The organism is Chitinolyticbacter albus (assembly GCF_024437655.1).
In the GTDB taxonomy this organism is placed as follows: Bacteria; Pseudomonadota; Gammaproteobacteria; order Burkholderiales; family Chitinibacteraceae; genus Chitinolyticbacter; species Chitinolyticbacter albus.
Window position 1 is genome coordinate 1 of the sequence record NZ_JANBVF010000027.1, and the last position, 56,028, is coordinate 56,028.

Genomic DNA, 56,028 nt, shown 5'->3' on the forward strand with positions numbered 1-56,028 from the left:
CGCCAACTACGAGGGCTAAGATTATCGTCCGGGATGCAACAGTTACTGCTGCCTGCCAACGCAGCGAACCTTTTCGGGGAGTGGTGCATCGCCGATGTAGACCTGGCGCTCATGCTCAATCGTCTCGTCCTCAACGGGGACCCCGTGCCCGAAAGATTGGCTGCCTATGCCGGGCGGCAATGGCTACGACCGGCTGTGCAGTTGTGGGTCAATCAACGGCGCCCTCCGCTGTGAGTGTGGCTACAGATGCGCCCCAATCGCCCTCAAGAAATCATCGCCGTACCGCTCCAGCTTGCGATCGCCGATGCTGCTGATCCAAGATCAGCTCGTAAGTCGCCCGCTCGCCTGCACGGCAATTGATGCAACCTAGCCTTTCCAATGAGTCACCCATGCCAACGCCCATATCCTTGCGTTATTTGTGCGGTGCGCTGCAGGGCACCCTGGTCGTTGCCCTCATGTTGCTCGCGCCCCATTTTACTCAAGCGCAGATGACCGATGCAGAGCTCAAGCAGTTGCTCAAGCAACGTGTCGATCAGGCGCAGCAAACTGTTGGCATCGTGGTTGGGCGCATTGACGGGGATGGGGAGCACATCATCGCCTATGGCAAAGCCGCCGTGGCGGGGCCTGATGTGGATGCGAGTACGCAATTCGAGATCGGGTCCCTCACCAAGACCTTCACGGGCCTGCTCTTGGCGGACATGATCGAGAATCGCGAGGTGAAGGGCGACGATGCGATTTCCCTTTATCTGCCCCAAGGCGTGACAGCGCCAAGCGATCACAGCAAGCCCATCACCCTATTGGACTTGGCAACGCATACTTCCGGATTGCCGCGTCTTATCGTCCCTTGGGAGCCCAAGAATCCCAATGATCCCTATGCGGACTACACTGCGCAGCAACTCTATGCTTTTTTATCCAGCTATACGTTGACCCGGCCAATAGGAACCCAGTTTGAGTACTCAAATTACGGGGTGGCTCTGCTGGGTTTGTTGCTGGCAAATCAAAAGGAAATGGGCTTCGATCTGTTGTTGCAGCAGCGCATTCTCCAACCGTTAGGTATGACAACGAGCTTCATGGTTGAGCCCTCTAGTCCAAAGAATGTGCGTGCTCAAGGGCATGATGTAGATTTGCAAGCAACGGCACCCTGGCATTTGGGAGTGTGGTCTGCCGCAGGTGGCTTGCTCAGCAATGGAAACGATTTGATGCGGTATATGAAGTTCAATCTCGGGCTAAGCGATGTTTCGCCCCGCCTGGCAAAGGCGGCAAAGGCTGCACAGCAGCCTATGAGTCGGTTCATTGATGACCATGCACGTATTGGCATGGGGTGGCACATTAGTCAAGCCCTGGGGAAAACCCTCGTTTGGCACAATGGGCAAACGGGAGGGCAGCGCTCGATCATGATGCTCGACCCTGCCGCGCAGAAAGGTGTTTTTGCGCTCTGGAATAGTACGAACGACCTGGAGGATATCGCACGCCATTTGATCGATGATGCGTATCCGTTGGCAAAGCAGAAGGTGCCGCAGAAAATAGATGCCGACAGCTTGGCGGTGTACGTTGGCACTTACGCCATCTCGCCTTTTTGGAAATTGAAAATCAGTGAAGATAAGGGCGGGCTCTATTTGAAATCGACTGGTCAGGAACGCCATGCCATCTATCTCGATGAGCAGGGCAGCTTCTACCAGAGGGTCGCCGACGCAAAGCTTGAGTTTGCTAAAAATGAAAAGGGCCTGGTGATCCAATTGACATTAAGGCAGGATGGAAAAACCTATATCGCAAAGAGAATCGAATAAATGTTGCACGAGTGCGGTTTGATGCGCTGATCCAGGGAGTACGTATCCAATGCAATATTGCGTCATGACGCAGTCGCGATTGCTGGAGTGCTCCCGGTCAATGTCAAGAAATCATCGCTATACTGCGCCAACTTGCGATCGCCGATGCTGCTGATCCGCGTCGCTTATGTTTCAATTGATGCGGTCTAACCCTTCCATCGAGTCACCCATGCCTATGCCCATATCCTTGCGTTACCTGTGTGGTGTGCTGCTGTGCACCCTGGTCGTTGCCGCAACCGCAGCGCCTGCCGAAGAGCAGGAAAGCCAGTCTGCAATCGAGCAACTCACCGAACAGGCCAAAGCCGGGGATCCGGCTTATCAGTTCAGGTTGGGATTCGCATACGAGCTCGGTTCGGGCGTGCCCAAGGATATGAAACGGGCTATCCACTGGTATCTGACTGCGGCAGAGCAGGGCTACGAGCCGGCCCAGTATCGCCTGGGGCAGATCTACATCGACGCCCGAGGTGTGCCACGTGACTTCGCCGAGGCAGCGCGCTGGCATCAAAAGGCTGCGGAACAGGGTAATGCAGCCGCACAACTCGCCATAGGGCGCCAGTACGCCTATGGCTGGGGGGTGAGACACAACGGGAAAACGGCGAGGACCTGGCTCATCGCCGCAGCACAACAGAAGCGGAAGCTGGCGTACGAGGAGCTCGCCACCTTGTATGAGCGAGGGGTAGTGCTGCCGAAGAATCTGGTGGTGGCCTACGCGCTACACAGTATCGCGGCAGAGGAAGGGGACAGGTTGGCCAAGGACGCCATGAATAGTATCGAGCCTGAGCTGGACGAGAAAGCGTTTCATGCTGCGAAGCAGCTGGCAGCAAGGCTGATCGCGGACCCCTCGTCGCTGAAAGCCGAGCTGGAAGGGATAGGCGAACAAGTGTCACCGACGAAGGAGTAATGGCGCAGGCAAGGCCGTGCGACACGTTGAAAGGCGATTGGTCGGTGCCCCTCAGCTGCAGGCGTGCGCTAATTGGGTATGGTCCCCGGGGCGACCCAAAGCGGGACTACAAATGCGTGCCGATCACCTTCAGGAAATCATCCCCATACTTCTCCAGCTTGCGATCGCCCACGCCGGTCACACGCGACAGCTCGTAATGGTCGCCGGGGCGTAGCCGCACCATTTCGCGCAGCGTGGCATCACCGAAGATCACGTAGGCCGGCACGTTCTGCGCGTCCGCCAGTTCCTTGCGCAGCTTCTTCAGCGCCTGCCACAAGGTGGTGTCGGCGGCGGTGGCAAAGCCGCTGTCGCGCTCGCCGCGGTAGTGGAATTTCTCGGTGCGCGCACGCAGGGCCAGCGGGGCTTCGCTGCGGAGGAAGCCGCGCGCGGCATCGGTCAGCTCCAAGCCGCCGTGCCCTTCGGGGTTGAGCCGCAGCGCACCGCGTGCCAGCAACTGGCGATAGATCGCACGCCAGGTCGGCTCGTCGGTGTCTTTGCCGATGCCGAAGGTGGAGACGCGGTCGTGGCAGAACTCCTTCACCTTGGGAGTGAGCTTGCCCTGCAGCACGTCGACGAGGTGGCCGACACCGAAGCGGTTGCCGGTGCGGAACACACAGGACAGCGCCTTCCTGGCTTCGTCGCTGCGATCGATCAGCTGTGGTGGATTCAGGCAGTTGTCGCAATTGTTGCAGGCGCCGGTTTCCTCGCCGAAATAGCCAAGGATGGCAATGCGGCGACAGCCGGTGGCTTCACACAGGCCGAGCATGGCCGAGAGCTTGGCGCGCTCTACCGCTTTTTGCTCATCCGCGCTGTTGCCGCCCTCGATCATTTCGGTGAGCAGCATCACGTCGTTGAGGCCATAGGCCAGCCAGGCATCGGCCGGGGCGCCGTCGCGCCCGGCGCGGCCGGTTTCCTGGTAGTAATTCTCGATGCTCTTGGGCAGGTCGAGGTGGGCGACAAAGCGCACGTCCGGCTTGTCGATGCCCATGCCGAAGGCGATGGTGGCGACCATGACCACGCCTTCGTCGCGGATGAAGATCTGCTGGTTGCGCGCGCGCGTCTCGGCATCCATGCCGGCGTGGTAGGGCAGCGCCTTGATTTCTTTGCTGCGCAGCCAAGCGGCGGTGTCTTCCACCCTCTTGCGCGACAGACAGTAGACGATGCCCGAATCGCCCTCGTGCTCGCGGCGGATGAGGGAGAGCAACTGCTCGCGCGCGCTCTTCTTCTCGACGATGGTGTAGCGCAGATTGGGCCGGTCGAAGCTGGAAATGAAGCGCTGCGCGCCCTCCAGCCGCAGCCGGGTGATGATGTCCTGACGCGTGGCGTGATCGGCCGTGGCGGTGAGCGCAATGCGCGGCACGCCGGGAAACGCTTCGGCCAGCACCGAGAGCTGCAGGTATTCCGGGCGGAAGTCGTGGCCCCAGGCCGAGACGCAATGCGCCTCGTCGATGGCGAAGAGCGCGATGCGTGCGCGGGTCAGTAGCGACTGGAAACGTTGCGTGACGAGGCGCTCGGGCGCGACGTAAAGCAGCTTGAGTTCGCCGGCGACGAAGGCACGTTCCACCTCGCGCGCGGCGTCCGCATCGAGCGTGGAATTGAGAAACGCCGCCGCTACGCCCAGTTCGCGCAAGGCGTCGACCTGGTCCTGCATCAGCGCGATCAGCGGCGACACCACCACGCCGCAGCCGTCGCGCAGCAGCGCCGGCACCTGGTAGCACAGCGATTTGCCACCGCCGGTGGGCATCAGCACCAGCGCGTCGTGGCCGGCGACCAGCGTGTCGACGATGGTGGCCTGCTCGCCGCGAAACGCGCGGTAGCCGAACACATGTTCCAGTACTTGCTGGGCGGAGGAGGAGGGCGGGGGGGCGGTCGACATCAGGCGGGCGATTCTACCGGAATGCGTCCACCCCGGCCCGGCAAGCAGGCGGGCGGAATCCGGTAGAATGGCGCTTTTGCGATTTGCCCGAGACAGTCATGACCTTGCACGAGCTCCTTTCCTGCCGCGTGGCGGCCGCCCTGGCCGCTGCCGGCGCGCCCGACGCCGCCCCGGTGGTCCAACCGTCGTCCAAGCCCGAGTTCGGTGACTACCAGGCCAACGGCGTGATGGGCGCGGCCAAGGCGCTGAAGACGAACCCGCGCGAGCTCGCCACCAAGGTCGTGGCCGCGCTGCAGCTCGACGGCATCGCCAGTAAGATCGAGATCGCCGGGCCAGGTTTCATCAACATCACGCTGGCCGATGATTTCCTCGCCGATACCGTGACGCGCCAGCAGGCGGATGTGCAGCTCGGCACCGGCCGCCACGCCGGCGACAAGGTGGTGATCGACTATTCGTCGCCCAACCTGGCCAAGGAAATGCACGTCGGCCACCTGCGCTCGACCATCATCGGCGACGCGCTGGCGCGTGTGCTCGCTTTCCGCGGTGACCAAGTGGTACGGCAGAATCATGTGGGCGACTGGGGTACCCAGTTCGGCATGCTGACTGCCTACCTCGTCGAAACCGAACAGGCTGGCAGCGAGGCGCTGGCACTCGACGACCTCGAAGGCTTCTACCGTGCCGCCAAGCAGCGCTTCGACGAGGACGCCGCCTTTGCCGACCGCGCGCGTGACTACGTGGTCAAGCTGCAGGGTGGCGATGTACGGGTGCGCGCGCTGTGGCAGCGTTTCCTCGAGGTGTCGCTCGCTCACTGCGAGGCGGTATACGAGCGCTTGGGCGTGCAATTACAGCGCGACGACGTGATGGGCGAATCGGCCTACAACGACGATCTGCCGCGCGTGGTGGTGGACCTGCGCGCCGCGGGCCTGTTGACCGAGGACGCGGGCGCCCAGGTGGTGTTCCTCGACGAATTCAAGAACAAGGAAGGCGAGGCGCAGGCCTACATCATCCAGAAGCAGGATGGCGGCTATTTGTATTCGACCAGCGATCTGGCCGCGCTGCGCTATCGCGCCGGCAAGCTCGGTGCCCGGCGGCTGTTGTACGTGGTTGATGCACGTCAGGGCCTGCATTTCCAGCAGCTCTTCACGCTGGGCCGCAAGGCCGGTTTCATCGGCGCCGATGTCGCCACCGAGCACGTCGCCTTCGGCACCATGATGGGCGAGGACGGCAAGCCGTTCAAAACCCGCTCCGGTGGCACGGTGAAGCTGGTGGAACTGCTGGACGAAGCCGAGCGCCGCGCCTTCGATCTGGTCAGCGAGAAGAACCCGGACCTCGCCGAAGAAAAACGCCGCAGCATCGCCCGCGCCGTCGGCATCGGTGCGGTGAAGTACGCCGACCTTTCGAAGCACCGCACCAGCGATTACATCTTCGACTGGAACACCATGCTGTCCTTCGAGGGCAACACCGCCCCCTACTTGCAGTATGCGTACACGCGGCTCGCCAGCATCTTCCGCGCCGCCGGCAGCTTCGACCACCACGCCAAGCTCACGCTGACCGAGCCGGCCGAGCACGCGCTGGCGCTGCAGCTGGCGCAGTTCCCGGACCTCCTGGCGCAAGTCGCCGCCGAAACCTGCCCGCACTTCCTCTGCGCCTACCTTTACCAGCTGGCGACCCGGTTCAGCCGCTTCTACGAAGCCTGCCCGGTGCTCAAGTCCGAAGGCGAAACCCGCGCGAGCCGCTTGGCGCTGTGCGCCGCAGCGGCCAATACGCTGAAGACGGGCCTGGGCCTGTTGGGTATCGCGGTGCTGGAAGAAATGTAAAGCGGCAAGACGGCAGCAACAAAAAACCGGCTCCTGGGCCGGTTTTTTGTTGCTTGCAAGGAGAGTGGAGCGCCTGTTGGCCGAGACCTCGATACTTATTCGTCGTCCGCTTCGCTCGGCTCGCACAGCAGGCTGTCACGGATCACGTCTCGGCTCAGGTGCGGGGCGAACAGCTCGATGAAATCGAAGGCGTAGCCACGCAGGTAGGCATCCTTGCGCATGCCGATGTGGGTGGTCGATTTCTCGAACAAATGACCTGCATCGATGCAAACGAGGTCGCGATCGTGATCGGGCTCGTAGGCCATGGCGGCGATCAGACCGATGCCGAGGCCGAGGCGCACATAGGTCTTGATCACGTCGGTGTCGATGGCGGTCAGCACCACGTTGGGCGTGAGATTGACCCGCTCGAAGGCCTGGTTGATCTTGCTGCGGCCGGTGAAGGCGAAATCGTAGGTGATCAGCGGGTAGGCGGCGATATCGGCCAGCGTGAGCGTGCGGCCGAGCGCGGCCAGCGGATGCGCGTTGGGTACGACCACGCTGCGGTTCCAGTCGTAGCAGTCGAGCATGGCGAGCTCGGGGTAGTGGTCGATGCCCTCGGTGGCGACGGCAAGATCCGCCTCTCCGTCGACGACCATCTCGCTGATCTGGGTCGGGCTGCCCTGCTTGATCGATAGCCGTACCTTGGGATAGCGCTCGAGGAAGGCCTTTACCGTGGCCGGCAGCGCGTAGCGGGCCTGCGTGTGCGTGGTGGCGATGGTGAGGCTGCCGCCCTCCACGTTGACGAATTCCTCACCGATGCGCTTGAGGTTCTGCGCCTGCAACAGGATACGCTCGGAAATCTTCAGGATCTCGCGGCCCGGGGCGGTCACGTCGACCACGCGCTTGCCGTTGCGGATGAAGATCTGTACGCCGAGTTCGTCTTCCAAGAGGCGAATCTGCTTGGAAATGCCCGGCTGCGATGTATGCAGTTTTTCCGCGGCCTCGGAGACGTTGAGCCCCTGGCGCGCGACCTCGACCAGATAGCGCAGTTGCTGCAGCTTCATGGCCTTGCCCCCTTATCAAATAACCTGTGCTTCTAAAATCGTAACACATCAGTATAAGGACGAATATTCCCCCTGATATCATCGCCGCTTCTTTCAAGCAGCAGCGCCAATATGGAAATCGGATTCATCATCGCCGGCCTCGTAGTCGGGTTTATCGTCGGCATGACCGGTGTGGGCGGCGGCTCGCTGATGACGCCCATCCTGCTGTTCTTCGGCATCAACCCGGCCACCGCGGTCGGCACCGACCTGCTGTACGCATCGATTACCAAGGCGGGCGGCGTCTTCGTCCATCAGAAGCAGCGCAATATCGACTGGAAAATCTGCGGCTGGCTGGCCGTCGGTAGCGTGCCCGCCGCCATGACCACCGTGTGGGCACTGCATGGCCTGCGCGCCGATACCGCGGTGGTGAACGCGGTGATCAAGCACTCACTCGGCATCGCATTGTTGATCACTGCCGTGGCCATCGTGTTCAAGCAGCAGCTGCTGCGCTTTGCCCAGACCCATGTCGGCGTCGGCGAGACGCTGTATGGCGGTCCGCGCCGGATGTGGGCCACCGTCGCCACCGGAGTGCTGCTGGGCGTGATCGTCACACTGTCGTCGATCGGCGCCGGTGCCATTGGCACCATCGCGCTGTTCCTCTTGTTTCCGCTGCTCCCGACCGCGCGCCTCGTCGGCACCGAGATTGCCCACGCGGTGCCGCTCACCCTGGTGGCGGGCCTTGGCCACGCCGGCCTTGGCAATATCGATTTGGGCTTGCTCGCCAACCTCTTGATCGGCTCGCTGCCGGGCATCTACTTCGGTAGCCAGCTGACCGGCCGTATGCCGGACCACATCCTGCGGCCGGTGCTCGCTGGTATGCTGGCCCTGATCGGTGCGAAACTGGTGTTTTAACCGGGAACGGTAGTCTGGAGCTTAGCAATGGATTTGGAACAGAAGCTCGCCGAGACGCTGGCGGTGCTGCGCCGCGTCGAGGCCGAGTTCAGCCCCGCCGTCTTCGCCAATTCGTTTGGCGCCGAAGACATGGTGATCACCGACCTGATCGCCAAACATGGGCTCAAGATCGAGGTGTTCAGCCTCGACACCGGCCGGCTGCCGGCCGAAACCTACGACCTGATGGCCAAGGTGCGCGAATCGTACCCGACTACGCAGGTGGTCACCTTCTTCCCCAACGCCGCGAGCGTAGAGCGTTACGTGAACCAGAGCGGCATCAATGCCTTCTACGAATCGGTCGAGTTGCGCAAGGAGTGCTGCCGCATCCGCAAGCTGGAGCCACTGGCGCGCGCGCTCGCCGGCAAGAAGGCGTGGATTACCGGGTTGCGTCGCGAACAGTCGCCGACGCGGACCGATATGGCGCACCAGGAATGGGACGACGGTAACGCCATGGCCAAGTTCAACCCGCTACTGGAATGGACCGAGAAGGAAGTCTGGGCCTATATCAAGGGCAATCAGGTGCCGTACAACAAGCTGCACGACCAGTTCTACCCATCGATCGGCTGCGCGCCCTGTACGCGCTCGGTGTCGCTGGGTGAGGACGTACGCTCCGGCCGCTGGTGGTGGGAGAACCCCGAGTTCAAGGAGTGCGGGCTGCACGCCAAGCACTGAGCCGCATCGCAAGCAGCCGCCCACAAGGGCGGCTTTTTTTATGCGCGCCGGCTTCACGGTAACGTTTCGCTGACTATATTCATTTCATTACTGACATGGAGGAAGCGAATCATGAGCCGCGCCGTACGCATCGTACTGTTGCTGTTCGCCTTCTGCCTGGGCATGCCCTGGGCGCAGGCGGACGACGCCAAGCCATTCAAGCCCGAGCAGCTCGAGCAGCTGGCCGCGCCGATCGCACTCTATCCGGATGCGCTGGTGGCGCAAATCATGATGGCCGCAACTTATCCATTGGAAGTGGTCGAAGCGGCGCGCTGGTCCAAGGCCAATCCCAACGTCAAGGACAAGGCGCTGGAAGACGCGATGGCCAAGCAAAGCTGGGATGCCAGCGTGAAATCACTGGCGGCGTTCCCGCAGGTGCTGCAGATGATGAACGACAAGCTCGACTGGACCCAGCAACTGGGCGATGCCGTGCTGGCGCAGCAGAAAGACGTGATGGATGCGGTGCAGCGGCTGCGCGCCAAGGCACAGGCCGAAGGCAACCTGAAATCCGGCAAGGAGCAGAAGGTGAGCACCGAGGCAACGTCCTCGGGCACCACGGTGATCAAGATCGAGCCGACACAGCCCGAAGTGGTGTACGTGCCGACCTACAACCCCACCGTGGTCTACGGTACCTGGCCGTATCCGGCCTACACCCCGTACTACTGGTACCCGCCCGGCTACGCAGCGGCGAATTTCTTCTCGTTCTCTGTCGGCGTGGCGGTCGGTGCGGCGCTCTGGGGTAACTGCAACTGGGGCGGCGGCGATATCGACATCGACGTGAACCGCTACAACAACTTCAACCGCACCAATGTCAGCAACCGCGAGTGGAATCACGACAGCACGCACCGCAAGGGCGTGCAGTACCGCGACAACGCCACCCAGCAGCGCTTCAACCGTGAGGGCAAGGCGGGTGCGGAAAACCGCGAGCAGTTCCGCGGCCGGGCCGATTCCGAGCGCAAGAACCTGAACCAGGTCGATCGTGATGCAGTCGATCGCACCACGGCGCAGAACCGCGAGCGTGATCGTGCCCAGGGTGGCGATCGCGCGCAGGGCGGCGACCGTGCTGCGCAACGTCCGCAGTCCCGGGATTCCCAGACTCGCGATGTCCAGTCGCGCGATACGCAGTCCCGCGATCGCCAGAGCAGCGGTACGACGGGCAGCCGCACCTCGCAACAGCGCGACCAAGCCTTTCAGGGGACCGATCGCGGCGCCAACGCGACGCGTGCGGCCAGCAATCGCGGCCAGACCAGCCGTGCCACGAGTAGCGCATCACGCCCACCCCGCCCATCGGGCGGTGGCAGTCGTGGTGGCGGCCGCCGCTAAGGAGGACACCCATGTACACCATCCAAAATCTGCTGCCACGCGCGCTGGCGATCCTGATCTTGTCGCTGTCAATGCTTCATGCCCAGGCTGCCGAACGCCATTTCGCCACCCCCGAGGAGGCGGTGGCCGCATTGCAGTCGGCACTGGAGCAGCCTGACGACGGCGCCTTGCTGGCCTTGTTCGGCGATGAGGCACAAGCGCTATTCGATTCCGGTGATCCGGTCGCCGACCAACGAGTACGAGAGCGCTTCCTTGCTGCGTTGAAGGCCGGACGGAAGCTCGACGAAACGGGGCCGGGCACCCGCGTGCTGGAAGTGGGCGAGGACGGCTGGCCGTTCCCGATTCCGCTGAAGAATGCCTTCGGCCAATGGGCGTTCGACACGCCGGCGGGCGCGGAGGAGCTGATCAACCGGCGTATCGGCTTCAACGAGCTTTACACCATCCAGGTCAGCTTGGCGCTGGTCGACGCGCAGCGCGAGTACTACCAGCGCAATCCGGATAACGCAAAGCTGCTGCACTACGCCCGGCGCATCGTCAGCAGCGCAGGCAAGCGTGATGGCCTCTACTGGTCCGATACGGTCAGGGCCCCGGATGGTAAGCCCAGCCCGCTGGGTGCATTGGTGGCAGATGCGTTTCGCGAAGGCTATCGCAAGCGTGGCGACGCGCCTGCGCCGTATCACGGCTATTACTACCGCTTGCTGACCCGACAAGGCCCGGCGGCGGAGGGGGGCGCCTACGACTACCTCGCCAAGGGTTACCTGCTCGGTGGTTTCGCAGTGATAGCGTGGCCGGCCGATTATGGCGTATCGGGTATCAAGACCTTCATCGTCAGTCACGATGGCGTGGTGTTCGAGCGCGACCTGGGCGAGCGCACGGACGAGATTGCGCCCACGATCAGCGCCTTCAATCCGGACGAGGGCTGGAGCCAGGCCGACGATACTTTGCATTGAGCTGCGGCCGCCTGCGGGGTTTTCGCAACGGCTCGACAGCATCCGTAGTGCTGACGCATGGGGCATTCCCAACCGGGATGCCCCATGTTTGCGTGGTCCCACGCCCTTGGGCTTAAGGCTTGGGAGAAATCCTGCCGCTGCGCAGACCTTCCGCCAATCGCGCGCGGCATCGCCGGCGATGCCTGCTTGCACGGCATCCCACGTTAGTTTTGTGCCACGCGGCACCCGCTTTGTCGACGTGTAGGAGGCTGCGGCGTCAATCGCCGACGTGCAGGCGACACGGGCGTGGGATAATCCGGGCTTCCTGCAACGAGCCATGGTCAGCCGATGACGCACCCCTACGCGGCGCTCACGCCAGATTGCGTGCTCGACGTCCTCGATAGCGTCGGGTTCCGAACCAGCGGCAGCCAGTTTCCGCTCAACAGCTATGAGAACCGGGTCTACCAGGTGGGCGTTGACGACGAAGCGCCCGTCATCGCCAAGTTCTACCGCCCCGGGCGCTGGAGCGATGCGCAGATACTGGAAGAGCACACGTTTGCCGCCGAGCTTGTCGAACGCGAAATCCCGGTGGTGGCGCCGCTGCAGATAGCCGGGCGTACGCTGTTCGAACACCAGGGTTTCCGCTTCGCGGTCTTTCCGCGCCGGGGCGGTCGCGCGCCCGAGCTCGACAATCCCGACACATTGGAATGGCTGGGCCGCTTTCTCGGCCGCATTCATGCGGTCGGCGCGATCCGGCCGTTCGCCGAGCGGCCGGCGCTGACGCAGCAGACTTTTGGCAGCGGCCCACGCGATCTGCTGCTCGCCGGCAACTTCATTCCGGATGATCTGCTGCCGGCCTATCGCAGCGTGGTCGATCAGGCGCTGCAAGGCGTGGCCTACTGCTACGAGCGGGCAGGGACCGTGGCGGCCATCCGCCTTCATGGCGACGTGCATGGCGGCAATGTGTTGTGGACGCCGGACGGCCCGCATTTCGTCGACCTGGACGATGCGCGCATGGGCCCGGCGGTACAGGATTTGTGGATGCTGTTGTCGGGCGAGCGCGAAGAGCGCGTGCGCCAGCTGGCCGATGTGCTGGCGGGCTACGAGGATTTCTGCGAGTTCGATCCACGCGAGCTCCACCTGATCGAGGCGCTGCGCACGCTGCGGCTGATCCACTACGCCGGCTGGCTGGCGCAACGCTGGGAAGACCCGGCGTTTCCGCACGCCTTTCCCTGGTTCAACACGCAGCGCTACTGGCAGGACCATATCCTCGCGCTGCGCGAGCAGGTGGCGGCGATGGACGAGCCGCCGCTGTGGCCGGTGTGAGCGAGGTAGCCTGAGCCCGTTGCGCACTGGCTTCGGGCTCACAGGTGGAGGTCGGATTTGCCGCAACTCCGCAATGTGTCGAAGCAGTCAATGCGGTGCTCAGGTATTAGAGGGTCGGTCGGGGATAGCGCCTACGGCGCGGTGTTTAGATGCCGGTTCCGCCCGGCGGACGGGATACTTTTCTTGCGCCGCCAAGCAAAGTATCCAAAAGAAGGCGACCCCGCATCCGCGCCCTTCGGGTTCCCTCGCTGCGGACAATCGAGTCGGCGGCTGCGCAACTCGCTGCGCTCAAACAGTGCTCGCCGAAACCCCGCCCCGCTTGTTCCTCACTCGGCGCTCCTGAGGGGAATTCGGGTGGTACGCGAAGACCGCTGGCCTATTCTCTGTTCTTTGCGCACCGGTTCCCCCTTCGCGGAAGGGAGGAGGTGGGATTTTCCTGGTAAACAAGTTGCTGTGAACGGCCCAGCACCTACTGGCGCATGGTTTTCCTCCCTGTTGCCGAGCGCCGAAGGAGTAGAGCGAGACCTTAGGCTCGCGACCGACTGAGGGCAGCCCGGAGGGCCGTAAGGCAGGGGTCACCTTTTCTTTGGTTCGTTTCTTTTGGCGAAGCAAAAGAAATGAACCCGTCTGCCGGGCGGAACCGGCATGCTTGCGCCGTAGGCGCTGAAAAGAGATTGCGCAGTGCAATGTCTTCGGCGATTGCGCCCTATGGACGTGCTGTACGTCGTGTGGCATTCATCATTTCATAGGATTCCTTCGAACCTTATTTCCGACTTGATGCGGCTTTCGCCAAATGTTGATGCAACAAAAACTTGCAACGCCTGCAATAGGTCTTCCTTTAGCTCAGCGGTAGGTGCAGGCAAAGTCATTACTTTTTCAGTTTTTATTACGTACGCCTCCTTTACAAACCACAGATAGAAATGAAAAACCTCTGCGTTATAAGAATAAAAAAAAGCACAAGCTTCGCTGGTATCCATGGGGTTGAGGCGAGGGCCATAATATAAATAGTTTCTGTCGCCTATATCATTTACGCACCAACTTCTTTCCATGCATCCAAGAGTCAAAATCGCGGCATAGCTTCTGAAATACGCGACATGAGAAATTGCGGCGGCGAGCCGGTTCTTGTCGTTTTGGGTCATCTCTTGGTATTTGTACATTTTCATGCTCTTGTTATTTGTGATGGCCAATGCGCCATTTTCTCATATGCGATGACCTCCCGCGGCCCGGCGGCGAGGCCGTATCCGACGCAATCATCAGATGCTATGGCCTCCAGCTAGGGCGCAATCGCCACAGGCATTGCGCCGCAAGCGATGACCCTCATCCCCGCTGCCTTGCCGCCAGCCACTCCGTGAGCTCGGCGAGCGGCATCGGTTTGGCGTAATAGTAGCCCTGCGCCTCGGCGCAGCCCAGCGCGCGCAGAAAGCCTGCCTGTTCGGGCGTTTCCACGCCTTCGGCGATGATGCCCAGGCCCAGCTTTTTCGCCAGCGTGACGATGGTCTCGGCAAAGAGACCACCCTTGCCATCGCGGATTTCGTCGACGAAGGCGCGATCGATCTTGAGCTTGTCGATCGGCAGCGCCCGCAGCTGTGCCAGCGAGGAGTAGCCGGTGCCGAAGTCGTCGATCGCCACGCTGATTCCCAGCATGCGCAGCCCTTCCAGCGTGGCGACCACCGTCTTGGGCTCATCCATGGCGATGCTTTCGGTGATTTCGAGCTCCAGTGCCGACGGGGGGACGCGGCGGCTGCCGAGCAGGCTGGCGACGCGCTCGGTGAGGTTGCCGGCGCGAAACTGCGGCATTGATACGTTGACGGCGATGCGCAATGGCGTTTCCTGCAGCTTGGACAGTGCGAGGTAGGCGCCGCACGCCTCGTGCAACACCCAGTCGCCAATATCGACGATCAGGCCTGAATACTCCGCGAGCGGCACGAACACGGACGGCGGTTGCACAAAGCCCTCACCATCGGGCCAACGCAGCAGTGCCTCCACGCCGCAGACTTCGCCGGTCTGGATCAGTACCTGCGGCTGGTACCACACCGCGAGCCCTCCGGCATGGAAGTCATGCTTGAGCTTGCGGATCAGGTCGAGCCGCCAGCGCGTGTGCTCCTCCATGTCGCTGCTGAAATGCTCGAAATCGGCCGAGAGATTCTTCTTGGCGCGGTTGAGCGCGATATTGGCGCGCTTGAGCAGCAAGAAACCTGAACCGCGACCGTCCTGCAGCCGGCAATAGCCGAGCTTGACCGAGATCGGCAAGAGGTGCTCGCCCACCTCGAACGGCTGCTGGAACAGCTCGAGCAGCTGTTGCGGCTGCAACAGGTCGGCCGGGCCCAGAATGCCGAACACGTCGGCGTCGACGCGGGCGAGCCGGCAGGCACTGGGCAGGTTTTCCTCCAGCCGCGATGCCACTGCCACCAGGAGCTCGCTGCCGACATCGTGGCCGAGACCGTCGTTGATGTCGGCGAAGTGATCGATGTCGATCAACAGCGCCACCCGGTCGGCATGGCCGCCATGCAGCGCGTGTTCCAGCTGGATGATGAAGCGCGAGCGGTTGGAAAGGTGGGTGAGCGCGTCGTGATAGGCGGCGAAATTGAGCTTCTCGACGTAATTCACGTTGGAGAAACAGGCCGAGATATTGGCAGCGAACACCTCGATCAGCTGGCGGTCCGCCTCGGACAGCGGCTGGCGCGTATCCAGGAACACGGCGCCTTCCTGATCGGCGCCATGCAGGTACAGCGTGGTATGGGTGTCGGTGAACTGGTGCATGCCGAACTGCACCGTTTGCTCGATGGCCTGGCGGACCCGGTCATCGTCCAGCTCATCCAGCGGGGCGGCGATCAACGGGGCGAGCTTGCCGGCCGCACCGACGATGTAGAGCCGGTCGCGCTCGGATTCATTGATCGGCGAACCGCGCTGGGCGCAGACGATGCCATCGAGGGGCAGCTTGAGCAGCGCGGTGAGCTGGGTCAGCACACCTTCGGCGAACTGCGTGAGCGCATGTTGCTCCATCAGATCGGCCGCCGCGCGCACGATCAGCTCCAGACCGCGCCGGTTCTCGGCAATGGTGCGGATCTGATCGTAGCTGCGAAGCGCCGCGGTGATCGCGGTGATCAATCGGGTATGGGTGAGCTCGGCCTTGGTACGGTAGTCGTTGATGTCGTAATCGTTGAAGACGGTCAGTTCGGGGGCGTAGCCAGGCTGGCCAGTGCGCAGGATGATGCGACATTCAGCCAGTTTCAGCGTCTCGCGGATATAGCCGACCAGGGTGAGGCCTGCGTCGTCCGTTTCCATCACCACATCGAGCAGGATCACGGCGAAATCCTGGCGTTCGGCGAGGATGGCGCGGGCCTCGACAGCCGAACGTGCATGCACCAGTTCCAGCTCGCGCCCCAGGATCACATGGCGGGTCAGCGCGAAGCGGGTGACGGCGTGGACTTCCTCGTCGTCGTCGACGACGAGCACGGCCCAGCGTGCGTGGGTGTCGGGCAGCGCTTGGCGCCCTTCGGCAATCAGCTGCAGTTCGTCATCACGAGGGTCGGTCATGGTCTTCCTGCGGATGCGGGGCGGTGATGGGCAGCGTGACGGTGAACCGGGCGCCGCCACCTGGCGCATCGTCGAGCGCCAGCTTGCCGCCCAGCACGTTGTAAATCAGGTTGTAGACGATATAGAGCCCGAGACCGCTGCCACCCTGGCCCAGCCGGGTGGTGAAGAAGGGGTCGAACACGCGTCGGCGCAGCGGTTCGGGGATACCCCGGCCGTCGTCCTGGTAGACGAGTTGCACATTGCGCGCGTCCAGCAGCGCGGCGTGAATGCGGATATGGCCCGGCTGCTCCTGAGTGAGGCCATGCGCCAGCGAGTTGAGCACCAGATTGGTCAGCACTTGTTCCAGCGGTCCCGGATAGCTTTCCAGCTGCACGTCGTGTGGCAGATCGACTTCGACCTGGTGCGGGGTGTGCTTGAGTTGCGGGCGCAGCGTGGACATCACTTCTTCGATCGTCTGCTTCAGGTTGAACTCCCGGCGTCGCGTGCTGGCGGTATCGACCGCCACCTGCTTGAAGTTGCTGATCAGCTCGCTGGCGCGCTGGGCACTTTTCTCGATCAGCTGCGCGGCTTCGATGCTGATCTCGAGGAAGCTTTCGAGCTCGGAGCGCTTCAGGCGATTTTCCTGCAACAGCGTACGAAATTCGGCCACCTTCTGCTGCAGCGTCGACGAGACGGTCACGGTATTGCCCAGCGGCGTATTGAGCTCATGCGCGATCCCGGCGACGAGGTTGCCGAGCGAGGCGAGCTTCTCGGACTGAACCAGCTGGTTCATCGCCTGTTTCAGCTCGTCGTTGGCGGTACGCAATTCGCCGGTGCGTTCCGCCACCAGTTCTTCCAGCCGATCACGCGTCTGGCGTAACTCGTCCTCGTACTGCTTGCGTATGGTGATGTCGACATCCATGCACACATAGGTCGCCTCGCCGTTCTGCCCGATGATCTGGAACTGGGTCGACAGCGTCCAGGCGATGCTGCCATCGCGGCGGGTCACCGGCCATTCGGCGGGCTCGGTGACCTCGCCGGTAGCAGCAATATGATGCAGCACGCCCAGGAAATTCTGGTGATCGACCGAGCTGAACATGAATTCCGAAGCCACCCGGCCCACCGCTTCGGCCTCGGACCAGCCAAACAGCCGCTCGCTGGCGCGATTCCAGAACAGCACCCGGCCTTCGATGTCGTAACCCTGGATCGCCACATTGGGCGTGTTGTCAACGATGGCACGCAGCAGCGTCGTTGCCTCGGCCCGCGCCGCCTCCGCCGCCTTCCTTGCGCCAATATCGAGCAGCATGCCGTCGATGAGCCGCGCCGTGCCCAGGTGGACACTGCGCCCGCGCTCGGAGATCCAGCGCACCTGTCCGTCGGGCGGCAGCAGCCGGTATTCGATTTCATACGGCTCCTCGCCGACCAGCGCGTAGCGGATCTCGTGCGCCACATGGCCGCGATCGTCCGGGTGGATCAGGTCGGCAAAGCTCAGATCGCGGTTGTGGATCAGCGCCTCGGGCGCGAGCCCGGTCAGCGCGGTAATGGCCGGGCTGAGATAGAGCATGGTCCACTGGCTGTCGGCACGACAGCGGAACACCGCGCCAGGCAGCTGATCGATCAGCGTGCGGCAATGCGTTTCGCTGTCTTCCAGTTGGGCCCGCGCCAGCTCCAGCTCCGCTTCGCGTCGCTGGCTGCGCACATAAAGCTCGAGCAGGACGAGGGTGCCGGCACCGAGCAACACGATGGCGATCAGGCCGCCCCAGCGGACAGTGTTACTCAGCCACCGGCTGTCGCCATTTCCGTCGACGTCAGCATCCGGCTGTTCCCAGTACCAGTCCCAGCGGCTGTTGGCGCGGTAGGTGGTCTGGTGCAGCGCGTCCGGCCCCATATCGCTGGCTTCACCCACGACAAACACGGCGGGCTGGCCAGTCGTGGCGATGGCCAGGCGCAATATCAGGCTGGACTTGGGCAGCGTGTCCAGCATGTCGGTGAAGTCGATTCGGGTGAAGGCCAGTGCCCGTTTGCCATGACGCTGTAGCGGATAGGCGTGATAGGCCCAGGCCCGGCCACCGGCGCCGCGCACCATGGGGCTCAGCAGCGTATCGATATTGCCGCTCGTCGCTTGGGGTAACAAGGCGAGCAGGCCGGCATCGTGCGATAGGTCCGCACCGATCGGCAGGTTGACGCCCCGGGCGTTGTAGCGCAGCCGCAGCACGCCATGGGCATCCTCTTCGGCGTAGGCCAGGCCGATGGTCTTGCCCCCGGTTGCGGCCGCTTGCAATACGGTGGCCGCATGCGCGTATTCCTGCGCGGATACCTCGGTTGATGCGAGGAACAGTGCGGCTACGCCGCGCAAGGCCTGGTGCCGGGTGTCCAACCAGTGGTTAAGCAGGGCCATGCTGCGGCGGGCGTCCTGCTCGGCGCTCGCCCGGCGGCTCGCGCTGGCATGCTGTTCCAGCCTTTCCGCACGCACGAAGCTCAACGCCGCCAGCGTAACGGTGAGCATAGCCACGGTCAGACGCAGGCAGGCGAGCAGGCGGGGGCGCAGGGGCATGTCGGGCGGTTTGGGGTGGTTTACCTACCTTGATACGTCATGGGCTGGCCACACGCCATGCCGTATCGCGCTATCCGGCCAGATTTAGCCTTGCTTGCCGGCCAGTTGCGTCAACTGGTCCTCGACCAGCAGCAGGTCGTGCCAGGCGCGCGCCTTGTCGGGCAGGTTGCGCAGCAGATAGGCCGGGTGGTAGCCGACCACCACTGGAATGCCGTCGACTTCATGCACCTTGCCACGCAGCGCGCCGACCGGTGCCTCGGTCTGCAGCAGGGTCTGGATGGCGAAGCGGCCGACGGCGAAGATCAGGCGTGGCCGGATCAGCGCGATCTGGCGGGCAAGGAAAGGCGCGCATTGCAGCACTTCCTCGGCCTGTGGATTGCGGTTGCCGGGCGGGCGGCACTTGAGCACGTTGGCAATGAACACGCGTTCGCCACGTTTTTCACCGATGGCGGCGAGCAGGTTGTCGAGCAGCTTGCCGGCGGCGCCGACGAAGGGCTCGCCCTGGCGGTCCTCCTCGGCGCCCGGCGCCTCGCCCACGACCAGGAGCTCGGCTTGCGGGTTGCCGACGCCGAATACGGTTTGCGTGCGGGTCTGGCACAGCCCGCAGGCGGTACAACCGGCCACTTCGCGTTGCAGTGCCTGCCAATCGAGGCTGGCAATGCGCTCGGCACGCGCCCCCTCGCCGATGACCAGTTTGACCTGCTGGACCGGCGCGCCGCGTGTCGCTGGCGCTGGATTCGGGCTGGTCGCGGCCAGGGGGGGGCGGAGGGCCGGCGCAGCGTCGGCGATCGCCGAGCGCACGGCATCGGCGGCGCTGCGCATCGTAGGTTGAAGCGGGGCGGGTTCCATTGCCACAGGCTGCGGGACGGCTTGCGCGACGGGCTGCGGCCCAGGCTGTCCGGTTTCGGCGGAAGCGGCAGCCATGGAGCGGGTGATCCGCTCAGGGCGCACCCACAGCGGCGTCAGCCCGAGCTCGGAGAGGACAAAGTCGCGCCGGCTCATACGGCGATCCCAGTCAGCGTGAACGCATAAAGCCGCGCATCCTCGCGAGTGCCCGCGGGGCCAGGATAATAATTGCGGCGCACCCCGGTCTCGCTGCCACCGGCGCTGTCGTACAAGGCCTGTGCCCGACGATTGCCGGCGCGCACTTCGAGGAACAGCATGGCCGCGCCGTCGGCCGCGAGCCGGTTGCAGGTTTCGGCGAGCAACAGCTTGCCCAGGCCCTGGCCGTGGCGTGCGGGATCGACGGCGATGGCAAGCAGCTCGGCTTCGTCGAGCACGCGGCTGGCAACGGAGAAACCGACCAGGTACGGGCCGTCGAACAGGCCCAGGCATAGGTGGCTACGGAGCGAGTCCGCCCAGTTGTCGGCATGCCAGGGATGACTGTTGGTCGCCGCATCGAGCGGCAGCAAGGCCGCCAGATCGGTGGGGGCCAGCGGGCGGAAGTCCATGGCTGGCGCGCTCATGCCTTGATGCGCTCGTGGGTCTTGAGCGCCACCTTGTCGCGCAGGTAGACGAGTGGCGCATCCTCGGGCGCCAGTGCGGCTCCGCGCGCGAACACAGGCAATGCCAGCGCGAGCAGGTCGCGGGCATGTGGAAACCGTGCGGGCAGCGTTGTGCCCAGGGCGTCGCCCAGCCGGGTGCCCAGGGCCTCGCCGTAGGCGGCAAAGCCGCTGCCAACACCCGTCCAGCCCGTACCCTCGGGGATGGATACGGCATCCGGATCGCAGACGCTGGCGGTGATTACTTCGCGCCAGCCTTCGCCATCGCGCTCGAACGCCGCGGCGTAGACCTGGTTCATCCGGGCGTCCAGGCAGGCATAGACGCGATCCGCGCCGCTGCCTTGCGCCAGTGCCATCAGTGTGGATACGCCGACCAGCCGGATGCCGAGGCCGAATGCGAGGCCCTGCGCGATACCGCAACCGATGCGCAGGCCGGTGAACGAGCCCGGGCCCATGCCGTAGACGATGCCTTCAAGCGCTGCGCGGGCGATGCCGGCTTCCGACAGCAGCGCCTCGATCTCGGGCAGCGTGCGCTCGGCATGTTTCTGTCCCACGTGCCAGTCGCGCGCAAGCACGCCCTGCGGCGTGGTCACGGCCAGCGACAGGTGTTCGGTGGTGGTATCGAGCGCGAGATAAGGCATGGGCAGGGTGGTGACGGGTTACGCGTCGATTCTAACACGGGGCCTGCGCCCACCCCGGTGTTGTGGCGCGGGCGGGCGGCACTGCCCGGCATCGACCCTGACGCGTGTGCAGGCTATGATCAAAGCATGCTGCGCTCCCTGCCCGCCTTGTTGTTCGCCGCCGTCTTGCTGGCACCTGCCGCCCGCGCAGGCCATGCCATTGCGCTGGGTTACGAGCCCAAGTATCCGGCGGGGTTCAGTCATTTCGACTACGTGAACCCCGATGCGCCCAAGGGGGGCGCGCTGCTATTGCCCAATCCGGATCGGCGCACCAGCTTTGACAGCTTCAATCCCTTCTTGCTCAAGGGCACGTCGGCGGCGGGGCTGGGCAACCTGATGTTCGAGAGCCTACTCATCGGCAGCGACGACGAGCCTGCCAGCAGCTACGGCTTGCTGGCCGAGGATGTGAGCGTGGATCAGGACGGGCTTGCCGTCACGTTCCGGCTCTATCCCAAGGCGCGGTTCAACGATGGCAGCCCGGTGACGGCCGCCGACGTGAAATACAGTTTCGACATACTGAACAGCAAGCTGGTGTCACCGCAGTATCCGGCGCTGCTCGCCGATGTGAAGGAGGCGCGCGTCATAGACAAGCACACCGTGCGCTACCAATTTCGTCGTCGCAATCCCGAATTGCCCATCATCATTGGCGGTCTGGCGGTGTTCTCCAAGCGCTGGGGCGCGGGCAAATCGTTTGACAAGATCGCGCTGGAGCGACCGATCACCAGCGGTCCTTACTTGATCGAGCAGTACCAGAACGGGCGCCAGCTCACCTATCGGCGCAATCCCGACTACTGGGGCAAGGATCTGCCCACCCGTCGCGGGATGTTCAACTTCGATCGCATCACCTACCGCTACTACAAGGACGAGGTGGCGCGGCTGGAGGCGTTCAAAGCCGGCGAGTTCGATTTCATCGTCGAGTACAGCGCCAAGAACTGGGTGCGCCAATACATCGGCAAGCAGTTCGATGCGGGCGAACTCGTCAAGACCACGTTCAAGCACCGCAACACCGCCGGCATGCAGGGTTTCATCCTCAATACGCGCAGGCCGCAGTTCGCCGATCTGCGGGTGCGGCAGGCGCTGGCGCTGGCGCTCGATTTCGAGTGGATGAACCGCCAGTTCTTTTACAACCAGTACATCCGGCTCGACAGTTACTGGTCCAACAGCGAGCTCGCCGCGCACGGCCTGCCGGGCGAGGACGAGCTCAAGCTCTTGGCGCCGCTGCGCAAACGGCTCGACCCCAAGGTGTTCGGTCCGGCGCCGATCCCGGCGACGACGACGGCGCCCTCCAGCCTGCGCGACAACCTGCGCCAAGCGCGTGAATTGCTGGCCGAGGCGGGCTGGACCTATCGCGACGGGGCGCTGCGCAACGCCGAGGGTCAGGCATTCGAATTCGAGTTCCTCGACGATTCGGGTCCCATGCTGCGGGTGTTTCTGGCCTATGCACGCAATCTGGAAAAGCTCGGCATCCACGCGCGGCCGCGTCAGGTCGACTACGCGCTCTACCAGCGACGCATGGACAGTTTCGATTTCGACATGACCACCATGCGCTTCGCCGACAGCCAGAGCCCCGGCAACGAGCTGTATGACTATTACGGCAGCAAGGCGGCAAGAACCCCGGGCAGCGCCAATTTCACCGGCGTGAAAGATCGCGCGGTCGATGCCCTGATCGATAACGTGATCGTCAGCGAGACCCGTGCCCAGCGCGTCACGGCGGTGCGTGCGCTCGATCGGGTGCTGCGTCAGGGCGCGTATGTGATTCCGCAGTGGTTCAGCGCCGAGCATCGCGTGGCATACCGCAAGCGGCTGTCGCCGCCGGCCACGCTGCCGCTCTACTATTCGCCTGAACCGTGGATGGTGTCGACCTGGTGGATACGGCCATGATGCGGTGCGTAGCGGACCCCTGGATGCGCGAGGCGGCTTGACCATGTGGCACTACATTCTGAAGCGGCTCGTGCTGATGATCCCCACGCTGTTCGGCGTGCTGCTGATGGCGTTCGCCATCGTGCAATTCGTTCCCGGCGGGCCGGTTGAGCAGCTGGCCTACGAGATGAAGGGCCGCAATGTGGGCGGCGAGGCAGCGGGAGGCACCCGCAGCACCCTCTACCAAGGCCAGCGCGGACTGAACGACGAGCAACTGGCTGAGATCCGCAAGATGTATGGCTTCGACAAGCCGGTGATCGCGCGCTTCTGGGATCTGGTCAAGCGTTGCGCCACATTTGATCTGGGCGAGAGCTATTACCACCACCAGAGCGTGTGGTCGCTGATGGTGTCCAAGTTGCCGGTGTCGATCTCGCTCGGGATCTGGACTTTTCTCCTGACCTATCTGATCTCGGTGCCGCTCGGCGTCGCCAAAGCGATGCGGCACGGCAGCCAGTTTGATCTGGCGACGACCCTGATCCTCATGGTGGGCTATGCCATTCCCGGCTTCGTGCTCGGCGTGGCACTCCTGGTGCTGTTTGGCGGTGGCAGCTTCTGGCAGATGTTTCCGCTGCGCGGCCTCACTTCGGACGACTGGGAGCAGCTCTCGCTCTTGGGCAAGATCACCGACTACCTGTGGCACGTGGTCCTACCGGTGACCGCGATGGTGCTCGGCAGCTTCGCCACCGTGACCATGCTGACCAAGAACAGCGTGCTGGAGGAAATCCGCAAGCAATACGTGCTGACCGCCCGCGCCAAGGGGTTGGGCGAGCGGCAGATCCTGTATCGCCACGTATTTCGCAACGCCATGATTCCCATCGTCACCGGTTTTCCAGCCGCTTTCGTCGGCGCCTTCTTCACCGGCAGCCTGCTGATCGAAACGCTGTTTTCGCTCGATGGTCTGGGATTGCTGTCGTATGAATCGGTGATCCGCCGCGATTACCCAGTGGTCCTGGGCTCGCTCTATCTGTTCGCGCTCTTGGGTCTGTTTACCCGGTTGCTGTCCGATCTCTGTTACGTTCTGGTCGATCCGCGCCTGCGTTTCGAGGGGAGCGCGCGATGAAGCCTGCAGTTGCCCGTGGGCCCTGGGGGCGCGCCTGGAACCGCTTCAAGGCGCAGAAACTCGGCTACTACAGCCTGTTGCTGTTCCTCCTGATGCTGGTGCTCAGTAGCGCCGCCGAGCTGATCTCCAACGACAAGCCCATCCTCGTGCGCTACCAGGGACAGTGGTACGTGCCTTTGCTGAACGACTACGCCGAGACGACCTTCGGCGGCGACTTCCCGACGCCTGCCGATTACCATGATCCTTTCGTGCTGCAGCAGATCACCGGGGGCGACAATTGGGCGCTGTTCACGCCCAACCGCTACGGGCCCAACACGCTCAACTACTTTGCCAGCAAGCCCAATCCGGCGCCGCCCTCAAGCGAGAACTGGCTGGGAACCGACGAGAAGGGTCGCGACGTGCTGGCGCGGCTGCTCTACGGTTTTCGCATCTCGGCGCTGTTCGGGCTCGCGCTCACCTTTGTTGGCACGCTGCTGGGCGTCATCATCGGCGCGCTGCAAGGCTATTTCGCAGGCAGGATCGATCTGATCGGCCAGCGGCTGATCGAGGTCTGGGGGGCGCTGCCCGAGCTCTACCTGCTGCTGATCATCGTGTCGATGTTCGAGCCCAGCATTTGGGTGCTGTTCGTCGTCTTGTCGCTGTTCGGCTGGATGCTGATGTCGGACTATGTGCGCGCCGAATTTCTGCGCAATCGCAACCTCGAATACGTGACCGCTGCCCGCGCGCTGGGGCTGTCGGATTGGCAGATCATCCGCCGCCACTTGCTGCCCAATTCGATGACCTCGGTGATCGCGTTCCTGCCGTTTCGCAAGTCCGCCGCCGTGCTGGCACTGACCGCCTTTGATTTCCTGGGCCTCGGCGTGCCGCCATCGACCGCGTCGCTGGGCGAATTGCTGGCGCAAGGCAAGGCCAACCTCGATGCGTGGTGGATTTCGCTCTCCACCTTCGCGGTGCTGGTCAGCCTGCTCTTGTTGCTGGTCTTTATCGGTGAAGCCGCTCGTGCGGCGCTGGACCCGCGGGCGGATTGACGCGCTTGGCGCCGCTCACAAACCCCGGTGCAACGATGCTGGCAAGACGCGAGAAACGCCCTGAAAGGTGATAAACCGGGTTCCTTTCGCTCGCACTGAAAAGCGGTGAACCGGACTCCCTTCGGTCGCACGCAGTACAAGGCGTACGACCAGTGTGCAACGCGGCCAGCGGGGTTTTGTTAGCAGCGCTTAGAAGAAGAAAGGCACGAAGACCATGACCAGGCAGGCGATCCAGCCGTAGCCGAGCACCCGGGTGGCGCGGCACCAGAACCGGTGGCGCTGGCTGGGCAGCTCGGCGATGTAGGTCGAGCGCAAGAGCGGCGGCATCACCGTGAGCGCCCTGAATTCCTGGCCGATGTTGCTGTCCATGGCACCGAGAATCTCATCGACGAGCTTGGGGTAGTGGCGCTGGAACGTGTCGTAGAGCCGCACGCACAGGTAGAGGTAGGCGAGCGAGCCCAGCAGCGTGCCGAGGATGCAGTAGCCGATCACATACTCGATCAGGAACTCACGCATGCACGGGCTCCCCGGCGGCTTGTGCGGTATCGCCGATGTGTCGCGCCATATAGAGGTAAAGCGCGATATACCAAGCCATGGCAAATAGCTTGAATGCCACGTCGGACCAGCCCTCGGCGGCGGGATGGAAGGCTGCCAGGATACCGAGCAGCACTCCGATCGCTATGACGCCGACCACCATCACCACCATGAAATGCAGCATCGCGACAAAGCCGATGCTCAGGTACTTGGCGAGGAACTGTGTGCCTTGCTTGCCCCCATTGGCGTTGAAGCACCACCAGGTGCCCCAGATCGGAATGGCGATATTGGTCGCGGTGCCAAGGTAACGCCAGAAACCGCTGCTGTCGTCGGGGTAGTAGCCGATCAGCTCGACTGCGGCGGCGCTGAGCGCAACGTAGATCAACAGGTAGAGAAACAGCTGGTACTCGGAGAGGCCCTGCGTGCGCAGGCTCTGCTTCAGCGGCTGGAGTCGCCAGAAATACATGGGCTACCTCGATTCGTGGGAGTTCAGCCGCGGGCGCGTTCGAGCAACAGCAGCATGGTCAGCGCCAGCGTGATCGCGCGTTCGGGCTCGTCACCCAGTGCTGCCACGCGCTCCAGTGAGTAGCGGCCTTCGAAAAACGCCGCTTCCTTGCGCAGGCTCATCAGCAACCTGCCGCTGCGATCGTGTACGTCGTATTGCGGATGCAGGAAATAGCCGGAGAGCATGCCGACCACCGGGATCTCCTCGACGAGGCCATTGACGAAGCGCACCCAGGGGTTGGCTTCGCTGACCTGCAGCGTGCCGAGACTCGGCAGCTCGATCTCGTAGCTGGCGCGCCATAGCGAGCGCATGCCGCGCCGGCGCAACTGCGCCAGCCTGCTGCCCGCCTGGTCGGTGACGTTGTAGCTGGCCGAGAAATCGATGATGCGATCGGCGTCGATGCGATAGAGCGGCCGGGTCTGCGCCTCGTCGGCGAACAGCGTGACCGCTTCCTTGAACTTGAACAGCTTCTGTTTGGCATGGAACAGCAGCGCGCCGTCCGCGTCGCGGGCGGACAGCTGCTGGGCGATCGCGAGAACCTTGAACGAAAACTCGACGGGAAAGCGGATGGACATGGCTTTACTCCGTGGTGTCGGCCTTGGCCGGCTTTCTGGTGGCGCGATTGAGCGTCGCGTCCATGGTCTTGATCTGCTCGCCGATCTGTTTCACCTTGTCCCAGATGTCATGGTCGAGCCGGATCTTGTGCTGCATGGCGCTGATCACCGGGATCAAGGCGTTTTCATAGGCATGGCCCAGCGCCTGCAGCACCGACAGCAGCTCCGGTTGCGGTGGCACGGTGATTTGCGGCTGATTGCCCCGCAGCGTGTTCTCCAGCGCGACGAGGCCATCGCGCCAGGTGCGGGCCAAGAGCTGGTTGCTGGTCTCGCCGCTGGCCAAGTGCTTTTCGATCTGCGCGATGGCGGTGGCGATCTGCTGGCCGCTGTCCTGGTTGGCGAGCCGTTCGCTGATGTCGCCAAGCGCTGCCACGATGTGCGACGCCTGCTGCGCCAGCTTGGTCGCGCCATCCGTATCTGCGCCGCCCATGCGCTTGTGGTGCAGGAAATCGCGCTTGATCTGCGCCCAACGCTCGGCTTCTTCGCTGCTGAGCGCCCCTTGCAGCTCGGCCAGCTTCAACAGGTTTTCCTCGGCGCCGTGGGTGAGCGTCTGCGCCTCGCCGAGGTAGTGGTCGCGCACCATGGCGGCGAGCTCGGTCTCGTTCATGATGGCGGAGACCTTGATCGCCAGCTTGGCCATGTTGCGATAACTGCCCTGCAGCTTGAATGGCGGCTCGACGCGGTAGGCATCGGCCTGCGCCGCCGAGGCGATATAGGCGGCATTCACCTTCATCAGCACTTCGCGCACGGCAAAGAGCTTTTGCAGCACGGCGACGATCTCGCCGGCCTCGGCGGCGCTGTAGCCGTGCTTGAAGTCGGTCAGCGGCACGGCGTCGCCGCCGGCCTAGCGCAGGAACAGCTGGATATCGGCCGGATCGCGGTTGGCCAGCGGCGCCAGCACCGGGTTGGCGGTGAGGCTGTTCTCGATGTACGACAGCGCGAACAGGTGTTCCTTGCCCGAGAGCACATCGCCCAGGTTGTAGATGTCGGCGCGGTTGGCCAGCATGTCCGGAATGCGGAAGGCCTCGCCCGATTCGGTGTATGGGTTGCCGGCCATGACCACGCAGAAGCGCTTGCCGCGCAGGTCGTAGCTCCTGGCTTCGCCTTTCCAGATGCCCTCGATGCGGCGGGTGCCGTCGCACAGCGCGATAAAGCGTTGCAGGAATTCGGGCGAGGTGTGCTGGATGTCGTCGACGTACAGCATCACGTTGTTGCCCATCGCCAGGCCAAAGTTCAGCCGCTCCAGCTCCTGCCGTGCCGCGCTGCTGTCAGCCTGCGCCGGATCGAGCGAGGTCACCTTGTGGCCCAGCGCCGGGCCGTTCACCCGCACGAAGATCAGGCCCAGCCGGTTGGCGACGTATTCCATCAAGGTGGTCTTGCCGTAGCCCGGTGGCGAGATCAGCAACAACAGCCCCATCAGGTCGCCGCGCCGTGATTCGCCGGCGGTGCCGATCTGCTTGGCGAGGTTGTCGCCGATCAGCGAGAGGTAGACTTCATCGATCAGCTGGTTGCGCACGAAGCCGGACAGCGGCTTGGCTTGGTATTGCTCCAGCCGTAGCGCGCGGCGCGTGCTGTCGACGATGTCGTGGCGCAAGGCCTGCAGCGTATTGAACGCGGGCACGACCACCACATCGTGCTGCGCCAGCTTGGCGCGGAAGGTGTTGAGATCGATCGCGAGCGCGCCGTCCCGGATGGTTGGATGCTGGCCGACGAGGCCGCTCACGGCACCGGTCAGCGCCACGTTCACGCGCTGGCGCGGCAGCTCGGTCAGCAACAGCGCCGCCGCTTCAGTTGCGTAGCTGGCGGGCAGTTGCTGCTGCGCGGCCACCGCCTCGCACCAGGCGCAGGCTAGCTGCCAGCGCTCGTGCAGCGATCCGGTCTTGAGGCCATCGTGCAGCGTGCCGATCGCGCCGCGCCGTTCCAGCTGCTGGTTCAGCGCATCGACCAGTGTCTGCGCATCGGCGCTGCTGGCCCATTCGGCGCGGCCGGTGGTCAGCTCGGCCAACAGATAGTCGACGATGGCCTGCCGCAGCGCCACATCGAGCGCAAAGCCCTCGTGTTCGGTGAATTCGGCGAGCCGGGTGGCAAGGCTGTCCGCCAGCGTGAGCAGCGCCTTGTCCTGGCCGAATTCGTCACGGATGCGCCGTGCGTTCTCGGCACGGATGCGCCAGCCGGCCTTGTCGTTCTCCCAGATGCCGTGGGCCCAGAACAGCGCGGCGAGGCCGCGCGGTAGCGGGCCGAAACGCAGCAGCCCGGCCTCGCGGTCCATCGGCAGCAGCGTGGCGAGCAGCGCGGCGGCGTCCACGTCGTGCACGCCCTTCTGGTAGCCATCGTGGTAACGGGTGGCCGCGTAGTCGCGCACCAGCGGCAGCAGGCCGGTGTCCGCCAGCCGCGCCGCTTCCAGCGCGGCTGGATCGAGCTCGCCGGCGTGCATCGCGCACAGCATGCGCCAGGCCAGGTATTCGCCGCGGTAGACGGCCTCGGTTTCCGATACCAGCTGTTGTGCCCACCAGGGCTTGAGCGCGATCAGGCGCTCGTCGGCGAGCGGCTCGAAGTAGTCGGTGCCGGTCAGGTGCAGCGAGAGCGCGTCATCGCGATGGACCAGCGTCAGATCGAACGGCTGGGTGGTGACGGTGAAGGTGTGGCGGCCCAGGCGGATGCCGTCGGCGCTGAACAGATCGCCCTTGTCGCGCTGGATGCGCACCGCGTTATCGCGCAGCGTCTTGATCCGCGCTTCCAGCGTATCGGCCTGCACCGTGTCGTTCAGCTGGCGCAGGTCGCCAATCAGGCCGCGCAGCTTCTGCACCATGGCGTCGGCGGCGAAGTAGCTGTGCAGCTCTTCGGGCGAAGTGAAGCGGGTGAGGCGCTTCTCGATGCTCTCGACGATGCGGCGCGCGGCGGCGGCCAGCGATTGCGCGCGTTGCTGGCGCGCGTCGAGCAGGGCCTGGCGGCGGCTGGCGAATGCTTCGTACACCGCCTCGCGCTTGGCGACGATGTCGGCGAGGAAGGTCTCCTGGCTGCCAAAGCGCGTTTCCAGCTCCTCCAGCTGTGTCAGGAGCTGGGTCAGCGCCTCGTCGCACTTTTCCGGGCTGTCGGCGAGATCGATGGCATTGGCCACGCTTTGGCCAAAGAGCTTGAACTGCGCGCCGAACTCGGCGCTGGCTTCCTTCACCGCCAGGCTGTCGCGTCGTGCCCGGGCGGCGGCGCGCACCTGGTTCAGCCGGGCGTAGACCTCGCCGACATCGTCGAGAATCTGCGTGCGCACGGTGGCATCGCCACTTTCCAGCCCGGCCAGAAGCTCGGTCAACAGATCGAGCCCGCTGGCGGTGGTGTCGAGTGCCGAGAGTTGCGGCGTCAGCGCGGCGACGGTAGCTATGCCCGGCAGCTCGGTGGCGACCTTTTCCAGTTCGGCATGGTATTGCGTGAACGACTGCGGCCCGGCAAGAAAGCGGATGGTCTCGTCGGACAGCCGCTTTTGCTCGGCGGCGAGCCCGTCGTCGATCGCCTGCAGCCTGGCGCGATCGATGTAACGCTGCTCGGAGAGGCCCAGCAGCTCGCCGCGCAGCGCGCGCAAGCGCGCCAGCGCGTCGACGAACTGCTGCGGCGACTTCCAGATGGTGGCGGCGATGTCGGTGAGCAGTGCCTTGTTCTGCGTTTCCATCTTTGCCAGCGCCGTATCGGCGGCGTGGCGGATGGCGGTGACCTTGTCGAACTCGTCGAGCGTCAGCCTTGCGGTGTCGGCGATGGTCTTGAGCGCGGTGGCCAGCTGGCCGGCCTCGGCGCTGTCCAGCCAGAAATAGCTGTCGAGCAAGCGGGTGATGGCGCGGTTCAGGTCTTCATAGTGCAGCCGACTCGGGCTTTGTTCGCGCGTGGCGCGGGCGATGCCATAAAGCTCGGAGATGCCGCGCACCAGTTCGCCATTGCCGATGCGACCGTAGAAGCCGGCCGGCGGCGCGCTGGCGGCGTGCTCGTCACTGCAGAACGGCGTATTCCACAGCTGCATGGCGTGGGTGCGGGTCGGCTCTTCGCCTTCGGCGTTGAACAGCAGCACGCGGCCATCGTCGAAGCGCGCGTAGCCGTTGCTGAACAGCGGGGAGGACAGCGTCTTTTCGATCAGGTTGTACGCCAGCAGCGCCAACCGGCCCGCTTCGGGCTCGTAGAAGGCATAGAGCACGTCCTCGCCGTTGGGCGAGCGGATCATGCGCTTGAACTTCATGCCGGCCACATCGTCGGCGAAGGTCTTGTACTCGCCGCTCTGCAGGTAGCAGCCGCCGGGGAACACGATGCCGTGATCCTCGGGCAGCTGCACGCAGGAGGCACCGATGCCGTCGATACGCGTCACCTGCTGGGTGCGGGTATTGAAGACCAGGTAACGGTAGGCGGTTTCGCGGTAGGGCAGGATCTTGAGCAGGATCAGCGTGCCCAGCCGTGCGTAGCTGATGTCGGAGTCGGTCAGCGACTGGCTGCCGTCGTCGACCGGCTCGCTGTAGATGCCGCGGCCGACATCGGTATTGTTCTCGACCTTGATCGTCAGGTCGCCACCGATGGTTTCGACGAACAGCGTGTCGAGGATGTTGACGTGCGGGTGCTTGCCGTTGATGTGGTGCTCGCGCCCGGTGGCGATCCATTCGAAATCGTGCGATGGCGGCAGCACGATGTCGCGCTCGCCGCGGTTGTCGATGTACTGCACGCTGCCATCGCGATTCAGCTGCCAGCGGAACACGCGCAGATCACCGGCGCGCACGCCGATCTGGAACGCGGCCAGTAGTTTGTCGCCGGTGACGCGCAGCTGGCGCAGGTTGGCGTTCTTGTAATACGCGTAAAGCTCGCGAAAATCGCTGGTGAAGCGCGGATCATCGAGGAAGGTGCCGGTCGCGGGCACCGCCTCGAGCTCGACCGCCTCGCCTTCGCCGGTCAGCCGGTACAGGCTGAACACGTCGTCGATCCGCGTTTCCTTCCTGAGGCCGATGTAGACGTTGTAACCGAACAGCAGCAGCTCGCCGACGCGCACGATATCGCGTGCCACGCAGTTGTTCTCGGTACGGGCGCGGGTGCGGGCGATCAGCCGCAGCTCGGCGCGGCCGAACGCGGCCAGCCGTGCCTGGTTCAGCGTGCCAGCCTGCACCAATAGTGCTTCACCCTGCTGCGACAGCCGCTGCTTCAACAGCTCGTAGCCGCCGCTGGCAGCGATGTCCTGATCGATTTCCTGGGTGGTGCTCATCAACGATGACCTTGTAGACGGGGCAAGGGGTAGGCTCCGGGCTGATACCGGCGATCAGTGTGGCGCGGGGGCGGTTGTCAGCAAGAAAGCCAGCAGCACGGCGCGCTGCGGATGGCCTGCCAGCCAGGCGCGCACGCGTTGCGCTTCGGCGTAGTCCACATCGCCCAGCCGTGCGCGCCAGGTGGCATCGCGCCGCTCGCGCGATTCGCTCTCGCGCACCTCGCGCTGGCCGCGATCGCTGAGGATGTGCAACAGCGTGCGGGTCAAACCGTGTGCACGCAGCGCCGGCCACTCGTCGCCATCGAGCCAGACCTTGCGGCAGGCGCCGCAGCGATCGAGCCTGAATTTCAGATGCCCGGCCACGCGGTATTTCTGCAGCAACTGCGTACAGTCCGGGCAGCGCAGCGCGCGCGGCGAGGCTTCCTCGATCAGTTCGGCTGCTTTGCTCACCGCTTCGTCCGGTAGCGGCGGCGCCTGGTCGAGCCAGTGGCGATAGTCGCCGAGCCCGAGCCAGGTGCCCTGGCAGGTGGGGCACTGCTCGGCGACGAGCCCGGGCTCGATGGATTCGGGACGGGTTTCGGTATTGCAGCTCAGGCAAAGCATGCCCGCTCCTTGGTTTTACAGTTCGAAAGTGTTCTTGCGTTTCAAGATGCGGATCAGCGCATTGCTGCGCCTGGATTGCCGCCAGAGCTCGGCGCCGAGCACGGCGATCAGCAACCAGGGCGTCTGGTCGCGGATTGCCGGCACGAACTGCGAACCGAGAAAACCCAGCGCGGCTGCGCAGGCCACCACGGCGCCCGGCAGCAGCGAGCACGTGTAGCTCAGTGTTTGCCGATCCAGCGCATCACGCTCGGTGATCGCCACGAGTGGGTTGGGGGCGTGGGGCATCGTCGGCGCTCGCTTACTTGCGACCCAGCGAGCCCAGCAGCTTTTGCAGCGCATCGTGTGTTTCGGCGTTGCCATCCTTCATCACGCGTTGCAGCAGCGCGGCGGCGGACAGGTTCTGCAGCTCGTCGGCCGATTGGCCGAGGCCACCAAGCAGCTTGCCGGCGTCGTCGATCAGGTTGCGCTCGCCGGCGCGATGCGGCGCGGTGGCAAGCTGCAGCGTTTCGCTCTTGCCGATGGCGCCGTCGATGGCCTTGCCGATGCCTAGCGCGTTGACGAAGCGCTGGAAGTAGTCGCCCTCGCCACCGACGATGTCGATGCGCGCATTGCCCAGCGCCTTGCCCAGCACCTCGGCCTGTTCGCGGGCGATGCTGGTGTTGGCGTCGATGGCCTTGAGCGTCTGCACGTGGGCGTTGTCGAGCCGCATGCGGAATTCCTCGTGGGCGCGGGTGTCGTCGCTCATCGCCTTCATTGCTTCGAACTTCGAGTGCAGGCCCTTGGCTTCGGCGGCAAACTTGGCTTCGATCGCGTGCGCGTCGGCGGTCTTGACGTTCACGTCCGCCAGGCCCAGCTTCTCGCGGCCCGATGCTTCGGCTTCGAGCTTGAGGCGCAGCGCCTCGGCTTCGGCCTCGCCCATGCGGCTGACCGCGTCGGCGTCGGCCATCTTCACCTTGGCGGCAACCATGCCGTCCTTTTCCTTGGCATCGGCCGTCACCAGCATCACCTTGGCGTCCGCGAGGCCCGGTGCGGCGGACAGTGCTTCGACGCCTTCGGCCTCGCGCTTCTTGGCCTCGGCTTCCTTCTCGGCAACCTTGAGCTTGGCGTCGGCCAGCGTGGTTTCCTCGACGGCCTTGTGCTTGGCGCGGCGCTCCTCGGCTTCGGCCGCTTTCACGTCGACAACCAGCTTCTCTTCCGCGCGGGCTTCGGCGGCGATCACCGTGGCCTTGCGGGTGCGATCGGCCTCGGCAACCACGCGCAGTTCCTTGATTGCTTCTTCCTGCTCGGCCACCGTGCGCTCGACCACGATGCGCTCGCGGATCACGTCGGCGATGGCCTTCTTCTCGATCTCGATTGCCTTGTCGGCCTCGATGCCTTGCAGCGCCACTTCGCGCTCGCGGTCGACCACTTCCAGATCGCGGGCACGGGTGACTTTTTCTTCTTCGATGGCGACGGCGCGCTTGCGGTTGTTCTCCGCCACTTCCTTCTCGCGCTGCATGTTTTCCTGCTGCACGGCGATCAGCTGATCGGCCTGGATACGGGCGATCTCGGCCTTGGCGCGTTCCTCGGCGGCGACACGGTCGGATTCGGCCTGCTCGCGGGCGCGCACGGTGGCGATTTCGCGCTGCTGCCGGGCTTCGGCGTCGGCCTGCTGGCGTTGCAGTTCGAGGATGGTTTCGGCGGTCTCGACATCCTTCTTCTTGATCTGCATCTGCTCGTCACGCTGCAGCTGGTTGGTGGTGACGTGCTGCACGGCGGTGAGCTCGGTGATCTTGCGGATGCCCTGCGCGTCGAGGATGTTGTTGCGATCGAGCTTGTCCATCGGCGTCTGCTCGAGGTAATCGATCGCCGCGTCTTCCAGCACATAGCCCGAGAGGTTGTCGCCGATCTGGCGGATGATCTCGTCGCGGAACTTGTCGCGCGCCATGTAGAGATCCTCGAAGTCCATCGCCTTGCCGACGGTCTTCAGCGCCTCGGCGAACTTGGCGGCGAACAGCTCTTCCAGCGTCTCCTGGCTGGAGGCGCGCTCGCAACCGACGGTCTGCGCCACGCGCAGCACGTCCTCGGCGGTCTTGTTCACGTGCACGAAGAAGGTGACCTCGATATCGGCACGGATGTTGTCGCGACAGATCAGGCCGGCGTTGCCCGAGCGCTTGATGACGATGGTCTTGAGCGAGATGTCCATCAGTTCCATCTTGTGGATCACCGGGTAGACCATGCGGCCGGTAAAGGTGACCTCGGGCTCGGCGCGCAAGGTGTTCACGATCATGCCGCGGCCCTGTTCGACCTTGTGATAGAACTTCACGAACAGCAAGAAGGCACTGAAGATAAAGAAGGCGGCGATGACGATCGCCACGAGAATCGAAGTCATGGTTGCTCCCTGATAACGACAAGACGGCGGTGTGGGCCTGCTGCACAAGCAGGTCGATGAGTTATTGCGGGTGAGAGATGGAAAGGGCGGTTCAGGAGTCGTCGATGGCGGCGATGGTGTACACGCTGCTCGCCGCGTCGTAATCGACGATGACGGCGCGCGAGCCCTTGCCCAGCGCGTTGGGCATCTCGGCGCGCACGCGGATATTGATACCGGCGCCACCGGTGGCCACCTCGGCACGGCCGAAGCGCTCGGTCACTTCCAGCGTCAGCACCTTGCAGGCGCTGCCGACCAGTGCCGGGTTGCTGACCGCGTTGTGCGAGACGAACAGCCCGCGCATCGGCCGCAACACGGCGGCGGTGATGGGCAGCGCGATGGCGAAACTGACCAGCAGCACCACCACGCCGGCCACGTAGCGCAGCAGGTCGGGCAGCCACGTCAGCAGGTATTCGCCGGCGAGGCAGGACAGCAGCCAGCCGATCAGCGTGATCAGGCTGACCACGATGGAAAACGGCACCGCGCCCAGCCCCAGCGCCATCAACTTGCCCGAAAGATCGCCCAGCCCATGGGCATCGCTGTCCAGATCGAGCGCATCCACGTCGACAAATCCTGCCAGCGCAGCGATCCAGTACAGCAGCACCACGCCGAGCAGCACCGTCCAGATGGCGGTGGGGAAGCTGCTGATGGTGTCGAAGAAACGGCCCATGTTCATGTCCTAGGTTGCAACGTCGTTACGGCGAGGTGCTGCGCCACAGCGGATTCTTGCAGCGCTCGCAGCAATGCAGGCGCCAAGTTGAAGTCGGGCCGAACACGCCGGTGTCCAGGATTTCTGCACTGCCACAATGCACGCAGTGTGCTCGGGCACTGGCTGCGATATCCGGGTAGCGGGTCAGGTACTCGGCCTGGGTCGGAAAGCGATGCCACCAACCGGCGCGTACGGAGCGGAACTGCCAGCCAAACAGCAGCAGGGGCAAGAGGATCACGATGGCCAGCATCATCGCAGTGCTCATCTAGCGTTCTCCTCGCCCTGGGTTCTCGACACGCCGCGCGAACGCAAGCAGTTCCCGCAGTACCCGCTCCTTGATTTCCAGCCGCTGCTCGGGCGTGAGCCCGAAACGCTGACCGAGCGCGGCGTAATCCTCTTCGGACAGCGTGACGGTGAGCCGTGGCCGCTTGGGGCGGCTGGTGACCGCGAGCCCGAGCACCTGGCGGATCTGGTCCGAGTTGCTGAGGTTGTTGTCGAAGGCGGCGCGGCGCACCGCCTGCAACACCTCCTCTTCTACATCGAACGCCACCTGCACCGCGTGGATGGCCGGCGCCGAGCTTTCCCAGCGCGGCGGCAGCTTCTTCTGGCTCATTCGATGCGCTCACTGCCCGCGTCGCGCCGGGCCTTCAGCCGCGCCAGCACCGCCTCCTTGCGGTTGGCGTCCTCGCCGATGCCGGCGGCGGCAAGCTTGCGTTCCAGCGCCTTGTTGCCGAACTCGGCGTCGAGTTCCTCGGCGGCCTTCATCCGGTCGGCCATCAGCGTGTGGCGCTCCTTGATCCGCTCCAGCGATTCGCGCGCGCCGCCCAGTTTGGAGGCGCCGCTGCCCATGCTTTGCGAAATCGATTCGGTGGCGCGGTAGACGCTCTCGGTGGTCTTGGCCACCGCCAGTTCGCGCTCGTGTTCACGCACGCGGGTTTCGGCCTGGCGGATCAGATCCTTGAGGTTGACGATGTGCTGGGCGAAATCGGCCTGTGCGCGTTGCTGTGCGGTGTGCTCGGCCTCCAGTTCGGCGATGCGGCTGGCGACGTCGCCGGCGAGGTGGTCCTCAGCCTTGTCGAGTGCGGCGAGCGCGTGTTCTTCGAAGCGGGTGATTTCCCGCTCCAGCCGCTCGATCTCGCGTTCGGCGGCCTTTTCCTGAGCCATGACCAGCGTGAGATCCTGCTTGGCGCGAGCAAGCGCGGCCTTGGATTCGTGGATCTCCTGCTCGTAGATACGGGTGGCGTTGGCGTCGACGACGCTTTCGCCGATTTCGCGCGCGCTGCCTTTGAGCGCGGTGAGGATCTTGCTGAAGACGGACATCTCGTTCTCCTTGCGGTCAGTGCAGGTAGTCGGCCATGGCTTCGAGGGCATCGACGGCGTTGTCGCTCAGCGCGAGCAGATCCTGCGCCAGATCGTCGGCGCCGGCATTGCGTGCCAGTGCGCCATAGAGCAGGTACTTGTCGCCGATGCGGCCGAACGACGACAGCGGTATCGCCACGTTCAGATCGAGCATCGCTTCGAGCAGGGCAGTGCGACGCGCGCTGGCAATGTCAGCTTCGGTCCATAGGTAGCAAATACACAACAGCTGGCTGTCAGCTTCGGTGATGAAGATCGGCAGCTCCTCGCGCCCGCTGATCGCGACCTTGAAGACCACGACCTCGCCCGGTATGCGCTCGAGCTCGAACGCACCCAACTGGCCGGCAAGCCGTTGACCTGCCTCGGAAATCCGGTGTTGCAATGCTGTGTCCATGGCGACTCCTCGTGATGGATGCACTCAACATAAATGCCTCGACATATAATGTCAAGACATTTTATGTCGAGGTGTGCGACGCGATATCGGCGTTCTGACTGGGGGAGGGCAACGAAATGTGCGACGTATGATTGTAAGTATTTTACAGGGTTGCTTGCGACAGACTGAGATCGTGCCGTAATTCTGTCTATTGGCGCAAGCAAAATGCTGACGCTTCCGGCGTGCGCGCAACAAGGCCGTTCACCCGCAGGCGGGAAGAGTCAGTGGGTGACGCTCTGACGACCGCGCGGGCGAAAGTAGCCGGCGTCGTCGTAGAAGTGCGCATCCTGCTCGGGCCACCAGCCGGGAATGCCCAAATAGGGCAGGGGTGGCAGCTGGCGCGGCGTACGCAGCTCGCCAGCATCGATCAACATGGCGAGCTCGCCGTCGAGCAGGGCGAGACGTTCGGTGAGCGGCAGCCGGAAAAAGCCCGGGGTGACCCGGATCGGCCAGCACTTGCCGGTGAGACCGACAAAGGGTGCGAGCAGGTTCTCGAACGTGGCGTGGCCGAACACCAGCGCGTCGATCTGCCGACCCCAGGTCGCGCGTTGCCGGTTGAACAACGCATCCCATTCATGCTCGATGAGCAGCGCCAGCAGCTCGGGGTTGCTGTAGGGCAGGATCAGCCCGCATTCGTCGAACAGCGTGGCGGCGTCGCGCACCGGGCCGCGCGGGCCTTGCGTGGCGGCGGGCAGCTGCAGGTAATGCAGCGCGTTGAGCGCAGCCTTGGTGCGCGGGTAGCTGTGCCAGACCAGCGCATTGAAGCAGTCGTGCCAGTTGTCGCGCGTGGCGACGCGGCCGAGCTCGAAGATTTCGGCTTCGTAGTAGCGATCGAGCGTCTCGGGGTCGACACAGCGCAGCACGTGCCCAGACTGGGTATGCACGGGCGGCAGCCTCGCCCAATCGGCGAGCCGCGGCACCGTGGGCAATTGCTGCAGCAGCGGCGCCAGCAATGCAAAGGCCGGATGCTGAATGGCATCCGGCCACGGTAGACCACCGATGGACCCGCTCACTACAGCTTGCCGAGTTCCAGCCGGCCTTCACCCAGGATCTTGGCGTCGGCATTGGCTTCTTCCAGAGCCTTCACAGTCAGGAAATAGGCCTTGCCGGCATTGCACGGCGGCAGATAGTTGCCCTCTGCACCTTGCGGGCCGGACACCTGCGTGAAGCCGCCGGGCAATTTGCCCTGGGCCTGCACGCTGGGTACCTGGGCGCTGGCGACACCCTTGTTCACGGCGAACAGTAGCCGGCCATTGCTGCCACCGCCACGCTCGTTGAATTCGAGCAGGATGGCGCCGGTGCCTGCCGGCAGATCGAACACGTTGAGCGCCGGCGTGGAACCCTGGCCGCCGAGCTTGGCGCATTGCTGGCCGGGAGGGACGGCAACACCGTTCCAGGCCGGATTGGCGAAGCGCACCGTCAGGCGCGGTCCGGCCAGGGCTGGCAAGGTGGCGAGGGTGAGCAGGGCGCACAGCAGTTGGCGTTTCATGATCTCAATCCAAAATGACGACAGGGGCATACCTTGTTACGCGAATTGTAATGGATATGCCCCTGCTGTAACGGTGATCGAGTCAACAGCGTTGACCGCCATCACCGTGAAAACGCACGTAATCAGGCGAGGGCGCTAAGCGCGGTGCCGTAGTTCGGTTCATTCTTGATCTCGGCGACGAGCTCGGTGTGCAGCACCTTGTCATTTTCGTCGAGTACCACCACGGCGCGGGCGGCGACGCCGGTCAGCGGACCGGAGGCGACTTCAACGCCGTAATCGGCGAGAAACTGGCGGCCGCGCATCGTCGACAGCGTGACCACGTTTTCCAGGCCTTCGGCACCGCAGAAGCGGTTCTGTGCGAACGGCAGATCGGCCGAGATGCACAGCACCACGGTGTTGGCGAGCGCGCTGGCCGATTCGTTGAAGCGACGCACCGAGGTGGCGCAGGTGGGCGTATCGATGCTCGGGAAGATGTTCAGCACCTTGCGCTTGCCCGCGAAGCTGGCGAGCGACACGTCGGCCAGATCCTTGCCGACGAGGGTGAAGGGCTTGGCGCTGCTACCGACCGCGGGCAGCGCGCCATTGACGGTGACGGCGTTGCCGCCGAGGGTGACTTGGGACATTGTATTCTCCAGTGGGTTGAAACAAGGGGGGATGCAAAAGGCCCTGCCCAGGGGGCAGAGCCCATGATGATGACCCGACGTGATGACGATCAGGCTTCGGGGACGGGTGTTTCCACCGTGATCAGCTGTTCAACCATCGCCGTGTAATTGGGTTCGCCGTTGATATCCTGGACCAGCTCGGCATAGCGTACGGTGTCGTCGGTGTCGAGCGCGATCAGCGAGGTGGCCATCAACCCGGACAGCGGCACGTCCGTGATCATCACGCCATAGTCCTTATGAAAATCGCGGCCGCGCAGCGTGGAGAGCAGCTGCAGCCGGTACAGCCCTTCCTGCTGCGCCACGCGGGCCAGGGCGTAGGGCGTATCGACCGAGACCACGAGCACCACGGTGTTCTCGAGCTCCGGCGCGATCGCTTCCAGCCGCTTGGCGATGGCAAGCCCCACTGCCGCGTCGACGCTGGGTATCACGGCAATCACCTTGCGACGGCCCCAGTACTTGGAAAGCGGCACGTCCTGCAATTGGGTGTCGACCAGCATGAAGCTGTGCGCGGTATCGCCGACATGCGGGAAACGACCGCCTACGCTGATCGGCGTACCGTTGAGCATCACGGTGGCCATGCTGCACTCCTCGTTTTCTGGGTGGACGTTCCAGTATTGCCAGCGCTGAGCTTGAATACAAGGCCAGCAAGGCCGGGATCAGGGGTAGAACCAGTAGATGGTATAGCCGGTGGAAGAGAGATCGCCGAGATCGAGTTGCAGCTTGGCGTGCAGCTCGTCGTTTGAAGCCAGCTCGCTGCGGTTCTTCTCGCTGTTCACCAGGTATTCGGCGGGCTGGAAGCGCTTCTTAGCGACCACTTCCTCGTTTGCGTTGGTCAGCGTGAGTTCCAGCATCGGCAGGGCCTGGGCGTAGGGGGCCAGGTTGCGTACCGAGGCGGTCAGCTGCACCAGGTTGTTGTGATCGGGCAGGTAGGTGAGTTCGGAATAGTCCGAGCGCAGCAATTCGGCATTGCGCGGCAGCGGCATGGCGCAGTGCAGTTGTGCGCAGATGGCGATCAGCGGTGGGCGCAACCAGGGGAAATCGGTGGCGAGGCGGTTGCGATAGTGCAGGCCGACCTGAACGAGCAGGCCACCGATCAGCAACAGCAACAGTGGAATCGCCAGCCAGCGCCAGCGTGATGGTGGCTCGGGGGGGGTGAGCAGTGCTTCGTCTTCCAGCGAGCGGATCGGCCGGTATACCGAATTGAGCGTGAGCGGCGATTCCTTCAGTGCGGCCTTCAGGGCTTCCTGATCGCGCGGGTCGACCTTGGGCTTGCTGGACAAGGGCGGCAGCGGCTCCGGCGCTGGCAGCGGCAGTAACGCTTCCTGCTCGGCGGCAGCCTGTGCGGCAACGGCCTTGGCCGCAAGGCGTGCCTTGCGCGCCGCGATCACCATCTCGGCGACGCTGGGCTCCGGGACAGTATCTGCTGCCAGCGCGGGCTCGGGGTCCCGGGGCGGGGCGGGCGGCAAATTGATTGGCGGGGTCGCCTTGGCTGGCGCTTCTACCGGTTTCGGGGCCGCTTGGGGCGGTGGCGTAACCGCCGCGGGAGTCGGCGCCTCAGCGCGGACGGGGGCCTGCTCAGGTTCCGCCTGTGCTTCTTCCAGGCAGGCGCGTGCGTTGAATACGAAGCTGCACTTGCCGCAACGCACCTTGCCGCCGTGGGCGGCGAGCTGAGGCTCGCTCACCTTGAAGGCGGTCTGGCAATTGGGGCAGCGCGTCACATGGTTCATGGGGCTCGATTGTAGCGGGCTCTTGGGCGAGTGCAATCGCTGACTCGCAGAACCCTGCCGACTGTGGCGTCAGCGCTTGGTGCCGGACAGACAGACCCAGCCTTCCTCGACCTTGGGTTGCGCCAGATCGAACCACGCGCCGTAGATGGCGGCAACGTCCTCGGCCTGCTCGGCGAGGATGCCCGAGAGCGCGATGCGCCCGCCGGCGCGCACCCGGCTTGCCAGCATCGGTGCCAAGGCTTTGAGCGGATTGGTCAGGATATTGGCGATCACCACGTCGTATACGCCCTCAGGCGCGGCATCGGGCAGGAAGAATTCGATGGCCACATCGTTCTGCTCGGCGTTCTGGCGGCTGGCGACCATGGCTTGCGGGTCGATATCGACGCCATGCGTGGCGCCGGCGCCCACCTTCTTTGCCGCGATCGCGAGGATGCCCGAGCCGCAACCATAGTCGAGCACCGTTTCGCCGCCGTGCAGGCTGGCATCCAGCCATTGCAGGCACAGCCGCGTGGTGGGGTGGCTGCCGGTGCCGAAAGCGAGGCCCGGATCGAGCGCGATATTGATGGCGTCGGCGTCGGGTGCCTCGTGCCAGGTCGGCGTGATCCACAGCCGCTCGGAGATGCGGATGGGGTCGAACTGCGATTGCGTCAACCGCACCCAGTCCTGGTCTTCGACCTCTACGGTGTCGAACGCCGGCGTGGCGATACCAAGCTGATTGGCGGCAGCGACCACGGTCAGCGCCGGATCCATGTCGTCCCCCAGATGCGCGACGACGACGCTGTGGTCCCACATCTGGTCCACGGGCTCACCCGGCTCGCCGAAGATGGGCTTTTCTTCGTCGGTGCCGGCCGCGGCATCCTCGATGCTGACCGACAGCGCGCCCAGATCGAACAGCGCATCGGACAGCGCCTCGGCGTGCTTGGAGTCAGTTGTGATGCGTAGTTCGGTCCAGGGCATGGGAATTCCTTGTCAATTGTTCGACGGCCTGCCGCAGCAGCTCGTCGTCCGCCAACACGGCGGCAGAAAGCGGGTGATCGGGCGGGATGCCGATGCCGTCGATGCCTGCTCCCTGATCGATGCGAGAACTGCGGGAAGTGGGCATGAACAAGGTACGCCGGCCGCAAGGCAGGGGGAACGGCCTGACGTTGCCGTAGTCGAGTATCCCGGCGCTGGGCTCACCCAGCAGGGTGACGCGGGCACTTTGCCTTGCGGCGAGCAGGAACTGTTCAGCACTGCTACCAACTTTGCGGTCGGCGATGATCCAGGTTCGCTCTGGGCTGGGGTGAGATGTCACCGTCACCGTGGTGGTCATGGATGGCTCCTCCGACATGGATACCATCTCACCCGGGTGCTGGCGCAGGAGGGTGACCAGCGATTTGATGTATGCAACCAGATCGGGCGCCAGATCCGGCCTCCAGGTGAGGAGCGCTTCCCAGCTGGCAATATTGTCTGGCGTGGCGTACACCGCTATGTCGGCGATGGAGTAGGAACCGCAGAGCACATAGGGCAATAGCGCGTCGTAGCTATCGTCATTGCCGCCACTGTTGCCGCGCAGATCGATCACGAGATCGCTGCTGTGCTCCAACGCTTGCGCGTGCGCGGCGAGCAGCTGCTGCAGCGGCTGCCGCTGGCTGGCATCGAAACTGGGAATGCGCAACCAGGCAAGCTCACCATCGATGCGCAGCGTCGGCAGGCATGTGGGTGGGCTCGCTACTGAATCGCAGTCGTTGGCAAGCCCGAGGTGGCCGTCGGCAAACACGGCAAGATAGCGGCGGATTGCCGCATCGATGGCGTCGTCGCTGGTCGTCTCGGCGGTCAGCAAAGCGGCGCGGGCCTGCTCCAGCGTGCCGGTTGGCAGCCGTTGCGTCTTGTCGGCATAACCAGGGTAGTTGCGGATGACCAGCGAAATGACTGCGGCCATGTCTTGTGCCCCTGCACTGATGGGGCCATCAACAACGGTGGGAGAAAGCGTCATAGGGCATTGCAAAGCGCGCGTGATGAAGAAGAACCTGCTCTCATCACGCGCCTTCGGGTTTAGTTGCCTTCCAGCGCGACCCGGATTGCAGGCATCTGGTGTTCCAGATAATGGATGCTGGTGCCGCCCTTGGCGAACTCGGCATCCAGCAGCAGCTGCTGGTGCAGCGGGATGTTGGTGTGGATGCCTTGCACCACCATTTCGGACAGCGCGATACGCATGCGGGCCATGGCCTGCGCGCGGGTGTCGCCATAGGTGATGATCTTGCCGATCATGCTGTCGTAGTTGGGCGGTACGAAATAACCCTGGTAGACGTGCGAATCGACGCGCACGCCCGGACCGCCGGGCGTATGCCAAGTGGTGATCCGGCCGGGGCTGGGCACAAACTTGAGCGGATCCTCGGCGTTGATGCGGCACTCGATGGCGTGGCCCTTGAGCTTCACATCCTTTTGCGTGTACTGCAGCTTCAGGCCGGCGGCGATGCGGATCTGCTCCTGCACGATGTCGATGCCGGTGATCAGCTCGGTGACCGGGTGCTCGACCTGCACGCGGGTGTTCATCTCGATGAAATAGAACTCGCCGTTCTCATACAGGAACTCGAAGGTGCCGGCGCCGCGGTAGCCGATCTTGCGGCAGGCCTTGGCGCACGCTTCGCCGATCTTCTTGCGCTGGGCGTCGGTGATGCCGGGGGCCGGTGCTTCCTCGATCACCTTCTGGTGGCGGCGCTGCATCGAGCAATCGCGCTCACCCAGGTAAATGGCGTTGCCATGCTCGTCGGCCAGGATCTGGATTTCGACGTGGCGCGGGGTCTGCAGGAATTTCTCCATGTAGACCACCGGGTTGCCAAAGGCGCTCTGCGCCTCGCTCTGCGTCATCTCGACCGAGCGCAGCAATTCTTCCTCGGCATGCACCACGCGCATACCGCGTCCGCCACCGCCGCCTGCGGCCTTGATGATGACCGGGTAACCGACCTTCTTGCCGAGCGCAATGATGTCCTTGGGGTCGTCTGGCATGGCGCCGTCCGAGCCTGGCACGCAGGGCACGCCGGCCTTCTTCATCGCATCCTTGGCCGAGACCTTGTCGCCCATCAGGCGGATCGAGTCCGGACGCGGGCCGATGAAGACAAAACCGGATTCCTCGACGCGCTGGGCGAAATCGGCGTTCTCCGAGAGGAAGCCGTAGCCGGGGTGGATGGCTTGGGCACCGGTGACCTCGGCGGCCGAGATGATGGCGGCCATGTTGAGATAGCTCTGCGGCGACGGATTGGGTCCGATGCAGACCGATTCGTCGGCGAGCTTCACATACTTGGCTTCGCGGTCGATCTCCGAATGGACGACCACGGTCTTGATGCCCATCTCGCGGCAGGCGCGCAACACGCGCAGGGCGATTTCGCCGCGGTTGGCGATAAGGACTTTTTCAAACATCTTGGTTTTCCCGGGAAGAGGGAAGAGGGAAGAGGGAAGGGGAGGCTAAGGGGGCGAGACTGGGGAGGGTTGCACCCTTCCCCCTTCGCCCCTGCTGCGTCCGCGTGTCCCGGAGCTTCATCCTCTCCAAAGGATTAGCCAATCACGAACAGCGGCTCGCCGTATTCCACCGGCTGGCCGTTCTCGACCAGGATGGCCTTGATCACGCCGGCGTGATCCGCTTCGATCTCGTTCAGGAGCTTCATCGCCTCGATGATGCATAGCGTATCGCCGACATTCACCGATTGGCCCACTTCGACAAAAGACTTGGCGCCCGGCGAGGCCGAACGATAGAAGGTGCCCACCATCGGCGACTTGACGACAAAACCTTCCGGCAGGCCACCGGCTGCCGGGACGGCTTCGGCAACCGCCGCTGCGGCTACCGGCGCAACGGCAGGCGCGGACTGGTATTGCATAGGTGCCTGCGCGTAAACCGGCGCGGCGTTCTGATTGACGCGGGTGATGCGAACCTTCTCTTCGCCCTCGGTCACTTCAAGCTCGGCAATGCCGGACTCTTCGACGAGGTCTATCAGTTTTTTCAGTTTGCGCAGATCCATACGGCAACCCTTCTTGATGTATATGGGGTGCGTCCGCTCAGGACGCTAGTGGTATCGGATACTCGAGGGCAAAGGCGAGGGCATATTCATAGCCCTTGGCACCCAGCCCGCAGATCACGCCCACGGCGAGATCGGAAAAGAACGAATGATGGCGGAACGCCTCGCGGGCATGCACATTGGACAGATGCACCTCGATAAACGGCTTCTTCACCCCAGAGAGCGCATCGCGCAGCGCAACGCTGGTATGCGTGAACGCGGCCGGGTTGATCACGATCACATCGGTGCCGTCGTTCAGCGTGGCGTGGATGCGCTCGATCAACTCGTATTCGCGGTTCGACTGGAAGGTGTCGACCTTTGCGCCGGCGGCCTGGCCTTGAGCGACCAGTCGGGCATTGATCGTGGCAAGCGTATCCGCGCCATAATGCTGCGGTTCACGCACGCCCAGAAGATTGAGATTGGGACCGTGCAATACCAGTACCTTGCGGTCGTTCGGCATGGCCACCTCGTGTTGTTCTGTACTCCTGAGATGGGGCGGAGTTTGCCGAGGCGATTTCGCGTTGTCCAGCAAATTCGACGAAATTCCCGGTAGTTTTGCGATAAAACAAGTGTTTGATTTGTCTTGATTGCCAGTGTTGACGCGGGCTGTCGCCAGGTTAAGCTGCTACAATTTCCCGTTTCCTTACGGTGGGCGGGCAGCCGTTCGTCCCCACGCCATGATGCAAGTCTCCGATTTCGACTATTTCCTGCCCGAACGATTGATCGCGCAGTTTCCCCCCGCCGAGCGCGGCGCCAGCCGGATGTTGCACGTCGATGGCGCGCAGCTGGAAGACACCTGGTTCCGCGAATTGCCGCGCTTCCTGCGCGCAGGCGACGTGCTGGTGTTCAACGACACCAAGGTGATCAAGGCGCGCCTGTTCGGCAGCAAGGCCACCGGGGGGGCGATCGAGGCGCTGATCGAGCGGGTACTGGATCAGCACCACGCGCTGGCGCACGTGCGCGCGTCCAAATCGCCCAAGCCGGGCACGCGCTTGCTGTTCGACGGCGGTTTCGCGGCGGAGATGGTCGAGCGCCGCGGCGATCTCTTTTTGCTGAAGTTCGCCGGTGATGCCAGCGTGCTCGATATCCTCGACGCCGCAGGTCGTTTGCCGCTGCCGCCCTACATCACGCACACGCCAGACGACGACGATGCGCGACGTTACCAGACGGTGTATGCCCGCGATCCGGGTGCCGTCGCCGCGCCCACCGCCGGCCTGCATTTCACCGATGCGTTGCTCGATACGTTGCGGCAGATGGGCGTGGCCACGCACTTCCTCACGCTGCATGTCGGCGCTGGCACCTTCCAGCCGGTGCGGGTCGACGAGATCGCCGCACATACGATGCATCACGAGCGCTATGCGATCCCGGCTGCCACGGTCGAGGCGATCAAGGCCGCCAAGGCAGCGGGCGGGCGGGTGATCGCGGTCGGCACCACCAGTTTGCGCGCACTGGAGGCCGCCTCGCAGCAGGGCCTGCTGGCCGAACCCGAGGGCGATACCGACATCTTCATTACGCCGGGATATCAGTTCCGGGTGGTGGACAGGCTGATCACCAATTTCCACCTGCCGAAGTCAACGTTGCTGATGCTGGTATCGGCCTTCGCAGGCTTTGATGCGATGAAGGCGGCGTACACGCACGCGGTCGATCAGGAGTACCGCTTCTTCAGTTATGGCGACGCGATGCTGCTCGAGCGCGCCGCTGGCTCGGGGCTGCCGGGCTAAGGGCGGATTTGCCCTGGATCAAGCCACTGGCATTTACCGACGGCAAGCGCAGCTGATAGGCGCAGAATCGGCCTGTTTTCTCGTGGCGATGCTCCATGCGTATTTTGCTCTGCAGCCTGATCTGGATGCTTGTCGTGCTGGCCTGGCCGGCTGCGGCGCCGGCAGCGGCCTGCCCCGAATCCGCGCAGCCACACGTCGCTGTGCTCGCCGATCCGGCCGCGCATGATGCCGATTGCCAGGCTGCTGCGCGCTGCTGTCTGGCGCCAGTGCCGCTCGCGGTGATGCCGACGCTGATCGCGCCGCAGGGTTATCTGGCGGTGCGCCTGGCCCACGTGCCAAGGGGCCGGAGCCTGGAGTCTGCCGCGCCGCCATTGCCACCGCCGCGCTCGCTCGCTTGATTGTGTTTGCCCGCCGCCTGCCGCGGCGGTTCGCGCCTGACGGCGCTTACGATCAATAGCGAGACCTACATCATGGACATGACGCATTACATGGCATTGCTGGCCGCCAACCAGCCGTGGAATCTGCTGCTCTTTATGGCAGTGCCGGTGATCCTGGCCGAAACCGTGGCCATCACCGAACTCTTCATCCTGCTGCGGCGCCAGATGGATGGCACGCTGCGCCGTATCAACCGCGCCGCCAGCATTGCCGCCGGCGTGTATTTCAGCGGGGTATTCGTCTACCTGCTGTTCACCGCGGTGATCCCGCTGACGCGCGATGGGCTGTGGCGCGGTCCGGCAGACTGGATCGCAGTGGGGTTCTATCTTGCCGGCGTGATCCCGCTCGGCGGCCTGGCGCTGTTGGACCTGGGGCTGCTGTACCGCCAAGCAGGGGCCGAGCGGCGCATGGCGGTTCACGCCACGCTGGTGGCACTGTTCCTGGTGGTGGCCCACGTCGCGATGGTGTTCGGCATGCTCGATCCCACCGTGCTGGGCGCGATGCCGCTCGATATGCACGCCGGGCACTGAGGCCCGGCTGCGACGCGTCGGCCGGGCCCGGGCTCAGTACGGGTTCTGGCCGACGTAGTTGCCCGCGGGCAGGTAGTTGCAGACCCACACCTCCCCCCCAGTGCAGCGCGCGCGCGCGCAACCGACGGCTGTCGTGGTCTTCCAGACGATTTGCGTGTAGTGTCCGCACGCCTCGCCGGCCGCACAGCTCTTGGTGGCGAAGTTGTAATCTGCTTTCTCGCCAGCCCAGGACGCGATGACATCGGCGGCGCTCCAGCGATAACCGTTGTAGTCCGGGGAAAACCAGCCGGCGGCCAGATTTTCGCCGGTGGTGGCGCCGTTGAGCAGGCGTTCGCTGCCGCTGCGATGTGTCAGGTCGCAATTGTTGTCGTTGGCTAGGTGATCGGCCCAGGTCTGGGCAAAGCTCGCGAGCCAGGTGGACCAGGTCAGATCAGCGAGGCTTGCGCCCTCGGCGCGGCGCACGCTGTTGTGGGCATCGAGCATGCTGCTGACAAAGTCGTTAGATGGCGTGGGCGTGGGCGTGGGAGTCGGAGTCGGAGTCGGAGTCGGAGTCGGAGTCGGAGTCGGAGTCGGCGAGCTGCTGGTCGGCGTTGGCGTTGGCGCGCCGCTCGTGGGCGTCGACGCAGGCGTCGGCTTGGGCGCCGCAACGGCATTGTCGGTGTCGTCGCCGCCACCACCACACGCGGTGAGCAGCAGGCACAACAGCAGGGCAGGGATACGCATTGACGGTGTTCCACAGAAGATAAGGGTGGCAAGATTTCTAGACCGCGCCGGGCGCGGCAAGCGCAGGCTGCATGAATGGCGGCTTGCGTCGTTTGAATGGCGCCGGACTGTTATCCGGTGGCGACATGGAGTGGCATCACATGGTGGATCAAGGCTTGCAGTTCACACTGCACAAGACCAGCGGCGGCGCGCGGCGTGGCACGGTCGAACTCAATCACGGCAAGGTGGAAACGCCGGTCTTCATGCCGGTCGGCACTTATGGCACGGTCAAAGCAATGACGCCGCGCGATCTGAACGACATCGGCGCGCAAATCGTGCTCGGCAACACCTTCCACCTGTGGCTGCGCCCGGGGCTGGAGGTGGTCTCGCAGTTCGGCGGCCTGCATGGCTTCATGGGCTGGGACAAGCCCATCCTCACCGATTCGGGCGGCTTCCAGGTGTTTAGCCTCGGTGACATGCGCAAGATCACCGAGGAGGGCGTGCGTTTCCAGAGTCCGGTGAACGGCAGCAAGCTCTTTCTCACGCCCGAGGAGTCGATGCGCATCCAGACGGTGCTGAACTCGGACATCGTGATGATCTTCGACGAGTGCACGCCATATCCGGCCGATCGCCGCCAGGCGGCGGAGTCGATGCGCTTGAGTCTCCGGTGGGCGCGGCGCTCCAAGGACGAATTCGCAGCGCAAGCCAATCCCAATGCGCTGTTCGGTATCGTGCAGGGCGGCATGTACGAAGAGCTGCGCGACGAATCGCTCGCCGGGCTGAATGACATCGGTTTTAACGGCATGGCCATCGGTGGCCTGTCGGTGGGCGAGCCCAAGGAGGACTTTGCCCGCATCCTCGCGCACACCGCGCCCAAGCTGCCGACGCACAAGCCGCGCTATCTGATGGGCGTGGGTACGCCCGAGGATCTGGTCTATGGCGTGAGCCAGGGTATCGACATGTTCGATTGCGTGATGCCGACCCGCAACGCGCGCAACGGCATGCTGTTCACCCGTTTTGGCGACATCCGCATCAAGAACGCCAAGTACCGGCTCGATACCCGACCGCTCGATGCGTCGTGCGACTGCTATACCTGCCGCCATTTCAGCCGCGCCTACCTGCACCATCTGTTCCGCGCCGGCGAAATCCTCGGCTCGCAGCTCAATACCATCCACAACCTGCACTACTACCAGGTGCTGATGCGCGAAATGCGACATGCGATCGACGCCGACGACTTCCCCGGCATGGTGTCGCGCTTTCACGCCGATCGTGCGCGCGGCGTCGACGATTGAGTGTTTTACAGTCAGTTTCATGCTGACTGGTATGACGGTGGGAACCGAATGCCTGCATTAGCGGTCGGTGTGCGAGTGGATTTAGCCACCCGTGCGGGCTAGAATGTCCCGCTTCGTTCCGACCCAACAGACAAAGGTAGTCCCGAATGTTCCTCATCGAACCTGCATACGCTCAGGCGGCCCCCGCCGGCGCGGAAATGGGCTTCATGTCCTTCCTGCCCATGATCGTGATCTTCGTGCTGTTCTGGTTCCTGATGATCCGGCCGCAGCAAAAGCGCATGAAGGAAATGAAGGCCATGGTCGACGCGCTGCAAAAGGGCGACGAGGTCGTGACCAATGGCGGCTTGCTCGGCAAGGTGGCCAAGGCCGGCGAGCAATTTCTGACACTGGAAATTGCTGATGGCGTCGAAATCGTCGTGCAGCGTTCCGCAGTCTCCCAGCGCCTGGAAAAAGGCACCATCAAGAACAACAAATAAATCACGAGGGAAAGGCGGCATGGCCGCCTTTCTTTCATGGATGGCTCCGCGATGAACCGCTACCCGCTCTGGAAATACCTGCTGATCGCTGTTTCGCTGATCGCAGCTCTGCTCTATACCCTGCCCAACTTCTTCGGTGAAAGCCCGGCCGTGCAGATTTCGGCCGCGCGCTCCACCGCGAAGGTGGATCAGGCCACGCATGCACGGACGCTGGCTGCGCTGAAGGCCGCCGGGATCACCCCGGATGAGCGCATCCCCGATGTCACTTCGTTCAAGCTGCGTTTCCATGACACGGAAACCCAGCTCAAGGCCAAGGACGTGATCCAGACGGCGCTGGGCGACGATTACATCGTGGCGCTCAACCTGTTGCCGCAAACCCCGGCCTGGCTCGCCAAGATCGGCGGCAAGCCGATGTTCCTGGGCCTCGACTTGCGCGGTGGTGTGCACTTCCTTTTGGAAGTGGACATGAAGGCCGCAGTCGACAAGCAGCTGGAAAAGGTCGCCGGCGACATCCGCCGCGAGCTCAAGGACCAGAAGATCCGTTATGGCCGCGTGACCCGCGAGCGCGAAAGCGTCTCGGTCGGTCTGCGCGACGAGGAAACGCTGGCCCGTGCCGCGGGTGCCGTGCGCCGCGTGTTGCCGGACCTCAAGGTCGAGGAAAGCCGCAACCCAGGCGACTATCGCCTGATCGTGCGCTTCTCGCCCGAGGCGCAGATCAAGCTGCAGAACGATGCGGTCGCGCAGAACATCACCACGCTGCACAACCGGGTGAACGAGCTGGGCGTCGCCGAACCCATCATCCAGCAGCAGGGCCAGGGCCGGATCGTGGTGCAGCTGCCGGGGGTGCAGGACACCGCCAAGGCCAAGGACATCCTGGGGCGCACCGCCACGCTGGAAGTGCGCATGGTCGAGGACGACCAGCAGAAGATCGCCGATGCCTTTACCGGCAAGGTGGCGCCGGGGCTCGAGTTGGTTCCGGTGGCCGGCGTGCGCAGCGGCCAGGGTTCGGCTGAACTCCTGAAGACCGAGGTCGAGCTGACCGGTGACAACATCACCAAGGCCGAGCCGACCTACGACCAGAACAATAACCCGGTGATCGGCCTCAGTCTCGATTCGACCGGTGCCTCGATTTTCCGCACGCTGACCCGCGACAACGTCGGCAAGCGCATGGCCATCGTGCTGGTCGAGAAGGGCAAGGGCCAGGTCATCACCGCGCCGCGCATCAACGCCGAGCTCGGCGGCAGCTTCGTGATCGAAGGCGGCGGCATGACGGTGCAGGAAGCCAATGACATCTCGCTCTTGGTGCGTGCGGGTTCGTTGGCGGCGCCGATGAACATCGTTGAGGAGCGCACCATCGGCCCGTCGCTGGGCAAGGAAAATATCGAGAAGGGCTTCCATTCGACGCTGTATGGCTTTATCGCCATCGCCATCTTCATGGTCATCTACTACCGCGTGTTCGGCTTCGTGTCGGCCGTGGCCTTGTCGGCCAATGTGCTGCTGCTGCTGGCGCTGCTGTCGGCGATCGGCATCACGCTGACGCTGCCGGGCATTGCCGCCATCGCGCTGGCGCTGGGTATGGCGATCGATTCCAACGTGCTGATCAATGAGCGGATCCGCGAAGAACTGCGTAACGGCATGAGTCCGCAGATGGCAATCCAGAACGGCTACGGCCACGCCTGGGCGACCATTCTCGATTCCAATATCACCACCTTGATCGCCGGCATCGCGCTGTTTATGTTCGGCTCGGGCGCGGTGCGCGGCTTTGCCGTGGTGCATTGCCTGGGCATTCTCACCTCGATGTTCAGCGCAGTGATGGTGTCGCGCGCGATGATCAACCTGATTTACGGCTACCGCCGCCGCCTGACCGGTCTGTCGATCGGCCAGGTGTGGGTGCCGCAACAAAAACAAGCATAAAAGGGGCGCCGACATGGAGTTCTTCCGCATCAAGCAGGACATCCCGTTCATGAGCTACGGCAAGCTCACGACGGCGATCTCGTTGCTCACCTTCATCGTTGCCGTGTTTTTCCTGGTGTTCAAGGGGCTGAATTTCGGCGTCGAGTTCACCGGTGGAACGGTAATGGAACTGCGCTACGCGCAGCCGGCCGATCTGAATCAGGTGCGCGGCGCCGTCGATAACCTCAAGTACGGCGAATCGCAGGTGCAGGCGCTTGGCACCACGCGCGACGTGATGGTGAGGCTGCCCAATATCAAGCAGAAGACCAGCGCCCAGCTCTCCAACGAAGTGCTGACGGCGCTTAAGCAGCAACGCGGCGACGTCGAGCTGCGCAAGGTCGAGTTCATCGGCCCGTCGGTGGGCGAGGAGCTGGTCAGCCATGGCCTGCTGGCGCTGGCACTGGTGTGTATCGGCATCATCGCTTATCTCGCGATCCGCTTCGAATGGCGGTTCGCGGTGTCCGCCGTGATCGCCAACATGCACGACGTGGTGATCATCCTGGGCTTCTTCGCGCTGTTCCAGTGGGAATTCTCGCTGACCGTGCTCGCCGGTATCCTGGCGGTGCTGGGCTACTCGGTGAACGAATCGGTGGTGGTGTTCGACCGGATTCGCGAGAACTTCCGCAAGTCCAATCTGCGCGGCAAGACGGTACCGCAGGTGATCGACAACGCGATCACCGCCACCATGAGCCGGACCATCATCACCCACGGCTCGACCGAAGCGATGGTGCTGTCGATGCTGATCCTGGGCGGGCCTGCACTGCATGGTTTCGCCATGGCGCTGACCATCGGCATCGTATTCGGCATCTATTCGTCGGTGCTGGTGGCCTCGCCCTTGCTGCTGATGTTCGGCGTCACGCGCGAGAACATGGTGAAGCCGGTGACGGTGAAGGAAGAAGCCGTCGTCTGAGCCTCGCCGCTGGTCATCCCGGCAAGACCGGCGGCTGAGCCGCCGGTTTTCGCTTGTGTCTGATCGTCATCGTCAACCATTAAGCTGCAACCTTCACTGCGCCGAGCCCAAGTCATGGATTTCAACCCGATCGACCTGTTCCTGCATCTGGACACCTACCTGGAAACCTTCGTGCGCGAGTACGGGATCTGGGCCTATGCCGTGCTGTTCGCGGTGATCTTTTGCGAGACCGGCCTCGTGGTGATGCCGCTGTTGCCCGGTGATTCCCTGCTGTTCGTGGCCGGCATGCTCGCCGGTGGCGGGCTCTTCAATATCCATGTCCTGTGCCTGTTGATGTTCGTCGCTGCGGTGGCCGGCGATGCGCTCAACTACACGATAGGCCGCTACTTCGGCCACAAGCTGTTCGCCAATCCCGACTCCAAGGTATTCCGCCGCGACCATCTGGAAAAGACCCACGCCTTCTACGAGAAGCATGGCGGCAAGACCATCATCATTGCCCGCTTCGTGCCCATCGTGCGTACCTTCGCGCCCTTCGTCGCCGGCATGGCCGAGATGAGCTATGCCAAGTTCTTCACCTTCAACGTGGTCGGCGCCTTCGTCTGGGTGTATGCGCTGACCTTCGCAGGCTTCCTGCTTGGTGGCATTTCCTTTATCAAGGACAACCTGACGCTGATCATCTTCGGCATCGTCTTCATCTCCATCCTGCCGGGCCTGATCGAAGTGGCACGCCACAAGCTGCGTCGCGCGCCGGCGTGAAGCTACCCGTACGCATGTCCGAAACGTTCTACACCGACAAGGCCGCGATGCGCGTGGCCTTCGACAAGGCCGCGGGCAGTTACGACGCCGCGGCCGTGCTGCAGCGCGAAGTGGCCGACCGCATGGCCGAGCGCCTCGATTACATCAAGCTCGCGCCCAGCCGGGTGCTCGATGCCGGCTGCGGTACCGGCTACGCCAGCCCAATGCTGCGTGCCCGCTATCCGGAAGCCCAGCTCGTCGAGCTCGACCTCGCCCCCGGCATGCTGCAGGTGGCGCGGCAGAAGGGGCAGGGCGGCATGCTGCAGCGCTGGCTGCACCTGTTCGAACGCAACCGTGTTCTGCAGGTGTGCGGCGATGTCGAACGGCTGCCGCTGGCCGATGCCTCGGTCGAGCTGATCTGGTCCAACCTCACGCTGCAGTGGTGCAACACGCCCGATGCCGTGTTCGCCGAGTGCTTTCGCGTGCTCAAACCCGGTGGCCTGTTGATGTTCTCGACGCTGGGCCCGGACACGCTGAAGGAATTGCGTGCTGCCTTCGATGGAATCGACGGCTACAGCCACGTGAACCGCTTCATCGACATGCACGATCTGGGCGACGCGCTGGTGAAGGCCGGCATGGCGACGCCGGTGATGGACATGGAGCAGATCACGCTGACCTATCCCGATGCCAAGGCGGTGATGCGCGATCTCAAGGCCATCGGCGCACACAACGTCACCGAGGGCCGGAATCGTGGCCTGATGGGCAAGGCCGCGTGGCAGCAGGTGGTGGCACAGTACGAGCGCTTTCGTCATGCCGGCGAGCTGCCCTGCAGCTATGAAGTCGTCTACGGTCATGCCTGGAAGCCCGAGCCACGCCCCGGCCAACTGGCCGACGGGCGCCAGGTCATCGAATTCAGACCGCGCTCCCGCGCCTGATCACAAGGAATCCGGGTGTTCAGCACCACCTTCATCTTCGAGAAGAAACAGTACGACGCCGAGTTCGATCGGCTCGACGTGGCCATTGCCGAGCTTGCGCGCAGCCAGCCTGATTTCGCCGGCGAGGAATTCTGGGAAGACCCCAAGACCGGCCGGATCTCGGCCGTGTACTACTGGCACGGCCGCGACGGGATCGATGCATTGATGCGCGATGCCAGTCACCTCGAAGCCAAGCGGCGTTACCGCGAGTGGTACCACGGTTATCACGTGGTGATTGCCGAAGTGCTCTCCGCCTATGGCGATGGCGGGTTCGAGCACCCCGTGCCGTCGATGCGCCCGGCCCGCGCATGACCACCCTCTTTATCGCCGGCACGGACACCGAAGTCGGCAAGACCGTCATTACCTGCCAGCTGCTGCGGGCCTTTGCGCAAAAGGGGCTCAGGGCCTTGGCGATGAAGCCCGTTGCCTCGGGCTGCGTCTGGCAGGATGGCGAGCTGGTGAACGCCGACGTCACCGCGCATGCCGCTGCCGCCAACGTCGATACGCCGCTATCCTGGCGCAGCCCCTATCGCTTCGAGCCGCCGATTTCGCCGCATCTGGCTGCGCGTGCAGCAGGTGTGGTGATTGAGCTGGAACACCTTGCTGCTCGCGCGTCGCAACTGGCGGCGTGCGCCGATGTCGTGCTGGTGGAAGGGGCGGGGGGCTGGTATGCGCCCTTGTCCGAACAGACCACGATGGCAGACCTTGCCGCACGCTTGCAGGCGCCCATCATCCTGGTGGTCGGCATGCGGCTGGGTTGCATCAACCATGCCTTGCTGACGGTGGAGGCCATCGCGGCGCGCGGTTTGCGGCTGGTCGGCTGGGTGGCCAATGCGGTCGATCCGACGATGTCGCACTATGCGGAAAACGTGGCTACGCTATGCGCACGTATCGATGCGCCGCTGCTTGCCGAGGTAGGCCACTCGTCAGATGCAGAATGGGGCAGCCTTCCGTCGCCTGCCGTGGTAACCTTACTGCCCTGAATGCTTGCGTCAGTTACTAGCGCAGCGCACACTTGCCGATAATAG

General features: G+C 63.8%; 54 protein-coding genes and 1 pseudogene. 23 read left to right on the forward strand and 32 right to left on the reverse strand.

Features of this window, described 5'->3' with window-relative positions; genetic code table 11:
• The 3 genes and pseudogenes from NLI84_RS14475 to NLI84_RS14485 form a co-directional block, all read left to right on the forward strand.
• Positions 1-234: pseudogene (locus NLI84_RS14475) on the forward strand (hypothetical protein); the annotation flags it as partial.
• Between the two features lie 155 nt (positions 235-389).
• Entirely contained in the window at positions 390-1,787 is a 1,398-nt protein-coding gene (locus NLI84_RS14480; protein WP_255991245.1) for a serine hydrolase, read from the forward strand.
• Positions 1,788-1,995: 208 nt separating this feature from the next.
• Positions 1,996-2,727: a tetratricopeptide repeat protein gene (locus NLI84_RS14485; RefSeq protein ID WP_255991246.1), complete on the forward strand. Its 732-nt coding sequence runs from the start codon at positions 1,996-1,998 to the stop codon at positions 2,725-2,727.
• Positions 2,728-2,833: 106 nt separating this feature from the next.
• Here the strand turns inward: NLI84_RS14485 and recQ are convergent, their stop codons facing one another.
• Positions 2,834-4,642 (reverse strand): DNA helicase RecQ, encoded by a 1,809-nt coding sequence (gene recQ, locus NLI84_RS14490; protein WP_255991247.1) that lies wholly within the window; start codon positions 4,640-4,642, stop codon positions 2,834-2,836.
• Positions 4,643-4,740: 98 nt separating this feature from the next.
• Between recQ and argS the strand changes: the two genes are divergently transcribed.
• On the forward strand, positions 4,741-6,459 hold the full coding sequence (argS, locus tag NLI84_RS14495) for an arginine--tRNA ligase (protein ID WP_255991250.1): 1,719 nt from the start codon (positions 4,741-4,743) through the stop codon (positions 6,457-6,459).
• Between the two features lie 95 nt (positions 6,460-6,554).
• On the opposite strand, the gene cysB is transcribed toward argS, so the two are convergent.
• The gene (gene cysB, locus NLI84_RS14500; protein WP_255991251.1) at positions 6,555-7,502 is read right to left on the reverse strand and encodes an HTH-type transcriptional regulator CysB; all 948 of its coding nucleotides are present in this window, start codon (positions 7,500-7,502) and stop codon (positions 6,555-6,557) included.
• A 111-nt stretch (positions 7,503-7,613) separates the two neighbouring features.
• On the opposite strand from cysB, the gene NLI84_RS14505 reads away from it, so the two are divergent.
• The 5 genes from NLI84_RS14505 to NLI84_RS14525 all read left to right on the forward strand — a co-directional run bounded on the left by NLI84_RS14505 (position 7,614) and on the right by NLI84_RS14525 (position 12,721).
• The gene (locus tag NLI84_RS14505) at positions 7,614-8,393 is read left to right on the forward strand and encodes a sulfite exporter TauE/SafE family protein (protein WP_255991252.1); all 780 of its coding nucleotides are present in this window, start codon (positions 7,614-7,616) and stop codon (positions 8,391-8,393) included.
• 27 nt (positions 8,394-8,420) lie between these two features.
• Positions 8,421-9,104, forward strand: a complete 684-nt coding sequence (locus NLI84_RS14510; RefSeq protein WP_255991253.1) for a phosphoadenylyl-sulfate reductase — start codon at positions 8,421-8,423, stop codon at positions 9,102-9,104.
• A gap of 111 nt (positions 9,105-9,215) precedes the next feature.
• The gene (locus tag NLI84_RS14515; RefSeq protein WP_255991254.1) at positions 9,216-10,466 is read left to right on the forward strand and encodes a DUF3300 domain-containing protein; all 1,251 of its coding nucleotides are present in this window, start codon (positions 9,216-9,218) and stop codon (positions 10,464-10,466) included.
• Positions 10,467-10,477: 11 nt separating this feature from the next.
• The gene (locus NLI84_RS14520; RefSeq protein WP_255991259.1) at positions 10,478-11,416 is read left to right on the forward strand and encodes a DUF2950 domain-containing protein; all 939 of its coding nucleotides are present in this window, start codon (positions 10,478-10,480) and stop codon (positions 11,414-11,416) included.
• A gap of 327 nt (positions 11,417-11,743) precedes the next feature.
• On the forward strand, positions 11,744-12,721 hold the full coding sequence (locus tag NLI84_RS14525; protein WP_255991261.1) for a serine/threonine protein kinase: 978 nt from the start codon (positions 11,744-11,746) through the stop codon (positions 12,719-12,721).
• 743 nt (positions 12,722-13,464) lie between these two features.
• Here NLI84_RS14525 and NLI84_RS14530 read toward each other — a convergent pair.
• The 6 genes from NLI84_RS14530 to tsaB form a co-directional block, all read right to left on the reverse strand.
• Positions 13,465-13,884: a hypothetical protein gene (locus NLI84_RS14530; RefSeq protein WP_255991262.1), complete on the reverse strand. Its 420-nt coding sequence runs from the start codon at positions 13,882-13,884 to the stop codon at positions 13,465-13,467.
• Between the two features lie 154 nt (positions 13,885-14,038).
• Positions 14,039-16,258, reverse strand: a complete 2,220-nt coding sequence (locus NLI84_RS14535; RefSeq protein WP_255991263.1) for a putative bifunctional diguanylate cyclase/phosphodiesterase — start codon at positions 16,256-16,258, stop codon at positions 14,039-14,041.
• Positions 16,242-18,791 (reverse strand): PAS domain S-box protein, encoded by a 2,550-nt coding sequence (locus NLI84_RS14540; RefSeq protein ID WP_255991264.1) that lies wholly within the window; start codon positions 18,789-18,791, stop codon positions 16,242-16,244. The genes NLI84_RS14535 and NLI84_RS14540 overlap by 17 nt, the downstream gene beginning before the upstream one ends.
• Positions 18,792-18,875: 84 nt before the next feature.
• Entirely contained in the window at positions 18,876-19,793 is a 918-nt protein-coding gene (locus tag NLI84_RS14545; RefSeq protein WP_255991265.1) for a uracil-DNA glycosylase, read from the reverse strand.
• On the reverse strand, positions 19,790-20,257 hold the full coding sequence (rimI, locus tag NLI84_RS14550; RefSeq protein ID WP_255991277.1) for a ribosomal protein S18-alanine N-acetyltransferase: 468 nt from the start codon (positions 20,255-20,257) through the stop codon (positions 19,790-19,792). Before rimI ends, NLI84_RS14545 begins: the two co-directional genes overlap by 4 nt.
• Positions 20,254-20,934 carry a tRNA (adenosine(37)-N6)-threonylcarbamoyltransferase complex dimerization subunit type 1 TsaB gene (gene tsaB, locus NLI84_RS14555; RefSeq protein ID WP_255991292.1) on the reverse strand — a complete coding sequence of 227 codons (681 nt, stop codon included), beginning with the start codon at positions 20,932-20,934 and terminating at the stop codon, positions 20,254-20,256. The genes rimI and tsaB overlap by 4 nt, the downstream gene beginning before the upstream one ends.
• 126 nt (positions 20,935-21,060) lie before the next feature.
• Between tsaB and NLI84_RS14560 the strand changes: the two genes are divergently transcribed.
• The 3 genes from NLI84_RS14560 to NLI84_RS14570 are packed head-to-tail and all read left to right on the forward strand — an operon-like array spanning position 21,061 to position 24,981.
• On the forward strand, positions 21,061-22,854 hold the full coding sequence (locus NLI84_RS14560; RefSeq protein ID WP_255991299.1) for an extracellular solute-binding protein: 1,794 nt from the start codon (positions 21,061-21,063) through the stop codon (positions 22,852-22,854).
• A 43-nt stretch (positions 22,855-22,897) separates the two neighbouring features.
• Complete coding sequence (locus tag NLI84_RS14565; protein WP_255991300.1) at positions 22,898-23,953, forward strand: microcin C ABC transporter permease YejB; 1,056 nt, start codon at positions 22,898-22,900, stop codon at positions 23,951-23,953.
• Complete coding sequence (locus NLI84_RS14570) at positions 23,950-24,981, forward strand: ABC transporter permease (protein ID WP_255991301.1); 1,032 nt, start codon at positions 23,950-23,952, stop codon at positions 24,979-24,981. Before NLI84_RS14565 ends, NLI84_RS14570 begins: the two co-directional genes overlap by 4 nt.
• Positions 24,982-25,170: 189 nt before the next feature.
• Here the strand turns inward: NLI84_RS14570 and NLI84_RS14575 are convergent, their stop codons facing one another.
• From NLI84_RS14575 to aroQ, 23 genes are all read right to left on the reverse strand, one after another.
• Positions 25,171-25,497: a hypothetical protein gene (locus tag NLI84_RS14575; RefSeq protein ID WP_255991302.1), complete on the reverse strand. Its 327-nt coding sequence runs from the start codon at positions 25,495-25,497 to the stop codon at positions 25,171-25,173.
• The gene (locus tag NLI84_RS14580; protein WP_255991303.1) at positions 25,490-25,981 is read right to left on the reverse strand and encodes a hypothetical protein; all 492 of its coding nucleotides are present in this window, start codon (positions 25,979-25,981) and stop codon (positions 25,490-25,492) included. Before NLI84_RS14580 ends, NLI84_RS14575 begins: the two co-directional genes overlap by 8 nt.
• A 23-nt stretch (positions 25,982-26,004) precedes the next feature.
• Entirely contained in the window at positions 26,005-26,595 is a 591-nt protein-coding gene (locus NLI84_RS14585; protein ID WP_255991307.1) for an LURP-one-related family protein, read from the reverse strand.
• Between the two features lie 4 nt (positions 26,596-26,599).
• Positions 26,600-27,463, reverse strand: a complete 864-nt coding sequence (locus NLI84_RS14590) for a hypothetical protein (protein WP_255991309.1) — start codon at positions 27,461-27,463, stop codon at positions 26,600-26,602.
• A 15-nt stretch (positions 27,464-27,478) separates the two neighbouring features.
• Positions 27,479-31,855, reverse strand: coding sequence for a DNA repair ATPase (locus NLI84_RS14595; protein ID WP_255991311.1), 4,377 nt, complete (start codon positions 31,853-31,855; stop codon positions 27,479-27,481).
• A 54-nt stretch (positions 31,856-31,909) separates the two neighbouring features.
• Positions 31,910-32,458 (reverse strand): TFIIB-type zinc ribbon-containing protein, encoded by a 549-nt coding sequence (locus tag NLI84_RS14600; RefSeq protein WP_255991312.1) that lies wholly within the window; start codon positions 32,456-32,458, stop codon positions 31,910-31,912.
• Between the two features lie 15 nt (positions 32,459-32,473).
• Positions 32,474-32,743: a hypothetical protein gene (locus NLI84_RS14605; RefSeq protein ID WP_255991314.1), complete on the reverse strand. Its 270-nt coding sequence runs from the start codon at positions 32,741-32,743 to the stop codon at positions 32,474-32,476.
• A gap of 13 nt (positions 32,744-32,756) precedes the next feature.
• Entirely contained in the window at positions 32,757-34,829 is a 2,073-nt protein-coding gene (locus NLI84_RS14610) for a flotillin family protein (RefSeq protein WP_255991316.1), read from the reverse strand.
• A 91-nt stretch (positions 34,830-34,920) separates the two neighbouring features.
• Complete coding sequence (locus NLI84_RS14615) at positions 34,921-35,535, reverse strand: ubiquinone biosynthesis protein (RefSeq protein ID WP_255991318.1); 615 nt, start codon at positions 35,533-35,535, stop codon at positions 34,921-34,923.
• A 25-nt stretch (positions 35,536-35,560) separates the two neighbouring features.
• Positions 35,561-35,839, reverse strand: a complete 279-nt coding sequence (locus NLI84_RS14620) for a PaaD-like zinc ribbon domain-containing protein (RefSeq protein ID WP_255991320.1) — start codon at positions 35,837-35,839, stop codon at positions 35,561-35,563.
• Positions 35,840-36,187 (reverse strand): hypothetical protein, encoded by a 348-nt coding sequence (locus NLI84_RS14625; RefSeq protein WP_255991321.1) that lies wholly within the window; start codon positions 36,185-36,187, stop codon positions 35,840-35,842.
• A complete protein-coding gene (locus NLI84_RS14630; RefSeq protein ID WP_255991322.1) occupies positions 36,184-36,894 on the reverse strand; it encodes a PspA/IM30 family protein in 711 nt (236 codons plus the stop codon). The genes NLI84_RS14625 and NLI84_RS14630 overlap by 4 nt, the downstream gene beginning before the upstream one ends.
• A gap of 16 nt (positions 36,895-36,910) precedes the next feature.
• Complete coding sequence (locus NLI84_RS14635; RefSeq protein ID WP_255991323.1) at positions 36,911-37,324, reverse strand: DUF2170 family protein; 414 nt, start codon at positions 37,322-37,324, stop codon at positions 36,911-36,913.
• Positions 37,325-37,584: 260 nt separating this feature from the next.
• Positions 37,585-38,376, reverse strand: a complete 792-nt coding sequence (locus NLI84_RS14640; protein WP_255991325.1) for a DUF3025 domain-containing protein — start codon at positions 38,374-38,376, stop codon at positions 37,585-37,587.
• Positions 38,376-38,852 carry a hypothetical protein gene (locus NLI84_RS14645; protein WP_255991326.1) on the reverse strand — a complete coding sequence of 159 codons (477 nt, stop codon included), beginning with the start codon at positions 38,850-38,852 and terminating at the stop codon, positions 38,376-38,378. Before NLI84_RS14645 ends, NLI84_RS14640 begins: the two co-directional genes overlap by 1 nt.
• 122 nt (positions 38,853-38,974) lie before the next feature.
• A complete protein-coding gene (gene tpx, locus NLI84_RS14650; protein WP_255991327.1) occupies positions 38,975-39,475 on the reverse strand; it encodes a thiol peroxidase in 501 nt (166 codons plus the stop codon).
• Positions 39,476-39,564: 89 nt separating this feature from the next.
• The gene (tpx, locus tag NLI84_RS14655) at positions 39,565-40,092 is read right to left on the reverse strand and encodes a thiol peroxidase (protein WP_255991329.1); all 528 of its coding nucleotides are present in this window, start codon (positions 40,090-40,092) and stop codon (positions 39,565-39,567) included.
• A gap of 78 nt (positions 40,093-40,170) precedes the next feature.
• Positions 40,171-41,241, reverse strand: coding sequence for a DUF3426 domain-containing protein (locus NLI84_RS14660; protein ID WP_255991331.1), 1,071 nt, complete (start codon positions 41,239-41,241; stop codon positions 40,171-40,173).
• Between the two features lie 69 nt (positions 41,242-41,310).
• Positions 41,311-42,198, reverse strand: coding sequence for a 50S ribosomal protein L11 methyltransferase (prmA, locus tag NLI84_RS14665; RefSeq protein ID WP_255991332.1), 888 nt, complete (start codon positions 42,196-42,198; stop codon positions 41,311-41,313).
• Positions 42,167-43,162, reverse strand: coding sequence for a S41 family peptidase (locus NLI84_RS14670; protein WP_255991333.1), 996 nt, complete (start codon positions 43,160-43,162; stop codon positions 42,167-42,169). The genes prmA and NLI84_RS14670 overlap by 32 nt, the downstream gene beginning before the upstream one ends.
• A 113-nt stretch (positions 43,163-43,275) precedes the next feature.
• Complete coding sequence (gene accC / locus NLI84_RS14675; protein WP_255991335.1) at positions 43,276-44,640, reverse strand: acetyl-CoA carboxylase biotin carboxylase subunit; 1,365 nt, start codon at positions 44,638-44,640, stop codon at positions 43,276-43,278.
• 134 nt (positions 44,641-44,774) lie between these two features.
• Positions 44,775-45,236: an acetyl-CoA carboxylase biotin carboxyl carrier protein gene (gene accB, locus NLI84_RS14680; protein WP_255991336.1), complete on the reverse strand. Its 462-nt coding sequence runs from the start codon at positions 45,234-45,236 to the stop codon at positions 44,775-44,777.
• Positions 45,237-45,273: 37 nt separating this feature from the next.
• A complete protein-coding gene (gene aroQ / locus NLI84_RS14685) occupies positions 45,274-45,732 on the reverse strand; it encodes a type II 3-dehydroquinate dehydratase (RefSeq protein ID WP_255991337.1) in 459 nt (152 codons plus the stop codon).
• Positions 45,733-45,952: 220 nt separating this feature from the next.
• Between aroQ and queA the strand changes: the two genes are divergently transcribed.
• The 3 genes from queA to NLI84_RS14700 all read left to right on the forward strand — a co-directional run bounded on the left by queA (position 45,953) and on the right by NLI84_RS14700 (position 47,958).
• Complete coding sequence (gene queA / locus NLI84_RS14690; RefSeq protein ID WP_255991440.1) at positions 45,953-46,993, forward strand: tRNA preQ1(34) S-adenosylmethionine ribosyltransferase-isomerase QueA; 1,041 nt, start codon at positions 45,953-45,955, stop codon at positions 46,991-46,993.
• A 95-nt stretch (positions 46,994-47,088) separates the two neighbouring features.
• The gene (locus NLI84_RS14695) at positions 47,089-47,391 is read left to right on the forward strand and encodes a hypothetical protein (RefSeq protein WP_255991339.1); all 303 of its coding nucleotides are present in this window, start codon (positions 47,089-47,091) and stop codon (positions 47,389-47,391) included.
• A 78-nt stretch (positions 47,392-47,469) separates the two neighbouring features.
• A complete protein-coding gene (locus NLI84_RS14700; RefSeq protein ID WP_255991340.1) occupies positions 47,470-47,958 on the forward strand; it encodes a DUF6803 family protein in 489 nt (162 codons plus the stop codon).
• A 33-nt stretch (positions 47,959-47,991) separates the two neighbouring features.
• On the opposite strand, the gene NLI84_RS14705 is transcribed toward NLI84_RS14700, so the two are convergent.
• A complete protein-coding gene (locus tag NLI84_RS14705; protein ID WP_255991341.1) occupies positions 47,992-48,681 on the reverse strand; it encodes a CAP domain-containing protein in 690 nt (229 codons plus the stop codon).
• A 140-nt stretch (positions 48,682-48,821) separates the two neighbouring features.
• Here NLI84_RS14705 and tgt point away from each other — a divergent pair, with 140 nt between their 5' ends.
• The 8 genes from tgt to bioD all read left to right on the forward strand — a co-directional run bounded on the left by tgt (position 48,822) and on the right by bioD (position 55,983).
• Positions 48,822-49,952, forward strand: a complete 1,131-nt coding sequence (gene tgt, locus NLI84_RS14710) for a tRNA guanosine(34) transglycosylase Tgt (RefSeq protein WP_255991442.1) — start codon at positions 48,822-48,824, stop codon at positions 49,950-49,952.
• Positions 49,953-50,098: 146 nt separating this feature from the next.
• Positions 50,099-50,428, forward strand: a complete 330-nt coding sequence (gene yajC, locus NLI84_RS14715) for a preprotein translocase subunit YajC (protein ID WP_255991343.1) — start codon at positions 50,099-50,101, stop codon at positions 50,426-50,428.
• 51 nt (positions 50,429-50,479) lie between these two features.
• Complete coding sequence (gene secD, locus NLI84_RS14720; protein WP_255991345.1) at positions 50,480-52,342, forward strand: protein translocase subunit SecD; 1,863 nt, start codon at positions 50,480-50,482, stop codon at positions 52,340-52,342.
• A gap of 13 nt (positions 52,343-52,355) precedes the next feature.
• The gene (secF, locus tag NLI84_RS14725) at positions 52,356-53,291 is read left to right on the forward strand and encodes a protein translocase subunit SecF (protein WP_255991346.1); all 936 of its coding nucleotides are present in this window, start codon (positions 52,356-52,358) and stop codon (positions 53,289-53,291) included.
• A 114-nt stretch (positions 53,292-53,405) separates the two neighbouring features.
• Positions 53,406-54,047, forward strand: a complete 642-nt coding sequence (locus NLI84_RS14730) for a DedA family protein (protein WP_255991348.1) — start codon at positions 53,406-53,408, stop codon at positions 54,045-54,047.
• A gap of 14 nt (positions 54,048-54,061) precedes the next feature.
• Positions 54,062-54,961, forward strand: coding sequence for a malonyl-ACP O-methyltransferase BioC (gene bioC, locus NLI84_RS14735; RefSeq protein ID WP_255991354.1), 900 nt, complete (start codon positions 54,062-54,064; stop codon positions 54,959-54,961).
• Positions 54,962-54,976: 15 nt separating this feature from the next.
• The gene (locus tag NLI84_RS14740) at positions 54,977-55,312 is read left to right on the forward strand and encodes an antibiotic biosynthesis monooxygenase family protein (RefSeq protein WP_255991356.1); all 336 of its coding nucleotides are present in this window, start codon (positions 54,977-54,979) and stop codon (positions 55,310-55,312) included.
• Positions 55,309-55,983, forward strand: a complete 675-nt coding sequence (bioD, locus tag NLI84_RS14745; RefSeq protein ID WP_255991357.1) for an ATP-dependent dethiobiotin synthetase BioD — start codon at positions 55,309-55,311, stop codon at positions 55,981-55,983. The genes NLI84_RS14740 and bioD overlap by 4 nt, the downstream gene beginning before the upstream one ends.
• Positions 55,984-56,028: the final 45 nt, after the last annotated feature.

Coding starts and splice junctions, on each gene's coding strand:
- secF (WP_255991346.1), top strand. CDS start 52,356: ATGGAGTTCTTCCGCATCAAGCAGGACATCCCGTTCATGAGCTACGGC.
- NLI84_RS14530 (WP_255991262.1), bottom strand. CDS start 13,884: ATGAAAATGTACAAATACCAAGAGATGACCCAAAACGACAAGAACCGG.
- secD (WP_255991345.1), top strand. CDS start 50,480: ATGAACCGCTACCCGCTCTGGAAATACCTGCTGATCGCTGTTTCGCTG.
- NLI84_RS14525 (WP_255991261.1), top strand. CDS start 11,744: ATGACGCACCCCTACGCGGCGCTCACGCCAGATTGCGTGCTCGACGTC.
- NLI84_RS14610 (WP_255991316.1), bottom strand. CDS start 34,829: ATGACTTCGATTCTCGTGGCGATCGTCATCGCCGCCTTCTTTATCTTC.
- tpx (WP_255991327.1), bottom strand. CDS start 39,475: ATGTCCCAAGTCACCCTCGGCGGCAACGCCGTCACCGTCAATGGCGCG.
- NLI84_RS14580 (WP_255991303.1), bottom strand. CDS start 25,981: ATGTATTTCTGGCGACTCCAGCCGCTGAAGCAGAGCCTGCGCACGCAG.
- cysB (WP_255991251.1), bottom strand. CDS start 7,502: ATGAAGCTGCAGCAACTGCGCTATCTGGTCGAGGTCGCGCGCCAGGGG.
- accB (WP_255991336.1), bottom strand. CDS start 45,236: ATGGATCTGCGCAAACTGAAAAAACTGATAGACCTCGTCGAAGAGTCC.
- bioD (WP_255991357.1), top strand. CDS start 55,309: ATGACCACCCTCTTTATCGCCGGCACGGACACCGAAGTCGGCAAGACC.
- NLI84_RS14570 (WP_255991301.1), top strand. CDS start 23,950: ATGAAGCCTGCAGTTGCCCGTGGGCCCTGGGGGCGCGCCTGGAACCGC.
- NLI84_RS14705 (WP_255991341.1), bottom strand. CDS start 48,681: ATGCGTATCCCTGCCCTGCTGTTGTGCCTGCTGCTCACCGCGTGTGGT.
- tgt (WP_255991442.1), top strand. CDS start 48,822: ATGGTGGATCAAGGCTTGCAGTTCACACTGCACAAGACCAGCGGCGGC.
- recQ (WP_255991247.1), bottom strand. CDS start 4,642: ATGTCGACCGCCCCCCCGCCCTCCTCCTCCGCCCAGCAAGTACTGGAA.
- NLI84_RS14595 (WP_255991311.1), bottom strand. CDS start 31,855: ATGAGCACCACCCAGGAAATCGATCAGGACATCGCTGCCAGCGGCGGC.
- NLI84_RS14645 (WP_255991326.1), bottom strand. CDS start 38,852: ATGAAACGCCAACTGCTGTGCGCCCTGCTCACCCTCGCCACCTTGCCA.
- NLI84_RS14660 (WP_255991331.1), bottom strand. CDS start 41,241: ATGAACCATGTGACGCGCTGCCCCAATTGCCAGACCGCCTTCAAGGTG.
- NLI84_RS14585 (WP_255991307.1), bottom strand. CDS start 26,595: ATGTCCATCCGCTTTCCCGTCGAGTTTTCGTTCAAGGTTCTCGCGATC.
- NLI84_RS14520 (WP_255991259.1), top strand. CDS start 10,478: ATGTACACCATCCAAAATCTGCTGCCACGCGCGCTGGCGATCCTGATC.
- prmA (WP_255991332.1), bottom strand. CDS start 42,198: ATGCCCTGGACCGAACTACGCATCACAACTGACTCCAAGCACGCCGAG.
- NLI84_RS14630 (WP_255991322.1), bottom strand. CDS start 36,894: ATGTCCGTCTTCAGCAAGATCCTCACCGCGCTCAAAGGCAGCGCGCGC.
- NLI84_RS14670 (WP_255991333.1), bottom strand. CDS start 43,162: ATGGCCGCAGTCATTTCGCTGGTCATCCGCAACTACCCTGGTTATGCC.
- NLI84_RS14615 (WP_255991318.1), bottom strand. CDS start 35,535: ATGGGCCGTTTCTTCGACACCATCAGCAGCTTCCCCACCGCCATCTGG.
- NLI84_RS14625 (WP_255991321.1), bottom strand. CDS start 36,187: ATGAGCCAGAAGAAGCTGCCGCCGCGCTGGGAAAGCTCGGCGCCGGCC.
- NLI84_RS14695 (WP_255991339.1), top strand. CDS start 47,089: ATGCGTATTTTGCTCTGCAGCCTGATCTGGATGCTTGTCGTGCTGGCC.
- bioC (WP_255991354.1), top strand. CDS start 54,062: ATGTCCGAAACGTTCTACACCGACAAGGCCGCGATGCGCGTGGCCTTC.
- NLI84_RS14515 (WP_255991254.1), top strand. CDS start 9,216: ATGAGCCGCGCCGTACGCATCGTACTGTTGCTGTTCGCCTTCTGCCTG.
- NLI84_RS14565 (WP_255991300.1), top strand. CDS start 22,898: ATGTGGCACTACATTCTGAAGCGGCTCGTGCTGATGATCCCCACGCTG.
- NLI84_RS14635 (WP_255991323.1), bottom strand. CDS start 37,324: ATGGACACAGCATTGCAACACCGGATTTCCGAGGCAGGTCAACGGCTT.
- NLI84_RS14535 (WP_255991263.1), bottom strand. CDS start 16,258: ATGACCGACCCTCGTGATGACGAACTGCAGCTGATTGCCGAAGGGCGC.
- NLI84_RS14485 (WP_255991246.1), top strand. CDS start 1,996: ATGCCTATGCCCATATCCTTGCGTTACCTGTGTGGTGTGCTGCTGTGC.
- NLI84_RS14480 (WP_255991245.1), top strand. CDS start 390: ATGCCAACGCCCATATCCTTGCGTTATTTGTGCGGTGCGCTGCAGGGC.
- tsaB (WP_255991292.1), bottom strand. CDS start 20,934: ATGCCTTATCTCGCGCTCGATACCACCACCGAACACCTGTCGCTGGCC.
- yajC (WP_255991343.1), top strand. CDS start 50,099: ATGTTCCTCATCGAACCTGCATACGCTCAGGCGGCCCCCGCCGGCGCG.
- NLI84_RS14560 (WP_255991299.1), top strand. CDS start 21,061: ATGCTGCGCTCCCTGCCCGCCTTGTTGTTCGCCGCCGTCTTGCTGGCA.
- tpx (WP_255991329.1), bottom strand. CDS start 40,092: ATGGCCACCGTGATGCTCAACGGTACGCCGATCAGCGTAGGCGGTCGT.
- NLI84_RS14575 (WP_255991302.1), bottom strand. CDS start 25,497: ATGCGTGAGTTCCTGATCGAGTATGTGATCGGCTACTGCATCCTCGGC.
- argS (WP_255991250.1), top strand. CDS start 4,741: ATGACCTTGCACGAGCTCCTTTCCTGCCGCGTGGCGGCCGCCCTGGCC.
- NLI84_RS14545 (WP_255991265.1), bottom strand. CDS start 19,793: ATGAGCCGGCGCGACTTTGTCCTCTCCGAGCTCGGGCTGACGCCGCTG.
- NLI84_RS14510 (WP_255991253.1), top strand. CDS start 8,421: ATGGATTTGGAACAGAAGCTCGCCGAGACGCTGGCGGTGCTGCGCCGC.
- NLI84_RS14620 (WP_255991320.1), bottom strand. CDS start 35,839: ATGAGCACTGCGATGATGCTGGCCATCGTGATCCTCTTGCCCCTGCTG.
- accC (WP_255991335.1), bottom strand. CDS start 44,640: ATGTTTGAAAAAGTCCTTATCGCCAACCGCGGCGAAATCGCCCTGCGC.
- queA (WP_255991440.1), top strand. CDS start 45,953: ATGCAAGTCTCCGATTTCGACTATTTCCTGCCCGAACGATTGATCGCG.
- rimI (WP_255991277.1), bottom strand. CDS start 20,257: ATGAGCGCGCCAGCCATGGACTTCCGCCCGCTGGCCCCCACCGATCTG.
- NLI84_RS14540 (WP_255991264.1), bottom strand. CDS start 18,791: ATGCCCCTGCGCCCCCGCCTGCTCGCCTGCCTGCGTCTGACCGTGGCT.
- NLI84_RS14730 (WP_255991348.1), top strand. CDS start 53,406: ATGGATTTCAACCCGATCGACCTGTTCCTGCATCTGGACACCTACCTG.
- NLI84_RS14605 (WP_255991314.1), bottom strand. CDS start 32,743: ATGCCCCACGCCCCCAACCCACTCGTGGCGATCACCGAGCGTGATGCG.
- NLI84_RS14600 (WP_255991312.1), bottom strand. CDS start 32,458: ATGCTTTGCCTGAGCTGCAATACCGAAACCCGTCCCGAATCCATCGAG.
- NLI84_RS14700 (WP_255991340.1), top strand. CDS start 47,470: ATGACGCATTACATGGCATTGCTGGCCGCCAACCAGCCGTGGAATCTG.
- aroQ (WP_255991337.1), bottom strand. CDS start 45,732: ATGCCGAACGACCGCAAGGTACTGGTATTGCACGGTCCCAATCTCAAT.
- NLI84_RS14505 (WP_255991252.1), top strand. CDS start 7,614: ATGGAAATCGGATTCATCATCGCCGGCCTCGTAGTCGGGTTTATCGTC.